Here is a 54,991-nt window from a genome sequence, read left to right as displayed (position 1 = left end):
CGCCGCCCTTGCCGCCGAGCACCTCGGAGCCCTTGCGCACCAGCTCGACCGCGTTGAAGCGCGAGGTCAGATCGGCGGTGACGCCGACCACGATGCCGGCCTTGCCGTCCTCGGTGACCCCGACGATCGCGACCACGCCCGATCCGATCTGCTTCTTGCCGTCATCGACCAGGCTCTTCAGATCCTTGGTCTCGACGCCTTCGACCGCGCGCGCCAGCAGCTTGACGTTGCCGACCTCGCGAACGGCTGAGGCGGCACCGTTCGATGCTCCGCCGCCGCCCATCGCGAGCTTCTTCCTGGCATCCGACAGATCGCGCTCCAGCTTCTTGCGCTCCTCCATCAGCGCAGTGATCCGCGCCGGCACATCCTCGATCGTGGTGCGCAGTTCGGCCGCCGCGGTCTTCGCCAGCGCCATGGTGTCGTTGGCATGCTTGCGCGCGTGACGCCCGGTCAGCGCCTCGATGCGGCGGACGCCGGACGCCACCGCGCTCTCGCTGGTCACCGAGATCAGGCCGATGTCGCCGGTGCGGCGGACATGAGTGCCGCCGCAGAGCTCGACCGACCAGCCGAGCGCGTTCTGGCCATGCTCGCGGGCGCTCTTGCCCATCGAGACGACGCGGACCTCGTCACCGTATTTCTCGCCGAACAGCGCGCGCGCGCCGGCCTCGCGGGCGTCGTCGACAGCCATCACGCGGGTCGTCACCTCGTCATTCTCGAGCACGACATCGTTGGCGATGTCCTCGACCCGGGCGAGCTCTTCCGGCGTGATCGGCTTCGGATGCACGAAATCGAAACGCAGGCGATCGGGCGCGACCAGCGAGCCGCGCTGCGCGATGTGATCGCCGAGCACCTGGCGCAGCGCTTCATGCAACAGATGCGTCGCCGAATGGTTGGCGCGAATCGCCGACCGGCGCGCGTGGTCGACTTCGAGCTGCAGCGCGGTGCCGAGGTTCAGCGTGCCCTGCTCCACCGTGCCGACATGCACGAAGAGATCGCCGGCCTTCTTCTGCATGTCGGTGACGCGGAACTTGACGCCCTCGCCAGTGAGGATACCGATATCGCCGACCTGGCCGCCCGACTCCGCATAGAACGGCGTCTGGTTCAGCACGATCGCACCGCTCTCGCCTGCCTTGAGGCTGTCGACCTCGGCGCCGTCCTTGACCAGTGCCGTCACCGCACCTTCCGCGCTCTCGGTCTCATAGCCGAGGAATTCGGTTGCACCGAGCTTCTCGCGCAGCGGGAACCAGATCGTCTCGGTCGCCGCCTCGCCGGAGCCTGCCCAGGAGGCGCGCGCCTTCTCGCGCTGCCGCTCCATCGCGTCGGTGAACGCCGCCTGGTCGACGCTGATGCCGCGCGACTTCAGCGCGTCCTGCGTCAGGTCGAGCGGGAAGCCATAGGTGTCGTACAGCGTGAACGCGGTGTCGCCGTCGAACATGTCGCCCTTCTTGAGGCCGGCGCTCTTCTCGTCGAGGATCGATAGTCCCCGCACCAGCGTCTTGCGGAAGCGGGTCTCTTCCAGCTGCAGCGTCTCCTCGATCAGCTTCTCCGCGCGCACCAGGTCCGGATAGGCCTGGCCCATCTCGCGGACCAGCGCCCAGACCAGGCGATGCATCAGCGGCTCGCTCGCGCCCAAGAGCTGCGCGTGGCGCATCGCGCGGCGCATGATCCGGCGCAGCACGTAGCCGCGGCCCTCGTTCGACGGCAGCACGCCGTCGGCGATCAGGAACGCCGACGAGCGCAGATGGTCGGCAATCACGCGGTACGACGCGACGTTCTGCGCGTTCGGCCCATGGCCGAGCGCCGACGAAGCCGCCTCGATCAAATGGCGGAACAGATCGGTCTCGAACACGCTCTCGACGCCCTGCAGGATGCAGGCCATGCGCTCCAGCCCCATGCCGGTGTCGATCGAGGGACGCGGCAGCGCCACGCGCTCCTCCTTCGTCACCTGCTCGTACTGCATGAACACCAGGTTCCAGAATTCGAGGAAGCGATCGCCGTCCTCCTCCGGGCTGCCCGGAGGTCCGCCCCAGATGTGCTCGCCGCGGTCGATGAAGATCTCGGAGCACGGACCGCACGGGCCGGTGTCGCCCATCGCCCAGAAATTGTCCGAGGTCGGGATGCGGATGATGCGGTCGTCCGAGAAGCCCGCGATCTTCTTCCAGTAGCCGGCCGCCTCGTCGTCGGTGTGGTAGACGGTGACGAGCAGCTTGTCCTTCTTCAGCCCGAAATCCCTGGTGATCAGATTCCAGGCGAGCTCGATCGCGCGCTCCTTGAAGTAATCGCCGAACGAGAAGTTGCCGAGCATCTCGAAGAAGGTGAGATGGCGCGCGGTGTAGCCGACATTGTCGAGGTCGTTATGCTTGCCGCCCGCGCGCACGCATTTCTGCGACGTCGTGGCGCGCTGATAGGCGCGCTTCTCGACGCCGGTGAAGACGTTCTTGAACTGCACCATGCCGGCATTGGTGAACATCAGGGTCGGGTCGTTGCGCGGCACCAGCGGCGACGACGCCACGATCTCGTGGCCGTTCTCCTTGAAGAAGTTCAGAAATGTCGACCTGATGTCGTTGACGCTGCTCATGTTCATCCAATCGGAAAAAGGGGCCGGCCAGCCGCAAAAAGGCGTCATTTTCCGGCCGAACGCTTTTAGACATTGCCAGCTGCGGTGTCCAGAAACTGTGCAGGCGGATCATGGGCTTGCCGCGGCAGCACAAAGCCCCGTTGGATAGTTGCTGCAGCTGCGTTGACAGTCTTGGTGGCGCCGTGTTTTCTACCTACCTGTTACCCGTCACGTCGGGAGAGACCGGCTTTGCCGCCGGCGCCGAAGGAGCAACCGCCCCGGAAACTCTCAGGCAAAAGGACCGCGTGACGTCTGACATCTGGAAAGAGGCGCTGGGGTTCTCCCCCGATTGCGTCCGCCGACGGGATAATACTCTCAGGCACAGCGACAGATGGGGCTTTCTGCAGGTTTCTCAAGGGGAAATGGGTCCCCGACGGGAACCGCGAGGGCCCTGTGATGCTTGCGCACGAAAACTCCCCGCTGAAACAGACCCCGCTGCACGCGCTGCATCTGGCGCGCGGGGCCAAGATGGTGCCGTTCGCTGGCTACGACATGCCGGTGCAATACACGGCCGGCGTGCTGAAGGAGCATCTGCACACCCGCAAGGACGCGGGCCTGTTCGACGTGTCCCACATGGGTCAGCTCGTGCTGAAGGCCAAATCCGGCAAGGTCGGCGACGCGGCGCTCGCGCTGGAAAAACTGGTGCCGCAGGACATTGCCGGCATCGCGCCGGGACGGCAGCGCTACGCGCAATTCACCAATGACGACGGCGGCCTGCTCGACGATTTGATGGTGGCGAATTTCGGCGATCACCTGTTCCTGGTCGTCAACGCTGCCTGCAAGGCCGAGGACGAGGCGCATCTGCGCGCGCATCTCTCCGATACCTGCGAGATCGTGTCGCTGGCCGACCGCGCGCTGATCGCGCTGCAGGGGCCGAAAGCCGAATCGGCGCTGGCGAAACTTTGTGCAGATGTCAGTTCGATGAAATTCATGGACGCCGGCCCGCGCCGTGTCGCCGACATCGATTGCTTCGTCTCGCGCTCCGGCTATACCGGCGAGGATGGTTTTGAGATTTCCGTGCCGGCTGACAAGGCCGAAGCCCTGGTCACTGCGCTGCTCGACAATCCCGACGTACTCCCGATCGGCCTCGGCGCGCGCGACAGCCTGCGGCTCGAAGCCGGGCTCTGCCTCTACGGTCACGATATCGACGCCACGACGACGCCGGTCGAAGGCGCGCTGGAATGGTCGGTGCAGAAGGTCCGCCGCAGCGGCGGCGCCCGCGCCGGCGGCTTCCCGGGTGCTGACAAGATCCTTACTCAATTCGCTGATGGCGCCGCCCGCCGCCGCGTCGGCTTGAGGCCCGATGGTCGCGCGCCGGTGCGCGAAGGCGCCGGCCTGTTTGCCGATGCGAGCTCGACCGAACAGATCGGCAAGGTGACCTCGGGCGGCTTCGGCCCGAGCCTCAATGCGCCGGTCGCGATGGGCTATCTGCCGACCTCGCTTTCCGCGGTCGGCACCACCGTTTTCGCCGAGGTGCGCGGCCAGCGGCTGCCGCTGAAAGTCGCCGCCACGCCGTTCGTCCCCAATACCTACAAACGCTAAACGCCAGAGGATCTCTCCATGACGACGCTGTACACGTCCGACCACGAATGGCTCCGCATCGAGGGCGATGTCGCCACGATCGGGATCACCGACTACGCACAGTCGCAGCTCGGCGACGTCGTGTTCGTCGAACTGCCCAAGGTCGGCCGCAGCCTCAAGAAGGCCGAGGCCGCTGCCGTGGTCGAATCCGTCAAGGCCGCCTCCGACGTCTACGCGCCGATCACCGGCGAGGTGATCGAGGTCAACGAGGCGCTCGCCGCCGAGCCCGCGCTGGTCAATTCGGATGCCGGCGGCAAGGCCTGGTTCTTCAAGCTGAAGATATCAGACAAGGGCGAACTCGGCGGCCTGATGGACGAGGCCGCCTACGCCGCGCACACCGCCTGAGGATGATGCCATGAACGCGCCCTTCAAGCCGATCAACGAAGCCGCCACCGATTTCGTCCGCCGACACATCGGACCATCGCCGCGCGACATCAACGCGATGCTGGATACGGTCGGCGCCGCGAGCCTGCAGGCGCTGATGGGTGAGACGCTGCCGGCGTCGATCCGCCAGAAGGCGCCGCTCGATCTCGGCCACGCGCTGAGCGAGACCGAGGCGCTCGCGCATATGAGCGAGCTCGCCGCGCAGAACCAGGTGTTCACGTCGCTGATCGGCCAAGGCTATTCCGGCACCATCCTGCCCGCGGTGATCCAGCGCAACATCCTGGAGAACCCGGCCTGGTACACCGCGTACACGCCGTACCAGCCCGAGATCAGCCAGGGCCGGCTGGAAGCTTTGTTCAACTTCCAGACCATGATCTGCGACCTCACCGGGCTCGACGTCGCCAATGCCTCGCTGCTTGACGAAGCGACCGCGGCGGCCGAAGCAATGGCGCTCGCCGAGCGCCACTCGCAGGTCAAGGCGAAGGTGTTCTTTGTCGACAAGGAAGTGCATCCGCAGACGCTGGCCGTGATGCGCACGCGCGCTGCCCCGCTGGGCTGGGCGCTGCTGGTCGGCGACCCCCTCACCGAGCTCGACAAGGCCGACGTGCTCGGCGCGCTCTTGCAATATCCCGGCACCACGGGCGCGGTGCGCGACCTCCGGCCGGCGATCGCATCGCTGCGCGCCAAGGGTGCGCTGGCGATCGTCGCCGCGGACCTGCTGTCGCTGGCGCTGCTGACCTCGCCCGGCGAGCTCGGCGCCGATATCGCGATCGGCTCGGCGCAGCGGTTCGGCGTGCCGATGGGCTATGGCGGACCGCACGCCGCCTACATGGCCGTGCGCGACACGCTGAAGCGCTCGCTGCCCGGCCGCATCGTCGGCCTGTCGGTGGATTCGCGCGGGGCACCGGCCTATCGCCTCGCGCTGCAAACCCGCGAGCAGCATATCCGCCGCGAGAAGGCGACGTCCAACATCTGCACCGCGCAGGTGCTGCTCGCCGTGATCGCCTCGATGTATGCGGTCTATCATGGACCTGAGGGCCTGACCCACATCGCGCGCGGCGTGCATCGCCGTGCCACCGTGCTCGCCGCCGGCCTGCGCAAACTCGGCTTCGCGCCGACCAGCGAGGCGTTCTTCGACACCGTGACGGTCGAGGTCGGCGCGAAGCAGATCGAGATCGTCTCCCGCGCGCAGGCGGAGCGGATCAATCTGCGTATCGGCGCGACCACGCTCGGCATCGCGCTCGACGAGACCACGACGCCTGAGACCGTCGAGGCGGTTTGGCGCGTGTTCGGCGGCAAGCTCAGCTTTGCCGAGATCGAGGGTAGCGCAAGCGAGACGCTGCCGAAGGAGCTGCGGCGCTCTAGCGCCTTCCTCACCCATCCGGTGTTCAACACGCACCGCTCGGAGACCGAGCTGCTGCGCTACATGCGCAAGCTCTCAGATCGCGACCTTGCGCTCGACCGCGCGATGATCCCGCTCGGCTCCTGCACCATGAAGCTCAACGCCACCACCGAGATGATCCCGCTGACCTGGCCGGCGTTCGGCAATCTGCACCCGTTCGCGCCCGCCGATCAGGCCAAGGGCTATCATGCGCTGTTCAAGCGGCTGGAGCAGTGGCTGTGCGACATCACCGGCTATGACGCGGTGTCGCTGCAGCCGAACTCCGGCGCGCAGGGCGAATATGCCGGCCTCCTTGCGATCCGGGGCTATCATCTCGCGCGCGGCGAGCCGCACCGCAAGGTGTGCTTGATCCCCTCCTCCGCGCACGGCACCAATCCGGCCTCGGCCGCGATGGTCGGCATGGAGGTCGTGGTGGTCGCGTGCGATGCGCGCGGCGACGTCGACGTCAATGATCTCCGCGCCAAGGCCGAGAAGCATTCGGCCAACCTCGCCGCCGTCATGATCACCTATCCGTCGACCCACGGCGTGTTCGAGGAGCATATCAGCGAGATCTGCGACATCGTGCATGCGCATGGCGGACAGGTCTATCTCGACGGCGCCAACATGAATGCGCAGGTCGGGCTCTCCCGGCCCGGCGATTACGGTGCCGACGTCAGCCATCTCAACCTGCACAAGACCTTCTGCATCCCGCATGGCGGCGGCGGCCCCGGCATGGGCCCGATCGGCGTCAAGGCGCATCTTGCGCCCTATCTGCCGGGCCATCCCGCAACTGATGGTGCGACGGCGCACGCCATCGGCCCGGTGTCGGCCGCGCCGTTCGGCTCGGCGTCGATCCTGACCATCTCCTACATCTACATCCTGATGATGGGCGGCGAAGGCCTGACGCGCGCCACGGAGATTGCGATCCTCAATGCGAACTACATTGCCGCACGGCTGCAGCCGCACTTCCCGGTGCTGTACCGCAACGAGCGCGGCCGCGTCGCGCATGAATGCATCGTCGACCCGCGGGCGCTGAAGACGAGCAGCGGCGTCAGCGTCGACGACATCGCCAAGCGGCTGATCGACTACGGCTTCCACGCGCCGACCATGAGCTTCCCGGTGGCGGGCACGCTGATGATCGAGCCGACGGAATCGGAATCGAAGTTCGAGATCGACCGCTTCTGCGACGCGATGATCGCGATCCGGGGCGAGATCGCGGACGTCGAGAAAGGCCGCTGGAAGATCGAAGCCTCGCCGCTGCGCCACGCCCCGCACACCGTGCACGACATCGCCGACGATGCGTGGGACCGGGCCTACACCCGCGCCGAGGGCTGCTTCCCCGCGGGCGTGTCACGGTCCGACAAATACTGGAGCCCGGTCGGCCGCGTCGACAATGTCTACGGCGATCGCAACCTGGTGTGCTCGTGCCCGCCGATCGAGGACTACGCGCAGGCCGCGGAGTAACGCGGCCTTTGTTGCGGGATGTTGTAGCAACCATTAAGCGGGGATGGTTGCTACGAGGTCCAGTTCAAAACGTCAAAAACAACCCCATGCACAGTAGGGATTGGGGCGACTGGTCATCCGCGGGCACTAGATCCAGTCGGTAGGATAGGTGCAGCCAACGGGTCCGCGCTTCGCGCCATCGCAGGGAATGCGCGGGAGCGACCGACGCCGCGGCAGGAGGAGACATGCGCGAGGAATTCTGGTTTCACTTCCCGTTTCGCGTCCGCTATTCCGAGGTCGACGCGCAGGCCGTGGTGTTCAACGCCCACTATTTGACCTATTTCGACACCGCAATCACGGAGTATTTCCGCGCGCTCGGCTACGACTATCTCGGCGAGGTGGCTCGCACCGGCATTGACTTCCACACCGTGAAGTCGGTGGTCGAGTACAAGGCGCCGATCCGGTTCGACGAGGACATCGAGGTCTGCGTCCGGGTCGCGCGGATCGGCCGCTCCTCGATCAACTTGGCGCTCGCGATCTTCGCCAAGGGCTCCGACGACCTGCGCGCCACCGGCGAGATCATCTGGGTCGCGACCGACCAGACAACCCATCAATCGGTCGCGGTGACGGAGGATCTGCGGGCGCTGATCGCAAGCCGGGAGAAGGCGCTGGCGCCGGGTTGAGTTGACTACGGCTTGGTCAGCGTCGGAGCAATGCGCCAGAGATTGTCGTTGGTGAGGTGCGTGCCGCCCCACCAGCGATCGATCGGGTTATGGCTGCTGAAGTCTTCCTGGTGCGCGATGATCGCTTCGCCGAACTTGGTCAGCCGCGGATAGCTTGCGGCGTAGCGCGCGTGCCAGCTCCTTTTGCTCTGCGGTCGTTCGAGATCGGTCACTGCAGGCGACGGACCATCCGTGAGGCCGTCGAGCAATGAGAAAAGTTCGAGTTCCCCGAACACATTTCCGGGGCACCAGAAACGATGAAGTAGTCCAAGCGCTGAAAAGCCGTCGTAACGTGCGATCAGCTCAAGAAGTCGCATTTCAGTTGCGCCAAGCCCCGTCGCGCGGGAGGGCAATTCTGCAACCAAGGCAAGCTGCGCCGACCTCAGAAATGGCAGTGAGCTAAGGTCACTCTGCAAGCAATCCAGAAAAGGCATTGGGGTGGCTGCGCGATAAGCCGACCAGATCGCACTTCCGGTATTGAGTTCGACCGGGCCGACGTCGACCGTCAACACATCCTCTGGTTCGGGCATCTGTTCAGCCGGCATCGTCAGATCGAAATCAACAAGACGCAACTTCAACCTGGCCGCTGTCTCGGGATGATATCTGAAAAAAGCCAGAAGGAAGACCAGCTGCAGCTGATCGTTCGGATATTGTTCGAACCAGAGCTCGATAACGTCATACGGTTCGCAATACTCGACGAGCGAAAGGTGCCTGCGAGCCCGGACTTCATCGGAGAACAATCTCCATGAACACCAATCCGACCAATGACGACCCGGGCCCTGGCCGGAACGCGCGCCAAAATAATCTTCGAACTCTTCTACCGGGGGCAACGGCCCCCAAACGAAGCGAAAGCGAAATTCAATGACCGCTTCTGCCAGACCTGAGCGCGCGAGACGGATACCGCAACTAGTCAGAATCAAACGCTTCATCGTCCAACCTCGCCGAACGCAACACAAAACGAAACGGGCGCCAAAGACGTCGGCAACTCAACGTCCTCAGCGCCCGCTTCCAGCGAAATCATGTCTGCCTTGAGGTCTACTCCTCCGTCGGCTCTTCACCTTCGGCGTCGCGCTCGGGCGTGCCGGCTAGGATCTGCTCGGAGATCAGGCCGGAGTTCTGCCGGATCGCGGCCTCGATCTTGGCCGTGATGTCGGGATTCGCCTTCAGGAACGCCTTCGAATTCTCGCGACCCTGGCCGAGCCGCTGGCTGTCATAGGAGAACCAGGCGCCTGACTTCTCGACAATGCCGGCCTTGACGCCGAGGTCGAGGATCTCGCCCATCTTGGAGACGCCCTCGCCATACATGATGTCGAACTCGACCTGCTTGAAGGGCGGTGCCAGCTTGTTCTTCACCACCTTGACGCGGGTGGTGTTGCCGACCACCTCGTCGCGCTCCTTGATCGCGCCGATGCGGCGGATGTCGAGGCGGACCGAGGCATAGAACTTCAGCGCGTTGCCGCCGGTCGTGGTCTCCGGCGAGCCGTACATCACGCCGATCTTCATGCGGATCTGGTTGATGAAGATCACCATGGTGTGGGACTTGTTGATCGAGGCGGTGAGCTTGCGCAGCGCCTGGCTCATCAGGCGCGCCTGCAGGCCCGGCAGCGCATCGCCCATCTCACCCTCGAGCTCGGCCTTCGGCACCAGCGCCGCGACCGAATCGACCACCAGCACGTCGACCGCACCGGAGCGCACCAGCGTGTCGCAAATCTCCAATGCCTGCTCGCCGGTGTCGGGCTGCGAGATCAGGAGCTCGTCGATGTTGACGCCGAGCTTGCGCGCATAAACCGGATCGAGCGCGTGTTCGGCGTCGATGAAGGCGCAGATGCCGCCCTTCTTCTGGCCTTCCGCCACGGTGTGCAGCGCAAGCGTGGTCTTGCCCGACGATTCCGGCCCGTAGATCTCGACGACACGTCCCTTCGGCAGGCCGCCGACGCCGAGCGCGATGTCGAGCCCGAGCGATCCCGACGACACCGTCTCGACATCCATCGAACGGTCGTTCTTGCCGAGCTTCATCACCGAGCCCTTGCCGAACTGGCGCTCGATCTGGGAGAGCGCGGCTGAGAGGGCCTTGGACTTGTCCATGGAGGATCCTTCGACGATACGCAGTGCAGTGGCGGACATTTGGGATGTGCTCCTTATGGCGAGGATTCGCTAGCGGGACAAACGGCGGGTGAGATCAGGCAGAATGCGTTGTTGATAGGAATCTCGTACCACGTTTGTTCCGCGTTCGCAATATGTTCTTTTGAAGATATGGGTGCTGTCCGTATTAAGCCCCCGTGTCCTAAGCTGAATTTGAAAGTGTCCCAGTTTGGATTAAGCGAATGGAAACCATGGCTTAGCCGCTGTTCTCGGTAGGACTACCGAACGGCGATCACGGGATGTTCTGCCGTCCCTATCAGCTCTAATGAGGCCATAAGGTTCACTATGCAGTTTGTGCCAGTTCCGTCCGTGTTCTCCGTGGGTGAACGGAGTTCCTGTGCTATGGTGATGGAACTACACTTTGGCTGGGGCGTAAAATGCCAATCAACCGTTTGCTGAAAGAGGGCGAATACACGCCCGAGCAAATCGATCTTCTAAACAAGGCCTTCAACTACGCCCTGCACTCAATGGGCTTGGTTGACCGAAACGACCCGCTTTGTGAGATGGTGGCTCGCAAGGTCATTGAGGCGTCGGCCGGGACCGGCGATGCAAAGGAAATTGCGGAACTGGCCGTAATCCGGATCGGTCTACGCTGATGCTGGAAAGGTACAGGACCCGTGGAAAGACGCACACGCCAAGGGTGAAAGCACCGTCATCACCAAGGAAGCGCTCTCGGAGTATTGCAGCAGTATTGAGCCGCCTCGTGAGCAAGAAGGGTGATGCAAGGATCGCCGGGCGCTCGAAAGCCAACTAAAAGATCAGGAGAAGTCCGCTCGTTTGGTAGAGCGAGTGAAGGCTGATTTGCCCGGTAGGCGATCTATTCGTGTTGGCGTCGATCCAAGCCAAATCTATCAGATGCATATGGATTGGTCGGATGCGGAGGCCGACCGTGTTGGAAGCTGGACGTGGGGAGCGCGTGACTGGGGTCAGGCCTCTTGGGATGGGGTCATTGGTCCTAAGCTGGCGAATTTCAAAACAATGCTTTGGCGCGAGATTGAGTCCGCCGTTAGCGACGGCGGCCATCACATGCACCATTCGATGTCTATCGATGTCATTTGTGATGAATGCCAGACGCGATTGCTGGAATTTGGGAAGGTAGATGGAGACATCTATCGATTCCGGCTTGGTCTCACTTTGATCGTCCAAGCCGCTGCCCGGCAAGGACAACGCCCGAACATGTGACAACCTGGAGCGCGGCGCGCCCGTTCCTAAAGGAAACGGCCCCAGCACCCTTGGAGGTGATGCTGAGGCCGCCTTACCGCGCCGGCTGAATCGAGAGGGGGCCGCTCGCGAATCACGGCCCCCAGCCAAGGAAATTCTCGAAAATATCACGCCCTGAAATGCTCTCACCTCGGCAAGAGTTACTTTACTCTTATCCACAGGTTTGAGGATTCCGGGAGAGCACGGTGTTCCGAAGAACGGAACTGATCATTAGTGGGGGTGCCCGAGACGGCCCCGGCGCGCTCGCAGGGGCTAGATGGCGGCCGGAGTCGTCCCACTAGCGCTCACTGTGAGCGCAATCACATTGTATCGGGAGCGCTGGCAACCGTAATGGTCCATCCCGGATTACCTCACTTTGACAAGTGTCCCGATTCCAATCTGCGAGTGTCCTAACTAGGACAGCACCCGAATCCCCAATTGGATTTGAGAATCTTGCCGTTCGGATTAAACAAAGGGAAACCATGACTTAGCCGATGTTCTCGGTGGCACGGCCCGTGTGGCGATCACGGGATGATCTAGCGGTCACCGGCTTTTTATACGGCCATCAATCAGTATGCAGTTTGTGCCACGCGCCCGGGGGGATTATGCACGGTTCTGGGCATATAGATTTCGATGGTGCCCAATTCGTTCGCAGTTTTCTGCCCGCGAGTTTGAACCGTGAAGTGCTTGGCCAGGCTGGTCAAACGCCATGCCCGCAGCCGCCTCGGGTTCGCGCGGCTCCTCTCTTCCGGATCGCTGGTGTATCGCTGGTGTAAAGGAGCGGCCCCAGCGAGTGGGCACTAACCGGGGCCGAGTTGCACTTTGGTCGTCCCGATGCTGCCCGGCAGGAACAGCACCCGGACAGGAGATAATCCGGAGTGCGCTGCGCTCGTTCCTATGCCCGCGTGTCCTGGTCCCTTGCGCGAGCGTTCTGACGGGGACGGCATCGGCTGAATGCCTTCGCGTCGGATGGAGCGAACGGAAACCGCGGCCTGGCTGATGTTCTCAGTAGGACTACCGAGGCGGCATAGTAAATGTTCTAGCCCCATCATTTTCCATGGGACGTCATCTGTTCTTGCTGTGCGCCGAGGCCGAGGTCGCTCGGGTTGGCAACGGTGATAGCCAATTTGGGACATGTCCTTTGGCACAAATTGTATAGGCTTCCAGTCATCAGGATTTTGCTCACCTTCCTGGGGCTAGGGCCAACGCCGTCCGCAGCTATTTCAAGCGGGCGGCGTTGTGCTGTCGGGCGTCCGATCGACTGAATGGGTCAACGCTCCGGAGCGCCGCGCCGGCCTGTTCTCGGACCATTTGGATAGCGGTCCGGCGCGATCCGTAGTTCTCCGGGCTAGAACAAAGTTCCGCGAGCAGGCGGATCCGCCCTCGTCCCAAGTGTCCTGGATAATCAACGAGTTACCGGCAGATTTGGTGACAGCGGCGTGCGATTGGCACAATCTGCATACTACCTTGGTATCCCTCCTGCCCCCCAAAAAAACTACGTAGCCTTCACTGGAAGACTCGGGTTCCGCCAGTGTTCGTAACATTGGCGCGCCGGGGCCGACGCCAGATTTCGCGTCGCGAGACGCGGCGTGCCGCCGGCGGATGGATCCACTTCGGGATCCACACCGACGTCCGGACGGGCGCTGCAGTTCACAACATCGTTTTACGGGCGTTAATTATACAACCTTTAGTTTAATTATCGACGACCGCCATTCCTTCGCGGAACCGTTCCAGATGATTCACAAGGGCGTCGAATTCAGCGTCACGCAGGTCACGGCCGGCGTCTGGAAATGGCGTTTCCAGATCGGTGACCGGGTCTTCACCGGCAAGACCGAAGCGAAACTCGACCTCCTGGCGATCCGCCGCGTGCAGCTGCGGATCGACCGCGAGCTGAACAATCTCGGGCTGGGACGCCCCCGCGGGCAGAGCGATCGGGATTGAGGCGCGGCGGGTTGGATTGGCTCCGCCGCGCAAGCCAAACAGGCCGCGCGCTTCAGTCTGCGCTGGCCAGCCGCCGCATCGTGAACTCGATCTCGCCGCCGGGCAGCTCACGCCAGCTCTCGACCGCGCTCATATAGGCAGCCTTCGGATAGCGCTTGAGAAAGGCGCGCGCCCGCAGGCGGGCCTGATCGCGCGGCAGGCTGAAGGTCTCGCGCAGATAGCCGTCATCCGGCTTGCGCCGCGCGGCCATCCGGCTGGCGAGATCGCGCGGACGAAATACCATTGCCGCAACTCCGGACCAACTGACGACGCACCCAATATAGGGGTGACGCCGCGAGAATCCGAGTCTGCAGGAAGTGGAAGCCGCCCCGAAGGAGCGTTACTGCGCGGAGCTTCCGGTCTTGGTTTTCGGCTTGGCGGGATGGGCCGCCGCCTTCGGCGCATCGCTGCGCACCGCGCCCCAGGGATCGGACGATCCCTTGGCATCCGGAATCTTGCTCAACGAGTCCTTGTAGGCCTTGTCGTTGACCGCATCCCGATCCTTCTCCTCCTGGGACTTGGACTTGACCTCAGGCATCAGATTGACGTTCGGCATTTGCGCATAGGCCGGCGCCGACAGCAGCACCGCAACCGCAACTGCGCTCAAAACTCTCATCAGAACGCTCCTTGCATTTTCGTCAGCGGTATATCACCGCAAGAAAGCGGTCGCCAAGCGTGTCCATCGCTGCCTAGAGGTGGTCTGATTTGCAGGATTTCGGCGACTGCATCCAGTCGTCCCAGATCGGACCGCATCGCGTGCAGCCACCAAGCGCAAGCCCGATCGCGATCACGCCGCCCAGCAACACCAACCTGCGGAACATGTACGCCCCCAACGCTGACGAGCGGCAATTGGGCGCCAAAACTGGGGCATTTTCAAGCCGGGCACGGCGCTTGCAGCGCAGCGCGAGCGCCTCGGAGCGCAGCGCAAGCGCGACGGTTTGACCGGGCGGCTCTGCAAATTACAGTGCGCAACAAAGCAGAAAAGGAATCGACGACATGACTTTGGCGATGAGCTGGGACGAATGGACGCGGCATGACGGGACAGCGCTCGCCGCGCGCGTCCGCAACGGCGAGCTGACGCCGCGGGAGCTGGCGGCGCAGGCAGCCGCTGCCGTCGCCAAGGTCGATCCCGCGCTCTCGGGCGTGGTCGAGCTGTTCGACGACGTGATCGCAGATCCCGCGCGCGACGGCGCCGACCTCAACGGCCCGTTCGCCGGCCTGCCCTTCCTGATGAAGGATCTCGGCCCGACCTTGAAGGGACGGTTGCAGGAGATGGGCTCGCTGATGATGCGCGGTAACCGCGCCGCAGCCGACACCTTCCTGACCACCAAGCTGCGCAAGGCCGGTCTCAATTTGATCGGCCGCACCACCACGCCGGAGTTCGGGGTTTGCAGCTCGGCCGAGAACCCCGCGGTCTATGTCACGCGCAATCCCTGGAACACCGACTACACCACCTGCGGCTCGTCGGCCGGCAGCGCGGCGATGGTCGCCGCCGGCGCGGTGCCGATCGCGCATGCGACCGACGGCGGCGGCTCGATCCGGATTCCCGCCGGCGTCAACGGCAATATCGGACTGAAAGTATCGCGCGGCGTGTTCTCGCTCGCGCCGCATCTGTCCGATCTCACTGGCCTCGTTTCGATCCAGGGCTGCCAGTCGCGCTCGGTGCGCGACACCGCCGCCTTCGTCGACGCGTGTCGCGGACCTGCGCCCGGCGAGTTCATGCCGTTCTGGACCCCACAGGAGCCCTACGCAGCGATGATCGCGCGCGACCCCGGCCGCCTCAAGATCGCGCTGTCGCACACCTGGGGCGACTACCGCGCGACGCCGCATATCACCGCCGAGCTCGAGCGGGTCGGACGCTTCCTCGAAGGTCTCGGCCATCAGGTCGATTACGCACTGCCGTCGCTCGACTACACGGAAGCCTTCGCGGCGCAGACCACCTGCTACATCAGCAATTTCGCCGTCGTGATCGGCAACATGCTTGCGGCGCGCGGCCTGGAGCGGCCACCGGCGGACCTGATCGAGCCGATCAATATCCGCATCTGGGAGCATGGCCGCGACTTTAGCTTCGCCGATCGCGCCCGCATGCAGGCCACCTTCAACACGACGGCGCGCGGCTTCGGCGCGTTCTTCGAGGATTGGGACATCATCCTGACCCCGATCACGGCGCTGCCGACGCCGAAGGTCGGCACCACGGAGTATCTCACCATCAGCGACAACCCGTCGGTGCTGGACTGGTTCGGCAATCTCTGGCGCAACTTCGCCTTCACACCGCTCGCAAACCTCTGCGGCATCCCGGCGATCTCGCTGCCGCTCGCGACCAACGAGCACGGCCTGCCGCTCGGCATCCAGGCGATCGCAAAACAGGCCGATGACGGCCTGCTGCTGCAGCTCGCCGCCCAGATCGAGCGGGCGATCGACGGCAAGTGGAATGCCGGCAAGACGCCATTCGTGCATGTCACGCGCAACTAGGCGATAGATAGAGAACAATAAATCAACAGGGGAAACGGGACGTCATGCAGCAGGCCGGTGAATTCGGGATCGACGAGGCGCGACGGGTGATCGGCGACGTCTTTGCGCCGTGGGTGCAGGATCTCAATCTGTCGATCGAGCAGTTCGAGTTCACACCGCCGCCCGGCAACGCTGCCGATTGGCAGCCCGGCGCCATCCTGCGCATGCCGTTCTCGGAGCGGCTGTGCCGCAATGGCGGCATCGTCTGCGGCCAGGCCCTGATGGCGTTCGCCGACACCGCGATGGTGCTCGCCAACCTCGCAGCCAACAAGGGCTATCGCCCGATGACGACGGTCGACCAGACCACGCATTTCATGCGCGCGGTGACCGCCTCCGACGTGCTGGCTGACGCCCGCGTGGTCCGGCTCGGCCGCACCATGAGCTTCGGTCGTGTCACGCTATCCTCCGCCACCGACAACAAGCCGGTGGCGATGGTGTCGAGCGCGTTCGCGATGTTGCCGGGATAGAGCATCATCCGGAAAAGTGCGAAGCGGTTTTCCTGCGACAAACGCAACGCGTTTGCGCTGAGATTATGCTCAAAACAAAAAGCTTACTTGCCGAGAACGGCCTCGGCGGCGTTGACGATGCTGATGGTCGGATTCTTTCCGCAATAGGTGCCGAACTTCTTGGCGTTCTCGGTAAACACCTCGGTGTCGATGATCGCCTCGTCGGAATCGCCCTTGTACCAGCCATCCATCCAGATCAGCACCATCTTGATGTTGTCGTCGCCGCCTTCGACGAACTGCTTGCAGGTCATGGTCGAGAGATCGAGGACGGTGGCGTTGGCCGGCGCGGACGGCAAGGCAAGCGCGGCGGCCAAGAGGATCGGTGCAGTGATCTTCTTCATCGCAATCTCCATGGGCAATGATCTGGAATGAACCGGTCGCTGGGAAAGCCAGCGTGTCCGCCCGCGACCCGTAAGCGATGCGTTACATCGAACGCAAGCACGGCATCGCGCGGATCAGCACGAACGTCGTTTCGGTGCACGCATTGAGAATTCGTGTTTCTGATGTGTGACGGCGCCGCGCTAAAACATGATTAGAACAGGGCGTGTACTCGAAAATCCAGTGTATGCGAGCGGGGATAGCGAGGTCCGTGTCGCTCTCAAAGCATCGGCGATGCTTTGGGGAATGTCCGCCCAGGGGGGGGTCTTGGCTGTGTGAAAACGCCAAACTGATTGAGCTCGATAGAACACTTTATGCGTCCAAGACCGATCCGGCGGTCATGAGCGCAAGCGATTTCAACAAAGACGACGAACTGAGGAATGTAGTTCTAGCCGCGTTTCGGTCTTTCGCGTTTTTACACAGCTAGGGTCAAATGCGGCGGTCGAGGATCGTTGATGAGACGTCCGGAGAGCACCCAACACCGGACCAGTCGGAAGCAGCGCGTTGCCGGACGCCGCCGGCGATTGTGACTATCGTCGGTACCGGGAACGGTTGGCCAGGAATTACGTTCCATACAAACACAAGGAACACTCCTGGCGGTCAACCGGAAGAAGGCTACGCTTGGCATATGAAAAAGACGTTCTCCGACAAAGTGCGCGATATCGTCCGGAAAATACCGAAAAGCAAGACGATGACGTACAAAGAGGTCGCTTCAAGAGCTGGAAATCCGAAGGCGGCACGGGCTGTCGGAGCCGTTATGCGATCAAATTACGATCCGTCGATACCGTGCCATCGCGTCGTTGCGAGCGACGGAAAGATGCGCGGGTACAACCGCGGTGCGCGCATCCGCTGATCGCTCTGCGGACGAACGCGCGTGTGTTCTTTTTGGGTCCGAGGATAAGGTCCGCTTTGGCCCAAAGAAGCGACGTCGTTTAGATCGGCTTCAGTTTTTTCAGACTGGCGTGACCTTGCTTGCCGACGATGATGTGGTCCTGGGTTGTCATACGAACTGCTTCGCGATCTCAACGATCACTCGCGTCATCTCGATGTCAGCACGCGATGGTGTTGGGTCTCCTCCCGGATGATTTTGCATCAGCACGACCGGACGGCATGATGTCCGCTTGGGGTCAAAAGCGCCGTTCGGAGTGGCGTTCAGTGACTTCCGGTCTACCGCGACAAGCAGACAAAGCCCGCCCGGACTTCGCATTAGGGCCAATACGCGACATTGGCTCGCGTATCTCCTCCGGCGACCAAGGCGCTGATCAAGTTGCACGAGCCTTCGCGCTTATTCGCCTTCGTCGGGTTCTCTGACGACCGGCGGCTGGCGCTCGTCATCCGGTTCGGTGTCGTTGTCTTCGTCCTCGTCATCATCATCATCGTCATCGTCATCGTTGGGATGTCGTGGTGGCATCGTGTTGTCCATGATGGTGACGAGTCTCCACCCAGACGCGGAAAACCTCTCAAGGACGCGCTTGGTCACGTGGTGGCTCCTTTGCTGGATTTGCGACATTCATGCGCCGATGTTATCGCGCAGGGCCAAGGTCGAAAGGGCGCCGACCGCCCCCCCGCCAGCTTGTCCGCCTGGTCTATGCGACGGAAAAGTCAGCAGACTTGACCCGGATGCGGTCGGCATGCAGCGACCAATCGCAAAGTCTTTCGGCTTTGCAGAATCTTTCCTTGGCGATCTCCTTCGCCTCGCTCTCAGTCGGAGCGTCGATCTCCAGGATCCTCTGGCAAATCTCGGCCTGCCGACCGTTATCGCCGAGCACATCTTTCGTGAAGCAGACTACGAAGTGCGACATCGGGACCTCCTGAGACTTCTGTGAGCGCCCCTCTTCTAACCCAAATGACGCCAGCATTTTTGATAGGGATCAAGCGCTAGGATTGCGCAGGCAATTTGGGACCAGACGCGTGCATCGCGATCGCGCCTGTCCGCGCCTGCACTAGGTTCAATTGCATCCACGAAGAAACTGCGCTCGCTCTCCGGTTGCGGGGGAGATGCAGCGAATGCCGCCAGGCCGATTCAACCTGAATCCGTCGCGCTTCAGCGGAGGCGACACTTGCACAATTTCGGAATATTAGAAATATACCCCTGACTTGCCCGACGTGTCAAGTTGCGTTTCGAACGCCGGCGGCCGCCGGCTCCTTTGCATGGGGTTGTTTTCGATGTTTTGGCGGTGCGCACCCGCGGCAGGGAGCACCTAAGCGGATCGCGAGCGGCGGCTCCGCCGCCAGCGGCACAACGACGCAACGAGGGCGACGAGCGCGAGACCGCCAGCGACCGCCTTGACGGTCAGCCGCCCACCGGGACGATCGATCAGGCGCGCGAGAGGCGAAACAGCTTCGCCCTGACGCGGCAGGCGAAACGCCACGACGCTGTCGCCGATCGATGTGCCGCCTTCGGAATGGCCGCCGGCACCGATCACGACATACTGCTCGCCCTTCCACAGATAGGTCATCGGATTGGCGACGCCCGGCACCGGAAGCCGGCCGAGCCACAATTGCTTTCCCGACTTGACATCGAACGCGCGCAGATAGGCATCCATCGCGCCGGTGAACACCAGTCCGCCCGCGGTGATCGCAACGCCATTGAGCAGCGGCGTGCCGGTATTGAGCGCGATGCCGAGCGGCGCGAGATCCTCGCTGGTGCCGACCGTCGAATGCCAGAGCACCTTGCCTGCCTTGAGATCGACCGCCACCGTCTCACCCCACGGCGGCTTGTTGCACGGCGAGCCGACCTCCGTGCTCGCCAGTGCCCGCGACATCGCAAACGGTGCGCCCTGCTGCTGGCCGAAATCATGGCCGGGCGGCGGATTGAAGCCCTTGGCCTGGTCGCGCGGAATCAGGGTGATGAGATGCGCCGCATGGCTGACATTGGCGAGGAGGATCTGGTTGACCGGATCGAACGCCGCGCTACCCCAGTTCACGCCGCCGCCGGTCATCGGATAGACGATCGTGCCTTGCGTCGACGGCGGCGTGTAGAGCCCCTCATTGCGGGATTGCGCGAGCAGCTTCTCGCACGCCGCGCTGCCGATGCCCGGCAGCATGCCGCCGACATCATCGGCCGTCATGCGCTGCGTCAGCAATGGCGGCACATGGGTCGGAAACGGCTGCGTCGGCGACAGCTTCTCGCCCTCGGCGCCGCTCTGCGGCACCGCGCGCTCCTCGACCGGCCACACCGGCTTGCCGGTATCGCGATCAAGCACGAACACGAAGCCCTGCTTGGTCGGCTGGATCACGACGTCACGCATGCCGTTGCCGGTGTCGATCCGCGCCAACGTCGGCTGCGCCGGCAGATCGTAATCCCAGACGTCGTGATGCACGGTCTGGAATGCCCATACCAGCTCGCCGGTCTCGATCCGCAGCGCGACCACCGAATTGGCGTGCTCGTCATTGCCGGGGCGCTTGCCGCCCCAGAAATCGGGACTGGGCGATGTCGTCGGCAGGAACACCAGGCCCCGCTCCTCGTCCACCGACATCGGCGCCCAGACATTGCTGTGGCCGGCCTCGACGCTGTCGTGCACCAGTGGATCGAAGATCCAGCGCGGTTGGCCGGTCCGCGCATCGAAGGCGCGCACCGCGCCGACCGGCGCATCGACCCGCCGGTTGTCGCCGATCGCGGACCCGACCACGACCACGCCGCGCCCCGTCACCGGCGCCGACGTGATCTGAAATTCGCCCGGCCATTCCAGCTTCATGCCGGCATCGATCTTGATCTCGCCGCCATTGCCGAAATCGGCGCAGGGCTTGCCGGTCCTGGCATCGAGCGCGATCAGGCGCGTGTCATTGGTGCCGGTGAAGATCCGTGACTTGCAGGCCGCACCTTCGGCCGCACGATCATCGGTCCAGTGCGCAACGCCTCGGCAGACGAAGCGGTTGGCCGGCCGCTGCGCCATGCTGATCTTCGGATCGAAACGCCATTTCTGCGCGCCGCTGCCGGGATCGAGCGCGATCACTTCGTTGAACGGCGTGCAGAAGATCAGGCTGTCCGCGACGAACAGCGGCGTCACCTCGAACTTGGTGCGCTTCATGACCTCGGGCGGGCGGGCATCGAGATCGCCGGTGCGGAATTCCCAGCCGCGCACCAGCGTGCCGACATTGTCCGCCGTGATCTGCGTCAGCGGCGAGAAGCGCTGTCCCCCGCGATCTCCTCCCCAATACTCCCAGGCGAGCGCCGGTTGCACGCAAAGCACCAGAGCGGCGAGCAGGCGAAACAGGGACCGCATTGCGTCCTCCCGCAAGATGCGATCATCGGACGCCGCATCTCATGCGGGAAAGCCTTTACGCGATTGGCGCCTCAGTATCCACCCCTGTGATAGCCGCCGCCATAATTGCCGCGATAGCCGCCGCGGATGCCAATCCCGATTCCGATCGGCGGTCCGACCGGCTCGTAGACCACGGCCGGGGGCGGCCGGCGCACCACGACGACGTCGCCCTCGACCACGACGCGCGGCGGGCGCTTGCCTGCGCGCCGCGGCGGATCGGGTTCGGCGCGCTTCTTCGCCGGCGCGGCAGCCTTCTGCTGCTCCGGCGGCGCGGCGTTGCAGGGACACGTCGGCGCCGCCAGCGCGACATTGGTCGCGGGCACGCTGAGCGCTGTGGCCGGCGTCAGGTCGGGACGGTAACGCAACCGTTCGATCAACTTGCGCGCGGTGGCCGTGAGATCGCTGTCGGGATACAGCACGAGGAAACTGCGATAGGCCGCCGCGGTGTTGGCGAGAACAGCGTCGTTCCACGCCACCATGCGGCGATGCCGGTCGAGCCAGTCGCGCGCCTGCAGGCCGCGCGGCGTGCCGGCGAAGATCGCGGCGAAGGCTTCATAGGCTTCGTCGGTGCCGTCCACCACGATCAGTTCGTTTGCAGCCTCGATCGGCTTGCCCTGCAATTCGCGCTTCCATTCGTCGACGGTACGCTTGGTCGCGGCCGGCGCCGGCGTGGCCGCGGGCGAGGATGAAGGACCTGCCATGAAGCGGAAGTCGTCGGTGAGCGACGAGGAGTCCCACGGTGTCTGGCGGCCATCGGTCGCCTTGTTCACGGCAAGACGAACGCGCTTGAACGTATCCTCGATCGGGATCCCCGGCTCCTTCGCCGAAGTCAGCAGCGCGGTCGTGTAGGGGCTGTTGGCGCCGCTGCCGTCCTCAGCCTCGGCCCCCGGTGACGTCGAGAACGACACGAAGGTGCCGGGCGCGCCGATCTTGGCATCGACGATGGCAAGCCCGTGCCCCGCGGTCTTGCTGAGTTCCGGGAAGGGATTGTTGCGACATGCATCGAGCAGCACGATGCGCATCCGGCTCGGCACCGAGGTCAGCGTGTTCAGGATGTCGTTGAGCCGGACCGCCTGGATCGGGATGTCGGCCTCACGCTTCGGATCGACATCGACCGGCACCAGATAGTTCTCGCCATCGATCTGCAGGCCATGCCCGGCATAGAACACCAGCGCCACGGTGTCGGCGCCCTTCGCCACCACCTGGCCGGCGAAGTCGCTGATCCGGGCGCGCATCTCATCCTGGGACAGATCCGACGCCGCCGTCACCGCAAATCCGGCATCCGTCAGCATCTGCGACATAGCCTTGGCGTCGTTGGCCGGATTGGGCAGCGCGGGCACCGACTTGTAGGCGGACTGCCCGATCACCAGCGCCAGACGGCTTTCCGCCGATGCCGGCACGGCGCCGAACAGGATCGCGGCCGGAACGATCAGGCTGAGGAGCGAACGGCGAAGCATGGCGGCCTCCGACAAAGGACATCGGAGATGGGTCGAAAGCCGTGAGATGAAGGTTCATGCCGTGCGGCAATGTGCTGCCGCCGACGCCGGTCGTCATGTCCACGCGCCGCAGGAACCCGGTGAGCGCCGGGTATTGCGGCGACTACTTCGGTTTCTTGGCCGGATCGGCGGCTGGCTTGGTGACACCCCAGGGATCGTACTTCTCCTTGGGCTCGGGGATCCGATCGAGCGCGGCCTTGTAGGCCTTCTCGTCGATCTTGGGCTTCTGCTCCGTCTTCCTGTCATCACCCCCACCGCCTCGCCGGCCCTGGGCCAGGGTCGCTGTCGCGATCAGCGCCAGAATGACGGCAGCAACCGTGAAGCTTCTCATGTCAGTCCCTCTCCCCCGCGGCCGTAGAAACATCCGGCAACACCTCTACCCCAAGATAACTTGTCGCTCGACATTTGTTGATCGACAAAGCGTCGCGCGATGCGAATTCAGCCCCACCAGGGGGCGCAATCTTGGCGGCGGCACATTAAATACGCCCGATGGGACAGGGACAGGTACACGTGGCGGCGCTGCTGGCCGGCGCCGCCTTCATGTTGAGCGGCTGCGGGCTGGCGGATAGCCACGCGGTGTGGCCGGAGATGTTGAAGGTCAAGGCCAGCGAGCCGGCACCGCTCGAGACGCCTCCGGATGTCAAGCGGCTGGTCGCGGGCAAGCTGGATTCGGTGTTCACCGCCGGCTCGCAGCCGTCGCATGTGCGGGTCTCCGCTCCGCTGCACGACCCCCGCGGCACCGGCTGGACCGCCTGCGTGCGCGCCGAACTGACATCAGTGATCGGCAAGCCGCTGGGGACGCAGACCTATCGCGTCTTCATCAGTGAAGGCGCGATCTTCGATCGCCGGCAGGTCGAAGCCGACGACAACTGCATGACCGAGACCTACGAGCCGGTCGAGAGCGCCGTTGCGGTGGAAACGCAGCGGAGCGTGAAACCTTAGCGCATTCACCGTCCCGGCCCGCCAGTCCTACATCGGATATTATGAGATTCTGAAACACGAGCGCCGCCCGCGCCTGGATCAGGCGCCGCTACAGGAAAGGTCCGGTTCGCAGATCAGACGTTGCTGACGCCGCCGTCGACGACCATGTCTGAGCCGGTCATGAACGAGCTCTCGTCCGAGGCGAGGAAAACGGCTGCTGCGGCCAGTTCCTCCGGACGCCCAATTCTCAGCATCGGCGTGTAGTTGGAATACATCTTGCGGATCGCGGCGGCTTCCTCGGCCGTCGACGCCTGAGAGTCCATGATCGGCGTATCGACGGGGCCGGGGCTGAGCAGGTTAGCGCGGATGCCGCTGTCCTTGAACTCGGCCGCCCAGGTCCGGACATATGAGCGCACCGCGGCCTTGGTTGCCGCATAGGTCGAGTGGTTTGCCAGGCCCATATAGTGCATCGCTGACGACACCAGGATGATCGATCCGCCGCCGCCCATCATCGGGAGCATCTTCTGCACCAGGAACAGCGGTCCCTTGGCCATCAGGTTGAACGTGCGGTCGTAGTGCTCCTCCGTGATGTCGCGGAGCGGCACCTGTTCGGTGAAGCCCGCGTTGGAGACCACCGTGTCCACCCTGCCCTTGGCCTTTCGAACGGTCCCGGCGACGCGGTCGAGGTCTTCGAGACTGGACGCGTCCGCCTGGATCGCGGTGACACTGCCGCCGATCAGCTTCGCCGCCTTGTCGAGCGCGTCCTGGCGCCGGCCGAAGATGAACACATGCGCGCCTTCCGTCACGAAGCGCTGCGCGATGGCGAGCCCGATGCCGCTGTTGCCGCCGCTGATCACCGCGACCTTGCCTTCCAATCTCGACATATCAATTCCCTGGGTTTGCACACCCGGATCGTCCGGGGACCTTGCAGATAGGCGCGCCTGCATCGGCCGCTTAGTGCGGACGTGCGCACAGCGGTGGTGCAAAAATGATCCGGATCGCGCGCGTGTTCCGAGGGTGCGTTTTTCCACCGCCACCGATTGGGCAGCTCCTCGCGGGACTATCCCATTCGCAATTCCCGGCACCGTGATCTGCTGCGCCGATGGACGCGCGAAGCCCTCGTTCTGAAGCGCGATGCATGCAGTGACGATATTGCTCCGGGTGATCTGCGTGCGCTGCCGCCGGCCATCGGCCAAGGCCGCCCTGCGGCAGATGGAAGCGGAACGGTCATAGGCCAGGCTCGATTGCCGCGCGGGCGCCGCGACACGCATAGGCGGCGCGGTATGCTGAACGCCCCGTTAACATGATCGCTCGAATTGCCGGATGGCCCCAACGGCATTTTCCATTTCTTTCCGCTAGCGTTGTCCCCGATGAACGCAAGGCCGATCAGCCTCGCGGACCGGGGAAACAGGGACGTGGCCGATATTGCTGACCAGGCGATGATGCGCCGTGCATCGCGCAAGGATGTCACGGACGATCGCGCGTTGCCGCCGCTGTCGGCGGCGCCGGTCGGCGCATGGCGCGCGCTTGCCGAGCGCGCGATCGAGCCCAATGGCTACTACCAGGCGGACTGGGAATTGGCGGTCGATGCGTCCGCGCGCGGCCGCGCCGGCGCATCGCTGCTCAGCGCCGCGGGCGATGCCGGGCAATTGATCGGGCTGCTGCCTGTCGTGCCCTTGCGGCGGATCACCCGGATTCCGCTGCCCGCACTGGTCGGCGCCGAACCCTACGGCACGCTGTGCACGCCGCTGCTGGATCGCGACGCCGCTGAGCAGGCCGCCGGCCAGATGTTGCAGCAGGCGCGCGATGCGGGCGCGCATGCGCTGATCCTGCGCACCATGGCGCTGGAAGGCCCGGCCATGGCGGCGATCCGCACGGTGCTCGCGCGCGACGATTTGCAGCCGCGCCTGCTGAGCACCTATCAGCGCGCGCAGCTCGATGCGACGCGTGATGCCGACGAATTGCTGCGCGACGCGCTCGGGCCCAAGAAGCTGAAGGAGCTGCGCCGCCAGCGTCATCGCCTGTCCGACCACGGCGCGGTGCGCTTCGACGTCGCGCGCACACCGCGTGCCGTTGCGGCTGCGCTCGAGACGTTCCTTGCGCTCGAAGCCGGTGGCTGGAAGGGCCAGCGCGGCACCGCGCTCAGCCAGCATGCCGGCGACGCGGCCTTCATCCGCCGCGCGACGGCGGCGATGGCCGAAGCCGGCCGCTGCGAGATCGTCACGCTGTATGCGGGCGGCACCCCGGTCGCCGGCGGCATCGTGGTGCGCCACCAGGACCGCGCCTTCTTCTTCAAGATCGGCATCGACGAGCGCTTTGCGAAGCATTCGCCCGGCGCGCAGTTGACGCTGGAGCTGACGCGCCATCTGTGCGCCGATCCCGCGATCAATTCGGCCGATTCCACCGCGGCGCCCGGCCACCCCATGATCGATCCGATCTGGCGCGGCCGCTTCGCGATCGGCGACGTGCTGCTGCCGCTGCGGCGCCGCGATCCGCTGGTCGCGGCCATCCACGGCGCGCTGACCCTGAACAATGTCGCCTACGAGGCCGCGCGCAGCACCGTCCGCTTCATCCGCAGCCGGCGCGGCAAGCCCGGATAGCACGGCCCCCCTTACGCGAGCCGGCACGGATCGATAGGCTGCGCAAGACGGCCGCGAGCCGATGGCGTCGTGATCTGGCGGGAACGTGACGATCCAGCAATGCTACGTCCGGCAGGACGCGTTGACCGACCCCGGCGCGTTGGCCGGCGCATTTGATGATTTGCCCGAGACGATCTCGGAACTGCGCGAGGTCGTCTCGGGGCTGATCGTTCATGTCGCCCTGGCGGAGCTGTACGGCATCCCGCCTGACACGCCGATGATCAGGCAAACCCAACCGGTCGCAGATCGCTTGAAATCGATCCAGGCGTCGTTCGCCGGATCGCTCACCGCGGCCCGCCCGCCGTGCCGTCGCACGTTCGGCACCTGCCGCGACTATGCGCTGCTGCTGTGCAGCATGCTCCGAACCCGGTCGATCCCGGCGCGGGTCCGCTGCGGCTTTGCCACCTACATCGGCGACGACATCTATCACGACCATTGGATCTGCGAATATTGGTCACCCGCCGACGAACGCTGGCTGCAGGCCGACGCACAGCTCGATGCGCTTCAGATCGACCGACAGCAGATCATGTTCGACTGCGCGAACCTGCCGCCCGATGCATTCCTGACGGCGTCGCAGGCCTGGCGGCTGGCGAGGAGCAACGCGGTTGCGGCCGGTGCCTTCGGGCATGCCGCGACCACCGGCCTGTGGTTTCTTCACGTCAACGTCTACCGCGACCTGCTGTCGCTCACGAACCGGCAAATGTCCAATTGGGATAGCTGGCGCGACGCAGCGCCAGCCGGCAAGGTCTTGAAGGTCAACGCCCTTGCCGAACTCGACCGGCTGGCCGAATTGGTCACGGCGTTCGAGGACGGCGCGGAGCAATTTGCCGTGCTGGACGAGGCGGCATCACGGAGCTTGATGCCGCCCTGGCTGTCGTAGCGCGCAGGCGGCGGACGGTTTACCCTTTCGTAGCCATGCAGACACATCAAGACACAATCGACCTCGCCGTCAGGTTGGTGTCAGCTGGCGCTTCTAGCGTTACGGAGCGCTGTTTCTCAGGCAGCGTATGCCCTTGCCTGGAAAGCCCCATCGGACGGAAACGTCGGGTGGGGCTTTCTGCCGGCACGAGCCCGCAGCCGTCCCCTCATTGCAACGGCGAGTGCGGGGCCGGCAGCATGATGGTCGAGTGCATCTCCTCGAGCAGCGCCGTGCCCTTGCCCAGGAATTCCTGCCAGGCCGGATCCTTCAGCGCGGCGCCGCGCGCCGCAGCGCGGGCGTTGAGATCGGGATAGGCCCAGATATGGCAGACCTCGTTGGGCTGTCCCGCATCGGTTTGCCAGAGGCCGACGATCTTGGAATATTTCTCGCGCTCCGGCATCACGCCGGTGATCAGGTCGAGCCATTGCTTGGCACTGCCGAGCGGCTTGGCGCGATAGTTGCGGAATTCATAGATGTTGCCCTTGGTGGCAGGCGCCACCGGCGGAATGATCGCATTGAGCAGCCGGACCTCCTGGCGCACCAGCAGCGGACGAATCGCCGGAATGTACTCGCCGGTCCAGCGCGGATTTTTCCCGAGCTCGGCGCGCAGCTTTGTCCGTTCGTTGAGATCGGCATAGCTCCACATGTGCATGACCTGATTGAGCGGACCGATCTCGGTGATCCAGTAGCCTTCCAGCTTGCCGAAATTATCGGCGCGGATGTCGCGCGAGATCGTGCTCGCGGCCTTCACCATCTCGCCGACGGTGCCTGGACGTACCGTGTAGGTGCGCAGCTCATAGATCATGGTTGTCTCCCTGATTGTTTCCGATGGGTGGTGTGGGCAAACGAAAAAGCCCGGCGTGAGCCGGGCTTTGGAAAGGGACCCGCGGACTACTCCGCCGCCTGTGCGTTGATCTCGGCCGAGACCTGACGGATGGCGCGGGCGAGCTGCTCGGCCGGCTGGGCGCCGGATACTGCGTATTTCTGCGCGAACACGAAGGTCGGCACGCCGGAGATACCCTTCTCGGCGGCTTCCTGCGCCTGCGCGGAGACCAGCGCGACATCCTCATCGGTGGCAAGACGCTTGCGCACATCGTCGGCATCGAGCCCGACATCGGCCGCTGCCTGCACCAGCACATTGGTGTCGGTGAGATCACCGCCGTCGCGGAAGTACAGCTCCATCAGCCGCTGCTTCATCTCGGCCGCCTTGCCCTTGGCCGCAGCCCAGTGGATCAGGCGATGGCAGTCGATCGTGTTGGGCTGCCGCTTCACGAGCTCGGGATGGTAGGTCAGCCCCTCCTCGCTGGCCGCGGCGACCACACGGCCGGCGATGCCCTTGTAGGCCTCGACCGAGCCGAACTTGGCCGTGAGATATTCGTCGCGGCTGATGCCCTCGCGCGGCACCCAATTGTTGAGGAAGAACGGCCGCCAGTGCACCTCGACCGGCACGTCAGGCACCAGCTTAAGCGCATCCTCGATGCGATGTTTGCCGATGTAGCACCAGGGGCAAACGACGTCGGAGACGATATCGAGGCGAAGCGGCTTCAGATCGCTCATTGGGGTTTCCTCGGGGGTTCCTCGCGGAAATGGAACCCCGAAGGTAGACCGAAAGCGCCCCGAGACAAGCCGCTATTTCATACTGGCTGCCATCTGCCGCATCCGCTCGGCGGTCAGCTCATCGGCCGGAAAGAAGGTCTCCAGCGCCAGTTCCTGCAGCGTGATGTCGACCGGGGTACCGAACACCATCGTTGTCGAGATGAAGCTCAGGATCTCGCCATTGAGGCGGAGCTTGAAGGGCAGCGCGACATTGTTGTCGGTGGTGATCGGCGCCGAGCGCGCCGGGATCGGATAGGACTTCAGGTCCTGGTAGAGTTTGAGCAGCTCCGGATCCGCGGTCGCCTCGCATTGCCGGTGCAGACGCTCGAGAAGATGTGCGGCCCATTCGGCCAGGTTGACGGTGCGCGGCGCCAGGCCCTCCGGGTGGAACGCCAGCCGCAGGATGTTGAAAGGCTGGCCGAGCAGCCGCTGCGGCACGCCCTCGAGCAGCGGCGCCACCATGCGATTGGCCGACACCAGATTCCAGTGCCGGTCATAGGCCAGCGCCGGATTGGGCTCATGCGCCTTCAGCACCAGGTTGATCGCCTCGCGCGCCGATCTCAGCGCGGGATCGTCCAGCGAGCGTTGCGGGAATGCGGGTGCGAAACCCGCGGCGACCAGCAGCACGTTGCGTTCGCGTAGGGGCACGTCGAGGCGCTCCGCCAGTTTGAGGACCATGTCACGCGACGGCGCCGAGCGGCCGGTCTCGACGAAGCTCAGATGCCGCGCCGAGATCTCGGCATCGACCGCAAGGTCGAGCTGGCTGAGATGGCGGCGCTGCCGCCACTCGCGCAGGTGCTCGCCGATCAGGACAGGTTTTGCGGGCTCGGCCCGCGCCAGGGATGCATGTGCGTTCATGGTACAAAACCTACCATGCCGAATTCGCCCGTTCCATTACGCCTGAGGTAATGGATATTGGTACCTACCCAATTGAATTTACTGTGTTTATTTTTCGATCCGCTGGCCAATACCAACACAAATACCAACAATTCGAAGTCAACGACCAGCTACAAAAAAATCGTGGCAAGCTGACTGGTTGGCAGGAACAGGGTGGTGGTGCGAAGACGTATACGATTGTCATCACTGTGGGGGCCGACCGGCACGTCATCGATATTGCGCAAGGGCCAGCGGGCGCCTAACGGAGCGCTTGCAGCCCATTAAGGCAGTTTCGTCTATGCATAAGTTTACTAATCGGACGCGGCCATGCGCGGAGGTGCAGTTTTCTTCTTGATCGGCGTGACGGCAGTATCTGCCTATTCGCTTGGTCATCAGGATGCCAGTCCGAGCAAGTCAGTTTCGACCTCAGCCGCTCAAGGACCGATCGCCCTCGTGGAGCCACCGATCATTGCGAAGCGCGTACCGTTGGCGCCGGTCTTCCGAAGCCCTGAGTCAAAAAAGGAAGTCTCAAGCATCGAGTCGCGGGCACCTGAGAAGCCGGCGCCGCGTCCAACTCCTCAACGCGAGACAAAGCGCAAGGGGGAGGTTGTTTTAACAGCGGCAGCCATAGGTGCAATCATCATCAAGGCTAGTCGAGATCGATATCACGCGACGGGCAAACATTGCGCGTGTCCGGATGACACAATGCGGAATGGAAGGGCCTGTGGTGCCCGAAGCGCCTATTCTCGGCCAGGCGGCGCGGCACCGATCTGTTACCCCAGCGACGTTACCGCGGAGATGATCGAGTCTCATAGGAAGCAACTCGCGAACCGCTAATGCGCTTCTTGGGGGCGAAGAGAGCCAACGCACAAAAGCCGAACCCCACTCCGCCACTCTCAAATCTATGCCGCAATTCTACGGGCGACATAGTCGCAGGCCGTGCGCAAGCCTCAAGGCGAAGCACTGATCACACGCAGCTTGTTCGTCTCGCATTGGAGATCAAGGCGTGAGTGGGAGCGATGCCCTCCGCTTCCTGAAACTATGCCTGCTGGATAAGCGAATGCAATGCCTTAACCGCTGCCTCCCGGCTCTCCACAGGAACAAACAGACTGATCGAATGCGGCGACAATACATACTTGTCGGGTACAATCCCGTGAAGTTCGAGAGCCTGCAATGCCCTGAACGGCAGTTCCGACGAAACGCCGCCGAAGCAGGTGAGGCTCACCGAGCTTGACGCCTCGCGATGCTTGCGCAACTCCTTGCTGCCCTCCATCGTTCGCAACAGCGCGTCGAGCCACTCTGAATCACAGGCCACGTTCATGCTGGTCTTGCCCGCGGCGAAGCCCGAGGCAAGGACCTGGGGCCAAGACAGGCTGTTTTGCTCGAGATGCTGCGCGAATTTCTGGAAACCGTGATTGAGATCTTTGCAATCTATTTCGACATGCTCAATGCGAACCATCGAGTTTACGGCCAGAACCCTTCCCTTTTCCATCCCTGCAACCTCCTTCATCACCTGCGTGCCGTGTTCAACGCCACCCCACCGCTTGAGAACCAGCGGCACATCCTGACTTTGTGCCAGCTCTACGCTGCGAAAATGCAGAACCTTCGCACCCCAGAAGCACATCTCAGACAGGGATGCGAAATCCACCCGTCGCAAGGGCTTTGCATCCGGCACGGTGCGTGGATCGGCCGAGCAAACGCCGTCGACCTCTTTGATGATTTCACAGCGCTCGGCTTTCAGCGCCGCTGCCATCGCAACGGCCGTCGTGTCGCTGCCGCCGCGGCCGAGCGTGGTGATTTCTCTTGTCGCAGCGTTCACGCCCTGAAATCCCGCCAGCACCACAACGCGCCCACGATCAAGTTCCTCACGCACCCGAATGGGACGTACATCCAGGATGCGTGCCGAGGAATGGGAACCGTCCGTCATCACACCGGCCTGACTACCGGTGAAGCTGATCGCGAGCACACCGAGGTCAGAAAGCGCCATGCTCATCAGGGACATACTGATGCGCTCACCAGTCGTCAGCAGCATGTCAAGTTCACGGCGATTGGGGGTGGAGCTTACCTGATAAGCCATCTGGATCAATTGATCAGTGGTCATACCCATTGCAGAGACGATCGCCACGACACGATGACCACGGCGATGCAGGTCGGCAAGACTGCGCGCAACCGCGCGAATTTTCGCCGGTGTTTCAAGGCAGGCACCGCCATATTTTTGCACGATAATGGAATGGTTGCGCATCTACCCTCGGTGAGAAGCCGTGGTCGCTTCGTTCGTCGAACCGACACCGCCTACCCAAGTGCCGACAACTTCAAGGGCCGAATTGATCGCGACAAGGTCCGCGCGGTAGCCGGGCGCAATCCGTCCAAGCTCATCCTCAAGGCCCAGAAAAGTCGCGGGCGTCCGGGAAGCCATGATGAGGGCGTCGATAAGGGAGGCTCCGATAAGCGCAATAGCGTTGCGCACCGCCTCAATCATGGTGAGGTGAGCGCCCGCGAGCGTGCAATCTGGGCCAGTCAAGCGACTTTCGTTCAATGTAATCCGCTTTCCTTGCAGCAGGAATTGCCGATCGTCCGTACCCACCGACGGCATCGCATCGGTGACCAGCATCAAGCGATCGCGTCCCTTGCAGCGGAAGGCAACACGCAAACCAGCGCGGTCAACGTGGATGCCGTCGCAGATGATCCCTGCGAACAGCCGATCGTCCTCAAGCGCGACGCCCACTAGGCCCGGCTCCCGGGCGTTCAACTGCGACATGGCGTTGAACAGATGGGTCACCCCCGAGATCCCACGGTCGACTGCCAGCCGGACCTCCGCTGCGGTGGCGTCACTGTGGCCGGCTGCGATACGCAATCCGGCGCCGATTAGCTCATCGATCATGGATGCGGGCACGCATTCCGGGGCCAAGGTTACGATAGAGCGGCCGTGGCCCCCGAAACTTTTGACCGCGGCGAGATCGCGCCGATCGGGCACGCGTATTTCGGCTTCCGGATGGATGCCCATGCGTGACCGGCTGAGTGCCGGCCCTTCCAGATGAAAGCCGAGCACACCCGGAATCTTGAGGCACGCCGGAGCTACTGCAGCCAAGCGCTCGATGACCTCGCTGCGATCGGTGATGAGGGTCGGCAAGCAGCCCGTAGTCCCTGCTCCGCGGTGCGCTGCGACGATGCGACGAACACCAGCCTCAGTTGGCTCGTCGTTGAGAAGAACTCCCCCTCCTCCGTTCACCTGGACATCGAGGAATCCAGGCGCAAGGATCGCATCTCGGGGCAGCTGGATTGACGCGCACGGCTCCGACTCTCCAAAGGTAACGCTTTCAATCCTGCCTTTCGAAATCCTGACCCGCCCCGGCCCGTGCACCGCGATACCGTCAAAGATTTGCGACGCAGCAATCGTAATAACGTCGGAAGAGGTGCAGTCGCCCATCAGCGTTCATCCGAGAGTGGCAGTCACAGACCCGTGAGACGAGTGCCGTAACCTAAAATGTTCCCCCATCTATGCGTTGGGGGACCCGGACCGAAGCCCTTGCGTTAACTTTCCATGGGAACGAAAGGTACCACGTATCTCGGAATTGACGGGGGCGGAACTCGCTGCCGCGCCCGGATTGAGGACGAAAGCGGCAGGCTGCTCGGCGAAGCGAGCTCGGGGCCTGCGACGACGCGGATTGGTGTCGAAAAGGCCTGGCGTTCCATCATGGAGGCAACCGAAGCGGCCGCCGCGCAGGCCGGCTTGGCGCGCGAGGATTTTGCGCGGATCCACGCCGGAATTGGCCTCGCCGGCCTTGGCCGCCGGGGCGCGGAAGCGGCGCTCAAGAGGATCGTCCATCCGTTTACGTCCACTATCTTCATAAGCGACGGCATGGCCGCCTGTCTCGGCGCCCACAGCGGCGCGGACGGGGCGATCGTGGTAGCCGGCACTGGCTCGGTTGGTGTCGGCGTGATCGGCGGCCGCGAAATTCGTCTCGCCGGTTACGGCTTTCCTGTCTCCGACGAAGGCAGCGGCGCCGACATCGGTCTGCAGGTCGTGCGCTTGGCGCTGCGGGCTGCTGATCGCCGCAGCGAGCTGACCCCACTGCTTTCAGAGGTACTTGGCGCATTCGATCATGATCCCTATCAGGCAGTGGCATGGTCTGAAGAAGCCAAAGCAACAGATTACGCGGGGTTTGCGCCGATCGTGATACGGCACGCCAATCAGGGCGATCCGGTCGGCCGCCGCATTGTCGAGCGCGCGGCCGATGCCATTGGCGATCTCCTCGATCTGTTCCTGGCGAGAGGAATTGACCGGCTCGCGCTCGTGGGCGGACTCGCGGCTGCCATTACGCCCTGGCTGACACCTGATCTGCGCGCCCGCCTGAAGCGTCCTGACGCCGACGCAGCGGCCGGTGCGTTACTGGTGGCGCGAGGACGGCTCGATCTGCCCGAGAGAGACACTGACCATGAACAGGCATCAAAGTTCCGCGGTTAAGGGCGCATGGATCAATATGGCCACCGAAGAAGTCGATCCCCGCTTTGTCGATCTTGATGCATGGCCGCTCATGTCCGCGGTGGAAGCGATGTGGGAGGGCCAGCTTGCAGCCGTTGCAGCGATCGGCCATGCCCTTCCCGCAATCACTGCGGCGACCGAAGCAGCCAAGGCGGCGCTGGGCGATCGCGGACGCATTGTGTATGTCGGCGCCGGTACCTCGGGCCGCGTGGCGGTCCAGGACGGCGCCGAGCTTATGCCGACCTTCGCCTGGCCCAAGGAGCGCGTTCGCTTCATCGTCGCCGGCGGAGATAGCGCGTTCGTCACCAGCATCGAGGGCGCGGAGGACGATGTCGATGATGCGGTCATGCAGATCGATGTCGCGCGACTCACGCCGCACGACGTGGTGATCGCAGTAGCCGCCAGCGGCACAACGCCATTCACGGTCGCGGCGCTGCAGCAAGCAGGCTCTTTCGATGCAGTGACGATTGGCGTCGCCAACAATCCCGGCACCGCACTGCTGACATCGGCAAAGTTTCCGATCTTGATCGAGACCGGCCGCGAGCTGGTCGCCGGCTCTACGCGGATGAAGGCGGGCACCGCGCAGAAGGTCGTGCTCAATCTGATCTCCTCAGGGATTATGCTGCGGCTTGGCCGGGTGTATCGCGGCATGATGGTGAATATGCAGCCGACCAATGCCAAGCTGAAGCGGCGCGCAGAGGTCATGGTGGCGCAAATCGCGCACTGTGATCCGTCGCACGCGGCACGCTCGCTCGAGCAGGCCAAGGGAGACATCAAAACGGCAGTCCTTCTGGTGTTGGGTGTCGACAGGGATGATGCCGAGACCGTTCTGAAGAACTGTGACGGCAACCTTCGACGGGTGTTTGCCGAACTCGCCAGGGATGGTGACCGGCATCCAAAGGGAGCGACGGCGCGCAGGCGAGACGGAGCGACTGAGCCATGACGACCTCCGCGATGGCGAGCGAAATCGGGGAAAGCGCCAATGTTGTCGCCAACATTGTTCGCAGCCGCCCCGCCGCGCGCGACATCGCACAACGAATTAGAATTGGCGCCGTTCCCCTGTGTGTCGTGTGTGGCCGGGGAAGCTCAGGGTATGCCGGGGTTTTCTTGAGATACCTTGTCGAGACGCGGCTTCGCCTTCCCGTTTCAGCCAGCGCTCCTTCGGTGATCACAGCATTTCGCACGCCCTTAATGCTCCGCGATGCCCTGTTCATTGTGATCTCGCAATCGGGACGCAGCCCGGATCTTGTCGCGGCGACGAAGTCGGCGCGCGTCTCGGGCGCACGGACCATCGCCATCGTCAATGCGGCGTCGTCGCCGGTGGCTGACGAAGCGGAGTTCGTCATTCCGATCGAAGCTGGCGAGGAGCACTCGGTGGCGGCGACAAAGACCGTGATCGGCTCGATGGCGGCCTGTGTCGGACTTGTTGCCGAGCTCGCCGGAGATCGAGCGCTGCGGTCAGCCCTCGATAGGCTGCCCGAGCGGCTGGACCGAGCGCTGGCGCTCGATTGGTCCGAGATTGCCGATGGTCTCACCAAGGCGTCAGCCGTTTTTGTGGCGGCCCGGGGTCTGGCCCTGGGCTCGGCGAGGGAGATCGCGCTCAAACTTTCGGAAATCCTGCGCCTGCCCTCCATAGGTCTGAGCGCCGCCGAGCTGCAGCATGGGCCACGCGCCGCGCTATCGTCGCGTACGCCGGTTGTCATGATGCGCCTCATGGATGAAACGGCGGCCACGGTGGACGCACTGGTAAACGAGTTGCGTGAGCAAAAGTTTGCGCTGCATCTCTGCGGCGGACCGCATGGCTCGCTGGCCTGGCTGACCGAGGATGATCCCGCCACCGACCCGATCACCATGCTCGTTCCGGCCTATCGGATGATAGAGCAGACGGCGCGTGCCTGCGGATTTGATCCGGATCGTCCCCCTCGCTTGCGCAAGATTACCGAGACGTTTTAATAGCGGACTAATCGTTGGCCGGAGACTCAAAATCTGGAGCACTGCCGCATCGGTCTCACAAGCGCCTCTCTCCGGTCGACATAACTCTTTATGCTGCGGCGAAAGGGCGTTGCCGGGCGGAAGCCGCCAATTCTCGACAACGGCTGTGCGTCAACACCAGAGACCGGATATGGCCAAGCGCACGTTAATGCAGCCGGTCAGTCGCGTCCATCTCGGATATCTAGGACGAAGCGACATCTAAAGTTGCTGTCCTTTTGGCCTTGCGAAATTCCGCGTCTCCATCGAGAAATGCCTCAAGCATAAACGGAATCAACTCCATGACCTCCTCCCGGCTACCGTAAGTCTCCGCATAAAAGTCGGCGTATTCGCGCAGCCGCTTGGCAAGGCTTGGCGCCAACACAACACTCATCTTCACCGGCGTCCGATCAGGCAGCTTCGCAAGCTTCATGCGTCATTTGCTCTTCGCGGCGGATTGAACATCCTGGTAAGGCTTCAACACCAGATCCTTCGAGACAATCACGCGCAGCGGCCATCCAGGCCGCACCGTGATCGTCGGCTGCACATCGAGCTCGCGCTCCACGAGGCGCTGCCCGGCACGATGGGTCGTTTGCTGCGTACTCTCCCTTAGCGCCTTCACGAGATCGCTCTCGTCATTGCCGATCGATAGCTGGGTCCCCACCCCGATCAACGTCGCCAAGGCCACGCCCTTGAGCAATTGCCAGGTATGGAAGTCCACCTCGTCCTCGAGCCCGGCATAGCCTGCGACATCCGTGGCTGGAAGGTTCTCGATCACTATGGAGTTGCCGTTCGGCAAAATGAGCCGTGTCCACACGACCAGCGCCCGCTTCTGGCCAAAGGCGACAACGCTGTCGTACTTGCCCACAAGCCGCGTCCCTTGCGGGATAAGGAGATGTTCACCAGTCACAGTATCAAAGACGTTCTCTGTAACCTGGCCGATGGTTGCGCCAGGCAGATCCGAATTGAGCCCGGTAACGAGGCTAGCCGGAATGATCGACCCGGCCATGACTGCATGGGTCGATGGTGCCGGTTTCAGCGTATGCGGATTGGTGGTCTCCGTGTCGGCCTTCGTTCCCACAAAGGCGAGCTTCCGTGCTTGCGACGAGGGAACGATCTCACTGGATCGATCGACCATCGCCTGTGCTGTCTTGGCGAGTTCGGCGGCTGATGGTCCCGTATCGGTGGTTGATGGCCGGAACGCAGATGGGGCGGCAGCTGCCACTTCGGTCATGCTTGCCTGCCTTCGCCTGTCCTGCTTCTCCGACAGGCGGAAGAACAATCCTGACTCCTTTGCCTGCTGGGCGATCCGGGTCTGCCGGATCCGCTCGGCCCGTTCGGCGTCTTCTTCCGGGTTGGTCCGGAAGCCCGTATCCGATGCCACACCGGCCTTCTTCTCGTTTTCGACGAAAGCCCGCCCGACGTCCCCCGGCGACGGCGGTCCAAGCCGCGGGATCGATGGCGACAGTTCCTCGTAGGACTTTGGCAGCCTGCTCAACCCCTCGGCGGTCTGCTTGCGGTCAGTATTAAAGAGCTCCGTCCGCACCGACTGCTTGAAGGACTGCGGTCGGAGCGCCACGAGTGTCGCTCCGGCAATCAACAACGCGGCGATCGCGCAGCCGGTCATGAGGGCGCGCCTATTGAGGCGCCGAACTGGCCGCGGACGTGCTCGTAGTTCAAGCGGCTCAGGATCCCGGTCGAACCCCGTCGTCATGATGCATTCCCCGTGCTGCTGAAGCTCTGCGATACGGGACGCGCGTCAATACGAATGATCCGGACAATGCGCTGAGGATCTTCACCAAGGCGGAGCTCAGCGACACCAAACATCCGGTCGACGATGTAGTAGGAACCTCGAACCCGGTAGTTGACGAGGTTCGGCCGGCCATCGGCGCCGGCAACGAATAAGGGTGGCGCCTCCCCTTGTGAGAGACCAGACGGCATCTGGATATAGACCTTGCGACCGTCGTCGAATGCACGCACCGGCCGCCAGGGTGGATCGTCTCCTTCGATGCGATACCGGAAATTCAGGTTGTCGAGACGTACCCCGCGATCGGCGATCCGCTGCTCGCTTTCCTGGGCGGCGACGTTCTGCTTGTGGAGCGCTACAAGCGTGTCTGTCGGATAAGTCCAGGAGATCGACGCCATATAGGTCTGCTTGGTCGAGACGAGCTCGAGGTGATAGGCCCGCCGGTCCGTCAGCACGACGAGGTTCGTCTGGATATCCGCCAGCGTCGGCTTGACCAGGATGTGCACCCGACGGGAGTTGCCCTGTCCGCTCGAAGTATCGCCCACCACCCAGCGCACCGTATCGCCGGTGGAGACATCCACCAGTTCTTCGCCTGGTTGAAGCCCGATGGTCGAGACTTTTTCCGGGCTTGCATAGAGCCGGTAGAGTGCGCCTTCCGTCCAGGGGTAGACCTGAATGGCGTTGATATATCCGGCACGTGTTGGCTCCATCCTCGCCGCCTTGTTGGCCTTGGCGATCGCCTGTTCCGGCGGGAGCTTTTCCTCCTTACCGCCCTTTGCCGGAACGGGCTTCAATTGACCCGGCAAAGGCAAGACCTTCGGTGTCTCGACCACTTGTACCGGCGCCGGCGGGTCGGTCTCCGGGAGCGCCTTCTCAAAGGTCATCTCATCATAGGGCGCTTCAAGGTTGAGCTTGGTGGCGCAGCCACTGAGCACAAGCGACAAGGCCAGGACGCCAGTCGACGCGAGCTTACTAAAAGCAACGGTGTTCATTTGGCGTCTCCAATAAGGTCGCGCGACCAGTTGAGCGAATGGACGTAGAGTCCGAGAGGGTTTTTGCGCAGCGTTTCGGCATCTGCGGGCGGCTTGAGAACCGTGGTGACAAGACCCGTGAAACGTTCGGTCTTTGCGATCGCGCCGTTCTCGTAGGCGTTTTCCTTCCAGCGGACCTCGAAGCTGTCGCCGGACGCGCGCACCACTGAGGTGACTTCTGCGGTCACGGTCTTGGACCCGATCTTGGTGAACGGATCGGTTTCCCGAGCGTAGTCGTTCAACGCCTGTGCGCCGCGATCGGTGACGAAGTCGTAGGCACGCAGCCAGTTTGCCCGGACAATGACCGGATCGATCGAAAGCGAGCGCACGTTCTCGATGAAGCGCGCAAGAAAGTGCGCTATCTGCGCGTCTGACGGCTGGTAGGCTTCGATCGCCGGCCCGACGGCTCGGACTTCACCGAGCCGATCGACCTCGACCACGTAGGGAACGACACCCGAGCGAGCGATCTGGGTAAAGATCGTCAATCCAAGCACACCGGACAGGCCGATGGCTGCCAGCGCAGCGAGGCGCCAGTTGCTCGCCTGAACACGCGCGGAGCCCAACCGCTCGTCCCAGACCTGGGCTGCCTTCTGGTAGGGAGTGACCGGCTCTGGCGTCTCGCCATACCGAACCGACACGCGCTGAAACGGGTGAGATGCCATCCCCTATTCTCCTTCCAGCTTCGGGCCCGACGAATGTCCGCCTTTGTCACCTTCCTTCAGGGTATGAGCGGCGACTTGTGCCGCTTCCCGCGCGTGTCCCCGTGCCGACGAGGCCGTTGCGCGACCCGCCCCAGCAGGGGCAGTACCTCCAGCACTACCGCTGGAGACCTGATCGATGGCGAAAGCCCGCGCTGGCGCGCCCGCGGCCGAAGATGCGCCCGTGAGCGATGCCGCGGATCGAACGGCAGCCATTGAACCGCCTGCCGCTGCGCGCAGACCGCCGACGGCCGCCGCTCCGCCGCCGATCGCGACCGCTGCTGCACCCGCCACCGTCCCGGCTGCCGCTCCGGCTCCCAGTTGAGGGGCGCCTGAGACCAGGCCCGCTGCGATCCCGGGACCAAAGATGCCGAGGCCGAACAGCGAGAGCGCCGCTAGCAACAGGCTCATGGCTGAGGCAATGTCGATCGGCCGGGTCAACGTTCCCGCGAGCTGACCGAAGATGGTCGAGCCGATGCCGATGATGATCGCGAGAACCATCACCTTCACCCCCGACGCAACGACGTTGCCGAGGGTCTTTTCCGCCAGGAATGCAGTCTTCCCCCACAACGCGAACGGCACCAGGATGAAGCTTGCGAGTGTCGTCAGCTTGAACTCGATCAGCGTGACAAACAGCTGCACCGAGAGGATGAAGAACGCGAGCACGATCAGGATCCAGCAGAACAGCAGGATCAGGATGGTTGGCAGGTTAGTCAGGACGTCGAAGCCCGAGAACTGGCTGGTCTCCTCCAGCAGCGGATGTGCCGCCGCGAATCCGGCAGCCGCGACAAAGCCCGGCCGCGCCAGGTCGGAAGCGCTTAAGCTCCCGCCGGAGGCCTTCAGTCCGATGCCGGAGAACGACGCAAAGACGATATCGGCAAGGCTCTTGAAGTTGCCGATGATAAACGCAAAAGCACCGACATAGAGCACCTTCTTGGCCAGCGTGACCAGGATATGGTCGTCGCCGCGCATGCTCCAGGCGAGCCCCGCAAGCGTCAAGTCGATGCCGATCAGGGTCGAACTGAGGAAAGAGACTTCGCCCGACAGGAGGCCAAAGCCGGAGTCTATGTAGCGGGAGAAGGTCTCAGTAAAGCGGTCAATGACGGAAAGATCAGCCATGGGCCCCTCGCCTACCTGCCGCCAGCGTAGGCATGGCCGTCGCCAATGAAGCGGATGAACCGCTCCTTTGCGGCAGCGGCCGACGCTTGCTGCTCGGCGGCCCGCAACGTCTCTGCGCGAGCCTGCGTTGCCATCAAAGCCTGAGCCTGCAGCGACTGTTTGATCTGCAAAGCGAGAAGCTCATTGCCCGACTGCTGAGCCTGCAGGGAGCCTACGGCAGTGGACGACCTGGCCATCAGCGTCCGCAGGGTCTGGCCGTCCTGATCCAAGCTGCCGACAATGGCCGATTGAACGGTGAGCGACTGCTTCAGTCCATCGTAGCTGTTGTCCCAACGTGCTGTTGCGTCCTGAACCATCTTGTCGGACGAGATCGCTGCCGCGTATTGCCGCGGATAGAGCCGCTGAAAGTCCTGCTGCGTTGTCCGAACATCAAACGAGATGTTCTTTGCCTGACTGATCAGGCCGTTCATTTGATTGATGGTTGATGTCAGCTGACCGACGACGCTGGTGGGGAGACTTGCGAGGTGCCTTGCTTGATTGAGAAGCGACTGCGCCTGGTTTTCCAGGCTCCGCACCTGATTATTGATCTGCTCAAGCGCTCGCGCGGCGGTCAGGAGATTCTGGCCGTAGTTCGTAGGATCGAAGACGATATCGAACGCCCCGAGCCGCCGCGACCCGTTCACGGCGATGACGAAAGATAGCATTGTTGTTATTATAATTCTTGAGGTTGTACCCGTGAACATGCGGCCGAGACGTTCGAGCATGGAAGACTCCAGGGATTTGTGTTGAGGTCAGATCTTGTGGGCTTGTTCGAAAGTGCTGATCAGGTTGGCGGCCCAATGCAGGCCGCGTTCGTTGAGGTAGCGTTCGCCGAAATGGCGAGGCCCGGTGCGGCTGAGAACCACGTCAATGGCGCGCTGATCCTCTGGCGAGGACGCTCCGACGAAGGCAAGCGCGACTGGTCCAAGGCCAAGCTCGAACATGCGGTTGCCGGCGCGGGACTGCAGATAGTAGTCACGCTTGGGAGAGGCTTCCGCGATCAAGCGTACCTGCGTGTCGTTCAGACCGAAGCGTCGATAGGTCTCGGTCTGGGTCGGCTCAAGGGCACGCGGGTTGGGCAGGAAGATCCTGCTCGGGCAGGACTCGATGATCGCGGGCGCGATTTCGCTGTCCGCGATATCGGCAAGCGACTGCGTGGCAAAGATCACCGCCACGTTCTTCTTGCGCAGTGTCTTCAGCCATTCGCGAATCCGGTTCGAGAACAACGGATCATCAAGGAAAACCCAGGCTTCGTCGAGCACCAGCAGGGTCGGCCGCCCGTCGAAACGAGCCTCCAGGGCGCGCAAGAGATAAGTGAGCACGGGCGCGACCAGGCCTGGCAGCGCCATCAGCTCTTCCATCTCGAAGGTCAAGACATCGGCGCTCGACAGACGATCGGCATCCGCATCGAGGAAGCGGCCGTAAGGTCCCTCAAGCGTATAAGGCTGGAGCGCCTGACGCAGGGCATCCCGCGCGAGCAAGGCGACGAGCCCGGTCATCGTGCGTTGGGATACGGGTGCAGTACCGAGGCTCTTGAGCGCCGACCAGATGGTTTCCTTGACCTCCGGCGTCACAGTCACCCGCTCATGGGCGAGCACACCGCAGAGCCAATCAAGCGCCCAAAGCCGCGCCCCCTCCTCGGCAACTTCCTTCAGGGGCTGAAACGCGATCCCCCCTTTGGCCCCGAGCTCGTACCATGCGCCCGAGAGGGCAAGCGTCGTGGCACGCGCGGAGCGACCCTTGTCAAAGGTAATCAACTGGGCATTCGGGTAGCGCCGAAACTGCAAGGCCAGCATCGAGAGCAACACAGACTTGCCGGCGCCAGTTGGCCCGACGACGATCGAATGCCCAACATCGCCGGCGTAGAGCGAAAGCCGGAACGGAGTTGCCCCTTTTGTCTTGGCGATCAGAAGCGGCGGTCCATCCAGGTGCTCGCACCGTTCGGGTCCGGCCCATACCGCCGACAGTGGGCACATATGGGCGAGGTTCAGGGTATGCACGATGGGTTGGCGGATGTTGGCATAGGCTTGTCCCGGCAGACCGCCGAGCCAGCCCTCGACCGCATTGACGCTCTCCCGGATGGTCGTGAATCCGCGGCTGTTGATCGCTCGTTCGACCGCACGGATCTTTTCGTCCGCCTGGTGCGAGTCCTCGTCACACACGGTGACCGTCGTCGTGATGTAGCCGAAGGAAACCAGGTCGTCGCCGAGCTCGGATAACGCGGCGTCCGCGTCGAGCGCCTTGTTGCCGGCATCGGTGTCGAGCAGCGCCGCTTGCTCGTTGAACATGACCTCTTTCAGGATCGCTGCGAGCGACTTCCGCTTTGCAAACCATTGCCGCCGATAACGCGACAGAGTGGCATTGGCCTGGATGCGGTCGAGCGGCAGAAATCGCGTTGCCCAGCGATAGGCAACACCAAGCCGGTTCAGTTCGTCGAGCAACCCGGGAAAGGTGATGTGCGGGAACCCAAGGACGGTCAGCACGCGAAGATGGCTCCGCCCAATTGCCGGCGACAATCCGCCGGTCAGCGGCTCATCGCTCAGAAAGCAATCGAGATAGGCTGGAATCTCGGGGACGCTGACCTGATGACGCTTGGTCGAGATACAGCTATGAAGATAGGTGAGCGTCTCCGTGTCGTTGAGGGGCCAGATCTCCGGTAGGACCGACGATAGTAGATCGATCGCCCGGTCGGTTTCCTGGACGAACCGCTGGAGGTGATCGCGATAGCCATGCTCGCTCCGCTCTGCATTCTGGCCCTCGATCTGGGTGTCACGGATGTTGGCTTCTGCCGGTTCTTTCCCTCGCTCAGCGTCGCTGAGCGGAGGACCGCGACGAGCAGACCGGTTCCTTCCGGCTCGCAGATCCTTCTGCCTTGGACGTTCGAGGAACAAGCTCTCGAGGCGCGAGACCCTCTCGGCCGGCGGTAAGTACATCAAGGTCAGGTGCAGCACGCTCTCAAAGTGCTGCCCGCCGGGGCGTGACGGATCCTCCCATGTCGCCCCGGCCGCATCCGCAAACGCGGCGCGGCGCTCCTCGTCAACCAGCCAGGATACCGCATCCGGAAACTCGGAGCGCGGATATTCCGAGGCTGGGATGCGCGTGGCGTCAAAGAACAGTGCCCAGCCGGAGCCGAAACGCTTCAGAACGTTGTTGACGCGTGACGCGACGCTCATGAGTTCGGTCTCGGTCGCGCTGTCGAGGTCTGGTCCGCGGTAGCGGATCGTCCGCTGGAAGCTGCCATCCTTGTTCAGGATGACACCTGGAGCGATCAGGCAGACCCAAGGCAGCCAGTCCGCCAGCCGGTACGCATTGCCGCGGAATTCTTTCAAGTTCAGCATGCGAGCGAGCCCTTATGCTTGGTGTGACGGATTGCGACCTCGACAAAGGCGGGATCGTGCCTCGCAAGCCAAACCGCGATGGTGTGCCCGACGATCCAGAGCACGAGGCCCGCGAGCCAGAGCCGCAGGCCAAGCGCCAGCACGGCCGACAGGGTGCCGATCAGGATGGCCGCAGAGCGTGGTGCACCGCCGATCAGAATGGGCTCGGTCAACGAGCGGTGGAGCACGAGTTCGAAGCCATCGGGACGCATCAGATCAGCGCTCCGCCGCCGAACGAGAAGAACGACAGGAAGAAGGAGCTCGCCGCGAACGCGACGGAGAGGCCAAAGACGACCTGGACCATCTTACGGAAGCCACCCGAGGTATCGCCGAAGGCAAGCGAAATGCCGGTCACCGTGATGATGATGACGGCGACGATCTTCGCGACCGGTCCCTGCACCGACTCCAGGATGCGCTCGAGCGGCGCCTCCCACGGCATGCCTGAGCCTGCCGCGTGGACGGCCGGAGCGGTGAGAACCATGTAGGCGACGCCTGCTCCAAGCTCGATGAGGAAGTGCTTGCAAGCGCGACGACAGCAGAAGCGCGCCGTTGAACGAAACAAACAAGGCATGTCGTACTCTCTGTGCGGATCAGGGACGATGGGAAGCATTTGGCAGGCCAGGCGGCGTCTCCAGGAGATAATCGCCGGAAGGATCGAGCCCCTTGAGTTCGGCGATCGCCTCGATCCGGCGCGCGGGACCCCGCCCCCTGATGAAGACGACGAGGTCGATCGCCTCGGCGATGAGCCGGCGCGGCACAGTGGCGACCGCTTCCTGGATCAACTGCTCGATGCGATAGAGCGCAGCACGCGCCGAGTTGGCGTGAACGGTGGCGATCCCACCCGGATGGCCCGTATTCCAGGCCTTCAGCATGTCGAGGGCCTCGGCGCCCCTGACCTCGCCCACGATGATGCGATCAGGACGAAGGCGAAGTGTGGAGCGCACGAGATCTGCAAGGCTCGCGACGCCAGGCTTGGTGCGGAGCGTCACGACATCCTTGGCCGCGCAGCGCAGCTCGCGCGTGTCCTCGATGATGACGATGCGCTCATCGAGGCGCGCAATCTCCGCCAGGAGCGCATTGGCAAGTGTGGTCTTGCCGGATCCGGTGCCGCCCGCAACCAGGATGCTGCGGCCTTCGGCAACCGCGGCCGCCAGCACCTTGGCCATCAAAGGCGTGGCGATCTGCGCCCTTACGTAGTCGGACAGGAGAAACGTCGTCGTTGCAGGCTTGCGGATGGCAAAGCACGGCGCGAGCGAGACCGGCGGCAGGACGCCTTCGAACCGCTCGCCGGTTTCGGGAAGCTCAGCCGAGATGATCGGGTAGGATGCACTTGCCTCAGCTCGGACATGGCTCGCGACCAGACGGATGATCCGCTCCGACTCCTGCGGCGTCAGAATGACGCCGGTATCGGCACGTCCTGACCGGTGCCGCTCAAGCCAAAGCCTGCCGTCTGGGTTGACGATCACCTCGACAACCTCGGCCTCCTCCAGGGCCAGCGCGATCGCCGGCCCCAACGCGGTCCGCAACATGCCACGGCGGCGCTCGCGGGTTTCGGGCGAGAGAAGATCAGACATGACCGACCTCCTCTCGCCCCGCCGGAGACGGCCCCGGCTGCTGACCCGCCCCATGGTGCGGGCGGGATTCTGTCGCTGTCTGTGCGTTGCCGCCGCCGAGCGGCGCGCCTTCCTCAATATGCCGCATGAACAGATCCGGATTTGACGTCGAGACCTGTTCCATGACGTCCGCAACCAGCCGGCCGCCGGAGGCGATGCGCTTGCCGACCTGCGCCACGAACATCTCGAAGCGCTCACGCCCCAGCGCACGTGCCGCGTCCTGGTCTCCGGTGGGCAACGGCGGCGTGATCGTCAGGTAGTAGCGAACGAAGAGCGCGATAGTTTCCGCCATGATCGAGAGATCACGCTCCGCGCGATCAAGCTGCCGGTTCATGCGGTCTAGCCTGCGCAGGAGCGCTGCGTCACCGCTTGCGTCCCGTTCCGGATTGAGGAAGCGATCGAGGGCGGCGTCGACGATGGCCGACTTGTTGGTGCCGGGTCGCCTGGCAGCCAGTTCGAGCCGCTGCGCCACGCTATCGGAGACATAGGCAGATAGTTTTGGTTTCATAGGAAGGGCCCTCAGAATGCAGGAAGAAGATCGTCGTCATCGCGCGTGACTGCGTGAGCGCTACGGACGGTGCTGGAGGCGTTCGCCAGGCGTTGCATCTGGTTGCGATCTGCGCCGACGTCTGCCTCGTCATCGAGCAACCGCTCCTCGGCAAATCGCACCGCCTCGGCTCGGGGATCGGCTTCCTCAAACAGCGGCAACTGCTGCTTCAGCCCGCCCTCCTCCGCAGCCGCCTGCATGAGGTCGCGGTACGGAAGCGTTGCCAATCGAAGATCGACGGCCCGGATCTGGCGATCCCAGTCGCTGGCGCGTGCTGCCAGGCGGTCGCGATAACCGCCGGCATCGCAGCGCGGCGACGGATGCAAGCGCATTACAAAATTTGCATCCTCATAGTGCCTGAGCTTGCGGGCCCGAACCGGCGCCAGCCCCGAGACGAGCACGATGGCCTGGTCTTGTGGCAACTGCATCACCTCGCCCGAAGTGAGCAGCGGCCGCGCGGTTTCCTGGCGGCTCACCATGACATGGCCAAGCCAGGGCGCGAGCCGGTGACCGGCATAGTTCCTTTGAGCCCGCAGTTCGGTCGCGGTGCCGAGTGCATCCGAAATGCGCTTGGCGGTACGCTCGTCATTGGCCGCAAAGGCGATGCGGACGTGGCAATTGTCCAGGATCGCATTGTTCTCGCCATAGGCCTTTGCAATCTGGTTCAGCGATTGAGCGATGAGATAGGCGCGGATGCCGTAGCCAGCCATGAAGGCGAGTGCGCTTTCGAAGAAGTCGAGCCTCCCGAGAGCCGGAAACTCATCCAACATCAGGAGAAGTTGGCGATGCTTCGCCTCGCCTGCCTTGATGTTCAAGGACTCGGTCAACCGGCGGCCGATCTGATTGAGGATCAGCCGGATCAGCGGCTTGGTGCGGCTGATATCTGACGGCGGCACGACTAGATACAGCGTGACCGGCTTATCCGCCGTGACGAGGTCGGCGATGCGCCAATCGCAGCTCTCGGTATTGCGGCTCACAACCGGATCGCGATAGAGGCCAAGGAAACTCACGGCGGTCGACAGCACACCGGAACGCTCGTTTTCAGATTTGTTGAGGAGCTCCCGCGCGGTTGCCGCGACGACGGGATGTACCTTGGGGGCAGCCTCGGTTCCGAGATGGTTGGTGGCCAGCATGATCCGCAGGGTTTTCTCGAAGGACTGCGCTGGATCAGCGAGGATCTCGGTGACGCGCGTCAGCGTCTTCTGTTGCTCCGCATAGAGAACATGGAGGATAACGCCCACCAGCAGGGAGTGGCTGGTCTTCTCCCAGTGGCTTCGGCGCTCCAGTGCCCCTTCCGGGTCGACCAGGATGTCGGCAATGTTCTGGACATCGCGGACTTCGGCCGCTCCCTTGCGGACCTCGAGCAACGGATTGTAGCGTGCGCTTGCTGGATCGGTCGGATTGAACAGCAGGCAATGCGAGAAGGTCGAGCGCCAGCCGGACGTCAGCTCCCAGTTTTCGCCCTTGATGTCGTGCACGACCGCCGATGAAGTCCAGGACAACAACGTCGGAAGCACGAGCCCCACGCCCTTGCCCGACCGTGTCGGTGCGAAGCACATGACGTGCTCGGGTCCGTCGTGACGCAGATAGCGATCTTCAAATCGTCCAAGGAACACACCCTTGCCTGCGAACAGACCGGCAGCGCGGATCTCCTTCGCAATTGCCCAGCGGGCGGAGCCGTAGGTCGTGACCAGCTGGTTTTGCCGTGCCCGCCACACCGAATTGACGATTGCAAACATCGCGCCCGCAATGCCGCCCGCCGCCGCGATGGCCCCGCCCTCCTCAAATATCTTGGGTGCGTAGGCCTCATAGGCGAACCACCATTCGAACAATCGCCAGGGCAGATAGACCGGATAGCCGCCAATGGCGAACCACGGTGCACCAAGCCGCGGCTGACATCCGAGCGCTGCCGCCGTCCATTGCGTCGCTCCCCATGTCGATGCGACGACGATGCCGAAGACAACAACGATCTGGCCGACGTAGATTTTTGCCGGAAACATTTTCCGCCCCGCTCAACGCTCGCAACGAGCGCGTCGAGATGAAAAGCGGGATGGCGGCTCGCATTCAACCTGAATAAAAATCGCCGCCGGCAACGAGATCCGGCTCGATCATATCTATCGAAGTGAAATCGTTGCTGCGGCAGTCTCAGCGTGGTTGAGGAAGCGCCTCAATTGAAGGTGAACGGCACGATCAAACTTGATCACCGGTCCGGCCTCGCCCCGGATAGCTCGTCGTACGGCCCCTGCCCCGAGGTGACGAAACGAATCGAACGAGGCCGCTCACGCCTTCACATCGATGGTCGCATCGACTGGCGGCCTAAAAAGTGCGCGCCGACCAAAGCGCTGCGCGACGGATTGCCCAACTCGCCATCGATCTTGCAACGCGGGCGCGTGCGGAGATTGGCGGCCCTATGCTCCGCATGATTTGCGGGAAATGCCGCCGGAAATACATCACGAGCCAATTAACACTACTATAATACCTAAATTGAACTTTGTCAAAGTTGACAAAGTTGCACACGCGCCCGATATTCAGGGCGGAGTTCAGCTCATGTCCAAGGCACAGTCAAAGCCCTCCGGTACCGAGGATCAGCCCGTCCACGAGAACGGCGTGATGATGGTACTTAAGCAGAAGCCCGCCGCTTTGAAGAGCTTGGCGCTTCCCGCGGATGCGCAGGTCGCGATTGTCTCCAAAAGCGCGACCGCGCTGCAGAAGGTGCGTGAGCGAAACAAGCAATTGACGGGTCAGGCGTTCCGCTTCTTCTCCGAAGCCGCAAAGAAAGCTTCTGTCGTCAACAAGGACGCGTTCACGCCCGATGCTCGCGCGCTCGCCGTTCTTGAAGGCGTCCGTATTGCGCAGGAGGATCTTCGGCGATCTGGCGGCGCGTATGATCTGGAGCAGGTCAGAACGCTCCTGCGGGGAATCTCCCGGCAGGCTGTCGACAAGCGCGTGCAGGAAGGCAGCCTCCTTGCCGTTCCCGGTCCCAGTAACCACCGGAGCTTTCCGACCTTCCAGTTCAACGTCGACGGCACCGTCGTCGAGGGCCTCAAGTCGGTTCAGGACGCCCTGCCAACCAGCAACCCCTGGACCGTTCTGAATTTCCTGACTCAGCCAGACGATCGGCTGGGCGGCCGCAAGCCGATCGACCTGCTCCGGAAAGGCAAGGTTGAACTTGTGGTCGAGGCCGCCCGGCGAATGGCTCAGCAAGGCGCGTGACCGCTCCACTGCCGCCCGGCGATCTCGATCGCCGCCGTCCCCGCCAGGTCCGGCTACGGCGAGGTACAGTCGTTCATCGGTTCTACACCGCCGAGTACGACCCGATCTTTTTCGACACCTCGCGTCTTGGCCGGCTGAACGCTCCCGACGGGAGCTACGGCGTTCTTTACGCAGCTCGGGAGCCTTTTGGCGCATTCGCAGAGACGTTCCTCCGCGTGCCGGGACGGACCCTGCTCGATACCGGCCTGCTCCGTCGCAAAGCCTACGCGCGTCTCGAGATTACGGAAGATCTGGCGCTGATCAGACTGGCCGGTCCCTCACTCGCTATTCTCGGCGCGACCGCCGAGGTGGTCCATGGCGGATTGCCCTACGACGCGCCGCAGGCCTGGTCGAAGGCGCTTTTCGATCATCCGCTCAGTCCCGACGGCATCGCCTACTACGCCCGCCACGACGACGAAGGCCTTTGCTATGCGTTGTTTGATCGCGTACGCAGCTCGGTCAGAGAAATCGATCGACAGACCAACCTCGATCAGGACTGGTTCTGGCGGCTTGCGCAGCGATACAGGGTCGGACTTGCACCGGGCTGACGGGAGGCTCGAGCTAGCGGCCGATGCCCCGCTTTATTCCGATCGACCAGGAAATGCCAGCTCCGCCAACACTGCCGCTGACGAATTGTCCGCGTACGCGTTCCAGAACTGGCCGCCAGGGCACCAGGACAAATTCGCGCGACTGCTCGATCAGGGCGTATCGCCCGCTATTGAGCGTCAGCATCCGCTTGTAGACGCCGCTGAGGTTGTCGCCTGCCCTGACGTTGCGATACTCGAGCCCGGTGCGAGCCGAAATGCCCGCCGCAGTTCCCGCCAGCTCGCGCTCTTCAAGGGCGCGCAGCATATTCCGCGCAAAACGCATCTGTCCTCCTTCCTCTCGTGCGAGCCCCTGTTCGATCAGCCATCGCCGTCTCGCCCGCAATGCCGTCTCGACCTCCGCTCCGAAGCCGGTTGACGCGAGCCCACCCGTTTCCTTTCCGAGGAGCTTTCGATCGAGCCAGGTCGCACCGACCGCGTGCGGCAGCTCTTCGAGCCTTTGCCATGACAGCACCGCGACGCGGAATGGATTGCGCGCGCGCTGGAGCTCTTCATACCGAAACGCCCGATCGAGATAGTCCTCGCCGACCTTCCAGCCGTCATCGGCAAGGCGGCTCACCATCCCTAGCCGACGCATTGCCTCCAGTCGCCGGACGTGGGTTCCGATATATTCACCCGATGCCTGGCGATCGAACTCCCGGTGCAGGCGCTCACTGTAAAGACCGTCATTGGAAGCGGCCACCTCAGCGATGGTCCGGTCGATCTGGCGAGCCTCCGCGGAGCGCGGCCTAAGCTCCAAAATCGTGCTCCGCGCGGGCAGCTCTTCGTTAGCCCCGAGAACGCCGACCTCGGCATAGTGTGTCCGCCCGTCGACCCCATCGACCACCACATAGCGGCGCTCCGTCAGCTCATCCGCAAACCCTTCGCCGACGACCCGTCCGATCAGGCGCTCACTGTCACGCTGTGGATCGAAGATCGCATAGCTGCCTGACGCCCGCGAGATTCCCGCCGCAGTCAGCTCGCGATGCATGGTCTTGATGATGTCGCCACGCTCGCCCATGCGCCTGAGCTTCGGTTCGAGCTCGGCGTCAAGGCGCCAGCGTCCGGGCTTGTCTTCTTCCGCCAATCCCATCCGCTCGAGAGTCCGTAGCCGGCCCATCCGCATCGTGTGCCAGACCGGATCGCGCGCGGCCTGTGCAACGAGCTCGATAACGCCATTCTGGGCGTCACGCAGGATACCCCGGTCAAGCCGCGTGAACCGCTCGGCCGTTACCTCCCGTTGAAGCTTGCGTGCGGCCTCGATCTCGGTTTCGGGACCGAGCTCACGGGTGACAAGGTCCGCGGCGCGCGCCCTAAGGCCGTGGGCAATGTAGTCCCGTGCGATGACGAGGTCGTGCCCCGCATCATCCCTGCCGCGCAGCACGACATGGCTATGCGGATGCCCCGTATTGAAGTGATCCGCCGCGACCCAGTCGAGCCTTGAGCCGAGGTCACTCTCCATCTGCCGCATCAGATCACGGATGAAGGGCTTCAGATCGGAAAGCTCGACGCTATCCTCCGGTGCCACGATGAAGCGAAACTGATGGCGGTCGCCAGCGCTGCGTTCAGTAAACGCCTTGCCGTCGGCCTGGTCGTTCCCCGCGTCGTAAAGTTCTCCGGGCTCACCTTCTCGCGTCACGCCGTCGCGTTGCACGTAACGCAGATGCGCCCGGACGGCGCCGGTATCGCCGGCCTTGATGCGCACGATCCGTGCCTTGATCACGACCCGGCGCCACCCCTTGCTCCGGCCTCGCCCGGCAAGCACCGCACCTTGCGCGTAACCGCGGCCGATACGGCCGCCTGAGAAATTCGACCCGCGATCGACTCTTGGACCGGCGCGTTCTGCGGCCTGGCGAACACGTCGGAGATATCCGGTCGGCTTTCTGGCCTTGCGGTTCCCGATCCGGCCTAGTTTCGGTTTGACCTCGTCGTCATCGACACCATGCATGTCGCGTGCTCCCGGCTGAGAAGACCGCGGATATGTGAAGCCGGTGGGCGATCGCCAAGTCGCAGACGCGAACGGTGAGCACTTGCACCGCCTTGAAGCGCCATTGGCGACATCGCGTCGCGCCGTATCGCCAACTCCTGGATGTGCAGACAACGACTTAACCGCCGTACGACGCCAGTGCTTTTATCTTGCGTTCCTAATCGGGCGTTCAAAGTCAACTCATTCCTACGCTTTTCTTCGACTCCTCGCAGAATAAGCATCGCTGCTTCCCTCCATCTACGACGCACAAACGTCACCACACCGCGTTGCAGTGGCATTCACCAGGCGGGGTCCATGCGTTCCTTCGCGTTCAGCACTTGGGCCATCGCATGCTCTTCACCAGGTTCGTAAACAGGGCTGTCCAAGCAGTTTTGCGCTCTCGTCCCCGAAGGGCGGCAGCAGGCAAGAGATAGCGGACATTCCCCGTTTCGCGGCCCCGCCAGGGGACGCTCACCGCGCGCGCGGATCTCTAGTTTCGTTCCTCCTCAACAATGCTGGGGCGTGTCCCCAGCGCCTTCCTGGCTCGCCGGCGCGGAGGCTATTGCGCAGGCTTTAAGCGCAGCCGTTGCGTGATCTTGGCACCGAATCCGACGTGGAAATCGGTCTCGCTGACCCACATCCGATGCAGAATGCATGCGAGTTTCCGCGCCACCGCGGCAATCGCGCACAGCATGCTCGATCGCCTGGCGATCCGCAGGCCCCATGCCCGCAGTGCCGACCATTTTCTGACCCGGAGCAGCAGGCTGGCAGCCGCCTCGCAGAGCGCCTCTCGCACGGAGATATCGCCTTGTTTGCTGATATGGCCCTCAAAATCAATCGATGTTCCAGATTGGTGGCGCTTCGGCGTCAGGCCAAAATGGGCGCCCACCGTGCGTGATCGGGCAAAGCGATGAGGGTCATCAACGCCAACTTTGAAGGACAAGGCGACGACCGGACCGACGCCCGGAACCGTCATCAGACGGCGGCAAACGGGATCATGCTGGACCACCTGCAGCAGCACGCGATGCAGCCGTTCGTAGCCCTCGAGAAGCGCGCGGCGCACGTCCAGCATGACCTCGATGGACATCGCAAAGACCGGGTCGCAGTGCTCGATTAGCTCGCGGATCCGAGCTTCGTAAGCCCCCGGGCGACCGCTCCGACGAGCAATCCATAGGCCCGCAGTGCCCCGCGAACATGGTTCTCGAGGTCGACCAATTTGCGCTTGAGCAGCTTCCGGTTGGTCAACAACGTGCGCATTTTTTGCATGTCGATATTCTTGACATGGACGGCGCGGTACCAGCCCAGCCGCATCATCTGCGCGATGCCGCGCGCATCATTTCGGTCAGTTTTGTTGCGCATCGTCGATAGCGAAACGCGCATATGGCGCGCTTCCACGACAATGATTGGAAGGCCGGCTGCCTGTAGTTCGCGATACAGCCAGATACCTAGCGATGACGCCTCAACCCCCACCCTATCGAGGCGATCCGCGTAGCCCTCCAACGCGGAGCGGATCGCCTCTGGCTCGGTGCTGACCTTGACTTCGCGGACCGTGAGACCCTCGCTATCAACGATGCAAACGCTGGTTTCTTCAAGGCCGACGTCCAATCCAACATAGAGTTTCATCGGAGCTCTCCCTTGTGGCAACGACGCTCCAAGTCGTCGCACCAGGCTCCGGATTCGGCCACGATCGCGTTATCCCCGTGCACCGGTATCTCGAAGCCCGATTTGAAGAGCCATGCGTCCCACCCTGCTTCGTCATCGCCGCTGGTGGCTTTTGCTTTGCCCAAATTGCCATGCGCCTGAAATACAAACCACCCGCGACGTTGGATTCACCAAATTGATGGGCAATGACCCCGGCCCTGCAACCAGTGCCGATCACGTTGCGGCCGATCGCGGCAACGGGCTCAACACTGGGTTCGGCGATCGACAATCCGAACGCAACGCGACGCGAAATCTCAAGAGATCCGCGGGCACGCCGTGCAAAATCCCCCTAGCTTGTCGTCCTTTCGCCGGCCGCGGAGCTCGCCTCTCGGCGGAAATATCCCCCGCATCAAACGCAAAAGCCCCGCCTCCGAGGAGGCGGGGCTGATGATCCGGTGCGATCAGTCGCCGCTGCGGCGCGACCAGATCAGGGTGAAATCCTCGTCGCCTTCGACCTTGACCAGCGAGGCGTAGATCGGAGCCGGGAAGCTCGGATCGTCGAGCTTGACCGAGAGATATTCGCGGTCGCTGTCGCGAACGGTCTTCTTCCAGGCGGCGCCGAACTCGGTTGCGCCGGCGAAAATGCGGTAGTCGGGAGCCTTGTCGTTGTCCTTCTCGGACGCCATGAACTTGGCCTTGATGTTGAGCGTCAGCGTCTTGATCGAGCCGGTGTAGCCGTTGTCCGAAGCGGTGAAGGTGCCGATGGTAGCCATGGTAATCTTCCTCTGTTGCTCGGGCTGCGTCCATCGCAGCCTCGATGGCTGTCCTTGGCCCGGGGAGCGATCGGCCCGCAGCCTTAAGGCCCGCAGCGCCAGCGGAGGACGGCGAAAGCCTGCTTTTTTGTCTTGCGCGAGGAAGGACGCCGCCAGGCGGCAGGGGGAAAAAGCAGGCGTGAGCTGTTGCGGGAAGGCGATCGAGGCCCTTGCCGTCCCTCGGGCCTGATCAGCCCATTCGAGGGTGCGTTGGACGCGAGCCCATGCCCGAACTGACGGGGATTACCATGGCTGCCGGCGCCCACCGCAGCATCGGAAAACGGCAGGATCGATCGGAAAAGCCGACGCCTGCACATCAATGGTGTCATTCGGCCTGCAATATTGACCCCCTAAGCCGGGGGATCGGCGTCCAAAATTGACCCCCTACAGATTGGTCTGTTGCGCCGCCTGCTTTGGAACGAAGCAGGTGGTGGGGGATGCTGATCGTGGAGACGATTGCCCGGATCCGGCGCGAGCACTTCATCAAGGGCAAGACGATCAAGGAGATCGCACGTGATCTGAAGGTGTCGCGGAACACGGTCCGGAAGGTGCTGAGG

At 63.2% G+C, this 54,991-nt stretch carries 52 protein-coding genes, 2 pseudogenes and 1 riboswitch; of the genes and pseudogenes, 20 read left to right on the top strand and 34 right to left on the bottom strand.

The window, feature by feature from the left end:
• Positions 1-2,578 (bottom strand): alanine--tRNA ligase (alaS, locus tag AC628_RS00790; protein WP_074124828.1); only part of this gene is annotated, 2,578 nt, incomplete at its 3' end.
• A gap of 202 nt (positions 2,579-2,780) precedes the next feature.
• Positions 2,781-2,871, top strand: a riboswitch (glycine riboswitch).
• Positions 2,872-3,013: 142 nt separating this feature from the next.
• Here alaS and gcvT point away from each other — a divergent pair.
• The 4 genes from gcvT to AC628_RS00770 all read left to right on the top strand — a co-directional run bounded on the left by gcvT (position 3,014) and on the right by AC628_RS00770 (position 8,089).
• Positions 3,014-4,159 carry a glycine cleavage system aminomethyltransferase GcvT gene (gene gcvT / locus AC628_RS00785; RefSeq protein WP_074124814.1) on the top strand — a complete coding sequence of 382 codons (1,146 nt, stop codon included), beginning with the start codon at positions 3,014-3,016 and terminating at the stop codon, positions 4,157-4,159.
• Between the two features lie 18 nt (positions 4,160-4,177).
• Positions 4,178-4,543: a glycine cleavage system protein GcvH gene (gene gcvH / locus AC628_RS00780; RefSeq protein WP_074124812.1), complete on the top strand. Its 366-nt coding sequence runs from the start codon at positions 4,178-4,180 to the stop codon at positions 4,541-4,543.
• Between the two features lie 10 nt (positions 4,544-4,553).
• Positions 4,554-7,427, top strand: a complete 2,874-nt coding sequence (gcvP, locus tag AC628_RS00775; protein ID WP_074124811.1) for an aminomethyl-transferring glycine dehydrogenase — start codon at positions 4,554-4,556, stop codon at positions 7,425-7,427.
• Positions 7,428-7,651: 224 nt separating this feature from the next.
• Positions 7,652-8,089 (top strand): acyl-CoA thioesterase, encoded by a 438-nt coding sequence (locus tag AC628_RS00770; RefSeq protein WP_074124810.1) that lies wholly within the window; start codon positions 7,652-7,654, stop codon positions 8,087-8,089.
• A 5-nt stretch (positions 8,090-8,094) separates the two neighbouring features.
• Here AC628_RS00770 and AC628_RS00765 read toward each other — a convergent pair whose 3' ends face one another.
• Positions 8,095-9,057, bottom strand: a complete 963-nt coding sequence (locus AC628_RS00765; RefSeq protein WP_074124808.1) for a hypothetical protein — start codon at positions 9,055-9,057, stop codon at positions 8,095-8,097.
• 106 nt (positions 9,058-9,163) lie between these two features.
• Positions 9,164-10,252 carry a recombinase RecA gene (gene recA / locus AC628_RS00760; RefSeq protein ID WP_016848520.1) on the bottom strand — a complete coding sequence of 363 codons (1,089 nt, stop codon included), beginning with the start codon at positions 10,250-10,252 and terminating at the stop codon, positions 9,164-9,166.
• Positions 10,253-10,647: 395 nt separating this feature from the next.
• Between recA and AC628_RS00755 the strand changes: the two genes are divergently transcribed.
• From AC628_RS00755 to AC628_RS00745, 3 genes are all read left to right on the top strand, one after another.
• On the top strand, positions 10,648-10,866 hold the full coding sequence (locus tag AC628_RS00755) for a hypothetical protein (protein WP_074124806.1): 219 nt from the start codon (positions 10,648-10,650) through the stop codon (positions 10,864-10,866).
• Between the two features lie 193 nt (positions 10,867-11,059).
• On the top strand, positions 11,060-11,452 hold the full coding sequence (locus tag AC628_RS00750; protein ID WP_143201357.1) for a hypothetical protein: 393 nt from the start codon (positions 11,060-11,062) through the stop codon (positions 11,450-11,452).
• A 1,752-nt stretch (positions 11,453-13,204) separates the two neighbouring features.
• Positions 13,205-13,411, top strand: a complete 207-nt coding sequence (locus tag AC628_RS00745; RefSeq protein ID WP_050421259.1) for a hypothetical protein — start codon at positions 13,205-13,207, stop codon at positions 13,409-13,411.
• Between the two features lie 52 nt (positions 13,412-13,463).
• Here the strand turns inward: AC628_RS00745 and AC628_RS00740 are convergent, their stop codons facing one another.
• The 3 genes from AC628_RS00740 to AC628_RS00730 all read right to left on the bottom strand — a co-directional run bounded on the left by AC628_RS00740 (position 13,464) and on the right by AC628_RS00730 (position 14,271).
• Positions 13,464-13,694: a hypothetical protein gene (locus AC628_RS00740; RefSeq protein WP_050421258.1), complete on the bottom strand. Its 231-nt coding sequence runs from the start codon at positions 13,692-13,694 to the stop codon at positions 13,464-13,466.
• Positions 13,695-13,790: 96 nt separating this feature from the next.
• Positions 13,791-14,066, bottom strand: a complete 276-nt coding sequence (locus AC628_RS00735; protein WP_074124804.1) for a hypothetical protein — start codon at positions 14,064-14,066, stop codon at positions 13,791-13,793.
• Between the two features lie 73 nt (positions 14,067-14,139).
• Positions 14,140-14,271 (bottom strand): hypothetical protein, encoded by a 132-nt coding sequence (locus tag AC628_RS00730; protein ID WP_050421256.1) that lies wholly within the window; start codon positions 14,269-14,271, stop codon positions 14,140-14,142.
• A gap of 175 nt (positions 14,272-14,446) precedes the next feature.
• Here AC628_RS00730 and AC628_RS00725 point away from each other — a divergent pair, with 175 nt between their 5' ends.
• The gene (locus AC628_RS00725; RefSeq protein ID WP_074124802.1) at positions 14,447-15,922 is read left to right on the top strand and encodes an amidase; all 1,476 of its coding nucleotides are present in this window, start codon (positions 14,447-14,449) and stop codon (positions 15,920-15,922) included.
• Positions 15,923-15,966: 44 nt separating this feature from the next.
• Positions 15,967-16,428 (top strand): PaaI family thioesterase, encoded by a 462-nt coding sequence (locus AC628_RS00720; RefSeq protein WP_074124800.1) that lies wholly within the window; start codon positions 15,967-15,969, stop codon positions 16,426-16,428.
• An 83-nt stretch (positions 16,429-16,511) separates the two neighbouring features.
• Here the strand turns inward: AC628_RS00720 and AC628_RS00715 are convergent, their stop codons facing one another.
• On the bottom strand, positions 16,512-16,820 hold the full coding sequence (locus AC628_RS00715; protein WP_083632506.1) for an HdeA/HdeB family chaperone: 309 nt from the start codon (positions 16,818-16,820) through the stop codon (positions 16,512-16,514).
• Positions 16,821-17,278: 458 nt separating this feature from the next.
• On the opposite strand from AC628_RS00715, the gene AC628_RS46055 reads away from it, so the two are divergent.
• On the top strand, positions 17,279-17,698 hold the full coding sequence (locus AC628_RS46055) for an MGMT family protein (RefSeq protein ID WP_502689522.1): 420 nt from the start codon (positions 17,279-17,281) through the stop codon (positions 17,696-17,698).
• A gap of 79 nt (positions 17,699-17,777) precedes the next feature.
• Here the strand turns inward: AC628_RS46055 and AC628_RS45050 are convergent.
• From AC628_RS45050 to AC628_RS00680, 6 genes and pseudogenes are all read right to left on the bottom strand, one after another.
• Positions 17,778-17,959 (bottom strand): annotated as a pseudogene (locus tag AC628_RS45050) (JAB domain-containing protein); the annotation flags it as partial.
• A 171-nt stretch (positions 17,960-18,130) separates the two neighbouring features.
• Complete coding sequence (locus tag AC628_RS00700) at positions 18,131-18,325, bottom strand: hypothetical protein (RefSeq protein ID WP_143201356.1); 195 nt, start codon at positions 18,323-18,325, stop codon at positions 18,131-18,133.
• A gap of 106 nt (positions 18,326-18,431) precedes the next feature.
• Positions 18,432-18,647 (bottom strand): hypothetical protein, encoded by a 216-nt coding sequence (locus tag AC628_RS00695; protein ID WP_074124824.1) that lies wholly within the window; start codon positions 18,645-18,647, stop codon positions 18,432-18,434.
• Between the two features lie 399 nt (positions 18,648-19,046).
• A complete protein-coding gene (locus AC628_RS00690) occupies positions 19,047-21,071 on the bottom strand; it encodes a pyrroloquinoline quinone-dependent dehydrogenase (RefSeq protein ID WP_074124795.1) in 2,025 nt (674 codons plus the stop codon).
• A gap of 71 nt (positions 21,072-21,142) precedes the next feature.
• The gene (locus AC628_RS00685) at positions 21,143-22,567 is read right to left on the bottom strand and encodes a caspase family protein (protein WP_074124823.1); all 1,425 of its coding nucleotides are present in this window, start codon (positions 22,565-22,567) and stop codon (positions 21,143-21,145) included.
• A gap of 142 nt (positions 22,568-22,709) precedes the next feature.
• Positions 22,710-22,937: a hypothetical protein gene (locus tag AC628_RS00680; RefSeq protein ID WP_074124793.1), complete on the bottom strand. Its 228-nt coding sequence runs from the start codon at positions 22,935-22,937 to the stop codon at positions 22,710-22,712.
• A 179-nt stretch (positions 22,938-23,116) separates the two neighbouring features.
• Here AC628_RS00680 and AC628_RS00675 point away from each other — a divergent pair, with 179 nt between their 5' ends.
• Complete coding sequence (locus AC628_RS00675) at positions 23,117-23,548, top strand: hypothetical protein (protein WP_245320962.1); 432 nt, start codon at positions 23,117-23,119, stop codon at positions 23,546-23,548.
• Between the two features lie 113 nt (positions 23,549-23,661).
• Here AC628_RS00675 and AC628_RS00670 read toward each other — a convergent pair whose 3' ends face one another.
• Positions 23,662-24,411 (bottom strand): SDR family NAD(P)-dependent oxidoreductase, encoded by a 750-nt coding sequence (locus AC628_RS00670; protein ID WP_074124790.1) that lies wholly within the window; start codon positions 24,409-24,411, stop codon positions 23,662-23,664.
• Between the two features lie 531 nt (positions 24,412-24,942).
• On the opposite strand from AC628_RS00670, the gene AC628_RS00665 reads away from it, so the two are divergent.
• Entirely contained in the window at positions 24,943-26,127 is a 1,185-nt protein-coding gene (locus AC628_RS00665) for a GNAT family N-acetyltransferase (RefSeq protein ID WP_074124821.1), read from the top strand.
• A gap of 85 nt (positions 26,128-26,212) precedes the next feature.
• Positions 26,213-27,046, top strand: a complete 834-nt coding sequence (locus AC628_RS00660; RefSeq protein WP_074124789.1) for a transglutaminase domain-containing protein — start codon at positions 26,213-26,215, stop codon at positions 27,044-27,046.
• A gap of 205 nt (positions 27,047-27,251) precedes the next feature.
• On the opposite strand, the gene AC628_RS00655 is transcribed toward AC628_RS00660, so the two are convergent.
• From AC628_RS00655 to AC628_RS00645, 3 genes are all read right to left on the bottom strand, one after another.
• Complete coding sequence (locus AC628_RS00655) at positions 27,252-27,890, bottom strand: NIPSNAP family protein (protein ID WP_074124788.1); 639 nt, start codon at positions 27,888-27,890, stop codon at positions 27,252-27,254.
• 86 nt (positions 27,891-27,976) lie between these two features.
• On the bottom strand, positions 27,977-28,642 hold the full coding sequence (locus AC628_RS00650; RefSeq protein WP_074124787.1) for a DsbA family oxidoreductase: 666 nt from the start codon (positions 28,640-28,642) through the stop codon (positions 27,977-27,979).
• A 72-nt stretch (positions 28,643-28,714) separates the two neighbouring features.
• Positions 28,715-29,539 (bottom strand): helix-turn-helix domain-containing protein, encoded by an 825-nt coding sequence (locus tag AC628_RS00645; RefSeq protein ID WP_028337125.1) that lies wholly within the window; start codon positions 29,537-29,539, stop codon positions 28,715-28,717.
• Between AC628_RS00645 and AC628_RS00640 the strand changes: the two genes are divergently transcribed.
• The gene (locus tag AC628_RS00640; protein ID WP_143201355.1) at positions 29,524-29,820 is read left to right on the top strand and encodes a hypothetical protein; all 297 of its coding nucleotides are present in this window, start codon (positions 29,524-29,526) and stop codon (positions 29,818-29,820) included. The two genes, AC628_RS00645 and AC628_RS00640, sit on opposite strands and share 16 nt — an antisense overlap.
• A gap of 776 nt (positions 29,821-30,596) precedes the next feature.
• Here the strand turns inward: AC628_RS00640 and AC628_RS00630 are convergent.
• Positions 30,597-31,799 carry an aspartate kinase gene (locus tag AC628_RS00630; protein ID WP_074124785.1) on the bottom strand — a complete coding sequence of 401 codons (1,203 nt, stop codon included), beginning with the start codon at positions 31,797-31,799 and terminating at the stop codon, positions 30,597-30,599.
• The gene (gene nagA / locus AC628_RS00625) at positions 31,800-32,984 is read right to left on the bottom strand and encodes an N-acetylglucosamine-6-phosphate deacetylase (RefSeq protein WP_074124784.1); all 1,185 of its coding nucleotides are present in this window, start codon (positions 32,982-32,984) and stop codon (positions 31,800-31,802) included.
• Between the two features lie 114 nt (positions 32,985-33,098).
• Here nagA and AC628_RS00620 point away from each other — a divergent pair, with 114 nt between their 5' ends.
• The 3 genes from AC628_RS00620 to AC628_RS00610 are packed head-to-tail and all read left to right on the top strand — an operon-like array spanning position 33,099 to position 35,993.
• A complete protein-coding gene (locus tag AC628_RS00620) occupies positions 33,099-34,022 on the top strand; it encodes a glucosamine kinase nucleotide-binding domain-containing protein (protein ID WP_074124783.1) in 924 nt (307 codons plus the stop codon).
• A 16-nt stretch (positions 34,023-34,038) separates the two neighbouring features.
• Complete coding sequence (locus AC628_RS00615) at positions 34,039-34,983, top strand: N-acetylmuramic acid 6-phosphate etherase (RefSeq protein WP_074124782.1); 945 nt, start codon at positions 34,039-34,041, stop codon at positions 34,981-34,983.
• The gene (locus AC628_RS00610; RefSeq protein ID WP_074124781.1) at positions 34,980-35,993 is read left to right on the top strand and encodes an SIS domain-containing protein; all 1,014 of its coding nucleotides are present in this window, start codon (positions 34,980-34,982) and stop codon (positions 35,991-35,993) included. Before AC628_RS00615 ends, AC628_RS00610 begins: the two co-directional genes overlap by 4 nt.
• 220 nt (positions 35,994-36,213) lie before the next feature.
• Here the strand turns inward: AC628_RS00610 and AC628_RS00605 are convergent, their stop codons facing one another.
• The 12 genes from AC628_RS00605 to AC628_RS00550 all read right to left on the bottom strand — a co-directional run bounded on the left by AC628_RS00605 (position 36,214) and on the right by AC628_RS00550 (position 48,179).
• The gene (locus AC628_RS00605; RefSeq protein WP_050421238.1) at positions 36,214-36,441 is read right to left on the bottom strand and encodes a DUF2274 domain-containing protein; all 228 of its coding nucleotides are present in this window, start codon (positions 36,439-36,441) and stop codon (positions 36,214-36,216) included.
• A 3-nt stretch (positions 36,442-36,444) separates the two neighbouring features.
• On the bottom strand, positions 36,445-37,635 hold the full coding sequence (locus tag AC628_RS00600) for a TraB/TrbI/VirB10 family type IV secretion system protein (RefSeq protein WP_245320961.1): 1,191 nt from the start codon (positions 37,633-37,635) through the stop codon (positions 36,445-36,447).
• Positions 37,636-37,718: 83 nt separating this feature from the next.
• Positions 37,719-38,747, bottom strand: coding sequence for a P-type conjugative transfer protein TrbG (trbG, locus tag AC628_RS00595; protein ID WP_074124779.1), 1,029 nt, complete (start codon positions 38,745-38,747; stop codon positions 37,719-37,721).
• Complete coding sequence (gene trbF / locus AC628_RS00590; protein ID WP_050421235.1) at positions 38,744-39,448, bottom strand: conjugal transfer protein TrbF; 705 nt, start codon at positions 39,446-39,448, stop codon at positions 38,744-38,746. Before trbF ends, trbG begins: the two co-directional genes overlap by 4 nt.
• Positions 39,449-39,451: 3 nt before the next feature.
• A complete protein-coding gene (gene trbL / locus AC628_RS00585; RefSeq protein WP_074124778.1) occupies positions 39,452-40,603 on the bottom strand; it encodes a P-type conjugative transfer protein TrbL in 1,152 nt (383 codons plus the stop codon).
• 11 nt (positions 40,604-40,614) lie between these two features.
• Positions 40,615-41,367, bottom strand: a complete 753-nt coding sequence (trbJ, locus tag AC628_RS00580) for a P-type conjugative transfer protein TrbJ (protein ID WP_083632505.1) — start codon at positions 41,365-41,367, stop codon at positions 40,615-40,617.
• A gap of 27 nt (positions 41,368-41,394) precedes the next feature.
• Positions 41,395-43,980, bottom strand: coding sequence for a conjugal transfer protein TrbE (gene trbE, locus AC628_RS00575; RefSeq protein WP_074124777.1), 2,586 nt, complete (start codon positions 43,978-43,980; stop codon positions 41,395-41,397).
• Positions 43,974-44,231 (bottom strand): VirB3 family type IV secretion system protein, encoded by a 258-nt coding sequence (locus AC628_RS00570; protein WP_074124776.1) that lies wholly within the window; start codon positions 44,229-44,231, stop codon positions 43,974-43,976. The genes trbE and AC628_RS00570 overlap by 7 nt, the downstream gene beginning before the upstream one ends.
• A complete protein-coding gene (locus tag AC628_RS00565; RefSeq protein ID WP_050421231.1) occupies positions 44,231-44,500 on the bottom strand; it encodes a TrbC/VirB2 family type IV secretion system protein in 270 nt (89 codons plus the stop codon). The genes AC628_RS00570 and AC628_RS00565 overlap by 1 nt, the downstream gene beginning before the upstream one ends.
• A gap of 109 nt (positions 44,501-44,609) precedes the next feature.
• Positions 44,610-45,593, bottom strand: a complete 984-nt coding sequence (trbB, locus tag AC628_RS00560) for a P-type conjugative transfer ATPase TrbB (protein WP_074124775.1) — start codon at positions 45,591-45,593, stop codon at positions 44,610-44,612.
• A complete protein-coding gene (locus AC628_RS00555) occupies positions 45,586-46,104 on the bottom strand; it encodes a hypothetical protein (protein WP_074124774.1) in 519 nt (172 codons plus the stop codon). Before AC628_RS00555 ends, trbB begins: the two co-directional genes overlap by 8 nt.
• A gap of 47 nt (positions 46,105-46,151) precedes the next feature.
• Positions 46,152-48,179, bottom strand: a complete 2,028-nt coding sequence (locus AC628_RS00550) for a conjugal transfer protein TraG (protein WP_074124773.1) — start codon at positions 48,177-48,179, stop codon at positions 46,152-46,154.
• Positions 48,180-48,726: 547 nt separating this feature from the next.
• Between AC628_RS00550 and AC628_RS00545 the strand changes: the two genes are divergently transcribed.
• Entirely contained in the window at positions 48,727-49,392 is a 666-nt protein-coding gene (locus tag AC628_RS00545) for a hypothetical protein (RefSeq protein ID WP_074124816.1), read from the top strand.
• A complete protein-coding gene (locus AC628_RS00540) occupies positions 49,389-49,979 on the top strand; it encodes an RES family NAD+ phosphorylase (protein ID WP_074124772.1) in 591 nt (196 codons plus the stop codon). The genes AC628_RS00545 and AC628_RS00540 overlap by 4 nt, the downstream gene beginning before the upstream one ends.
• A 13-nt stretch (positions 49,980-49,992) precedes the next feature.
• Here AC628_RS00540 and rlxS read toward each other — a convergent pair whose 3' ends face one another.
• The 3 genes and pseudogenes from rlxS to AC628_RS00525 all read right to left on the bottom strand — a co-directional run bounded on the left by rlxS (position 49,993) and on the right by AC628_RS00525 (position 54,395).
• The gene (gene rlxS, locus AC628_RS00535) at positions 49,993-51,963 is read right to left on the bottom strand and encodes a relaxase/mobilization nuclease RlxS (protein ID WP_074124771.1); all 1,971 of its coding nucleotides are present in this window, start codon (positions 51,961-51,963) and stop codon (positions 49,993-49,995) included.
• A 577-nt stretch (positions 51,964-52,540) separates the two neighbouring features.
• Positions 52,541-53,604 (bottom strand): annotated as a pseudogene (locus AC628_RS00530) (IS110 family RNA-guided transposase).
• 479 nt (positions 53,605-54,083) lie between these two features.
• Positions 54,084-54,395, bottom strand: a complete 312-nt coding sequence (locus AC628_RS00525; protein ID WP_074124770.1) for a DUF736 domain-containing protein — start codon at positions 54,393-54,395, stop codon at positions 54,084-54,086.
• A 476-nt stretch (positions 54,396-54,871) separates the two neighbouring features.
• On the opposite strand from AC628_RS00525, the gene AC628_RS42400 reads away from it, so the two are divergent.
• Positions 54,872-54,991, top strand: a 120-nt coding sequence (locus AC628_RS42400; RefSeq protein WP_143201354.1) for a helix-turn-helix domain-containing protein, incomplete at its 3' end; no start/stop codon positions are given.

It is taken from the genome of Bradyrhizobium sp. NAS96.2 (genome assembly GCF_001908235.1).
GTDB lineage: Bacteria > Pseudomonadota > Alphaproteobacteria > Rhizobiales > Xanthobacteraceae > Bradyrhizobium.
This window is presented reverse-complemented; position numbering and strand designations above follow the sequence as displayed.

Excerpts from the sequence above, each read along its gene's own strand:
- AC628_RS00770 (WP_074124810.1), top strand. The coding sequence starts at position 7,652 with ATGCGCGAGGAATTCTGGTTTCACTTCCCGTTTCGCGTCCGCTATTCC.
- AC628_RS00730 (WP_050421256.1), bottom strand. The coding sequence starts at position 14,271 with ATGTTCCGCAGGTTGGTGTTGCTGGGCGGCGTGATCGCGATCGGGCTT.
- AC628_RS00695 (WP_074124824.1), bottom strand. The coding sequence starts at position 18,647 with ATGTCGCACTTCGTAGTCTGCTTCACGAAAGATGTGCTCGGCGATAAC.
- AC628_RS00755 (WP_074124806.1), top strand. The coding sequence starts at position 10,648 with ATGCCAATCAACCGTTTGCTGAAAGAGGGCGAATACACGCCCGAGCAA.
- AC628_RS00690 (WP_074124795.1), bottom strand. The coding sequence starts at position 21,071 with ATGCGGTCCCTGTTTCGCCTGCTCGCCGCTCTGGTGCTTTGCGTGCAA.
- AC628_RS00570 (WP_074124776.1), bottom strand. The coding sequence starts at position 44,231 with ATGCGTCCCGATGGCTTCGAACTCGTGCTCCACCGCTCGTTGACCGAG.
- trbL (WP_074124778.1), bottom strand. The coding sequence starts at position 40,603 with ATGGCTGATCTTTCCGTCATTGACCGCTTTACTGAGACCTTCTCCCGC.
- AC628_RS00605 (WP_050421238.1), bottom strand. The coding sequence starts at position 36,441 with ATGAAGCTTGCGAAGCTGCCTGATCGGACGCCGGTGAAGATGAGTGTT.
- AC628_RS00765 (WP_074124808.1), bottom strand. The coding sequence starts at position 9,057 with ATGAAGCGTTTGATTCTGACTAGTTGCGGTATCCGTCTCGCGCGCTCA.
- AC628_RS00670 (WP_074124790.1), bottom strand. The coding sequence starts at position 24,411 with ATGTCGAGATTGGAAGGCAAGGTCGCGGTGATCAGCGGCGGCAACAGC.
- AC628_RS00715 (WP_083632506.1), bottom strand. The coding sequence starts at position 16,820 with ATGGAGATTGCGATGAAGAAGATCACTGCACCGATCCTCTTGGCCGCC.
- rlxS (WP_074124771.1), bottom strand. The coding sequence starts at position 51,963 with ATGCATGGTGTCGATGACGACGAGGTCAAACCGAAACTAGGCCGGATC.
- AC628_RS00525 (WP_074124770.1), bottom strand. The coding sequence starts at position 54,395 with ATGGCTACCATCGGCACCTTCACCGCTTCGGACAACGGCTACACCGGC.
- AC628_RS00650 (WP_074124787.1), bottom strand. The coding sequence starts at position 28,642 with ATGAGCGATCTGAAGCCGCTTCGCCTCGATATCGTCTCCGACGTCGTT.
- recA (WP_016848520.1), bottom strand. The coding sequence starts at position 10,252 with ATGTCCGCCACTGCACTGCGTATCGTCGAAGGATCCTCCATGGACAAG.
- AC628_RS00550 (WP_074124773.1), bottom strand. The coding sequence starts at position 48,179 with ATGTTTCCGGCAAAAATCTACGTCGGCCAGATCGTTGTTGTCTTCGGC.
- gcvP (WP_074124811.1), top strand. The coding sequence starts at position 4,554 with ATGAACGCGCCCTTCAAGCCGATCAACGAAGCCGCCACCGATTTCGTC.
- nagA (WP_074124784.1), bottom strand. The coding sequence starts at position 32,984 with ATGGGCGACTGCACCTCTTCCGACGTTATTACGATTGCTGCGTCGCAA.
- AC628_RS00745 (WP_050421259.1), top strand. The coding sequence starts at position 13,205 with ATGATTCACAAGGGCGTCGAATTCAGCGTCACGCAGGTCACGGCCGGC.
- AC628_RS00685 (WP_074124823.1), bottom strand. The coding sequence starts at position 22,567 with ATGCTTCGCCGTTCGCTCCTCAGCCTGATCGTTCCGGCCGCGATCCTG.
- AC628_RS00565 (WP_050421231.1), bottom strand. The coding sequence starts at position 44,500 with ATGGTTCTCACCGCTCCGGCCGTCCACGCGGCAGGCTCAGGCATGCCG.
- trbG (WP_074124779.1), bottom strand. The coding sequence starts at position 38,747 with ATGAACACCGTTGCTTTTAGTAAGCTCGCGTCGACTGGCGTCCTGGCC.
- AC628_RS00655 (WP_074124788.1), bottom strand. The coding sequence starts at position 27,890 with ATGATCTATGAGCTGCGCACCTACACGGTACGTCCAGGCACCGTCGGC.
- gcvH (WP_074124812.1), top strand. The coding sequence starts at position 4,178 with ATGACGACGCTGTACACGTCCGACCACGAATGGCTCCGCATCGAGGGC.
- AC628_RS00680 (WP_074124793.1), bottom strand. The coding sequence starts at position 22,937 with ATGAGAAGCTTCACGGTTGCTGCCGTCATTCTGGCGCTGATCGCGACA.
- AC628_RS00645 (WP_028337125.1), bottom strand. The coding sequence starts at position 29,539 with ATGAACGCACATGCATCCCTGGCGCGGGCCGAGCCCGCAAAACCTGTC.
- AC628_RS00630 (WP_074124785.1), bottom strand. The coding sequence starts at position 31,799 with ATGCGCAACCATTCCATTATCGTGCAAAAATATGGCGGTGCCTGCCTT.
- trbF (WP_050421235.1), bottom strand. The coding sequence starts at position 39,448 with ATGGCATCTCACCCGTTTCAGCGCGTGTCGGTTCGGTATGGCGAGACG.
- trbB (WP_074124775.1), bottom strand. The coding sequence starts at position 45,593 with ATGTCTGATCTTCTCTCGCCCGAAACCCGCGAGCGCCGCCGTGGCATG.
- AC628_RS00600 (WP_245320961.1), bottom strand. The coding sequence starts at position 37,635 with ATGACCGGCTGCGCGATCGCCGCGTTGTTGATTGCCGGAGCGACACTC.
- gcvT (WP_074124814.1), top strand. The coding sequence starts at position 3,014 with ATGCTTGCGCACGAAAACTCCCCGCTGAAACAGACCCCGCTGCACGCG.
- AC628_RS00640 (WP_143201355.1), top strand. The coding sequence starts at position 29,524 with ATGCATGTGCGTTCATGGTACAAAACCTACCATGCCGAATTCGCCCGT.
- AC628_RS00735 (WP_074124804.1), bottom strand. The coding sequence starts at position 14,066 with ATGAGAGTTTTGAGCGCAGTTGCGGTTGCGGTGCTGCTGTCGGCGCCG.
- AC628_RS00720 (WP_074124800.1), top strand. The coding sequence starts at position 15,967 with ATGCAGCAGGCCGGTGAATTCGGGATCGACGAGGCGCGACGGGTGATC.
- trbJ (WP_083632505.1), bottom strand. The coding sequence starts at position 41,367 with ATGCTCGAACGTCTCGGCCGCATGTTCACGGGTACAACCTCAAGAATT.
- AC628_RS00725 (WP_074124802.1), top strand. The coding sequence starts at position 14,447 with ATGACTTTGGCGATGAGCTGGGACGAATGGACGCGGCATGACGGGACA.
- AC628_RS00610 (WP_074124781.1), top strand. The coding sequence starts at position 34,980 with ATGACGACCTCCGCGATGGCGAGCGAAATCGGGGAAAGCGCCAATGTT.
- AC628_RS00615 (WP_074124782.1), top strand. The coding sequence starts at position 34,039 with ATGGCCACCGAAGAAGTCGATCCCCGCTTTGTCGATCTTGATGCATGG.
- AC628_RS46055 (WP_502689522.1), top strand. The coding sequence starts at position 17,279 with ATGCGGCGGTCGAGGATCGTTGATGAGACGTCCGGAGAGCACCCAACA.
- AC628_RS00620 (WP_074124783.1), top strand. The coding sequence starts at position 33,099 with ATGGGAACGAAAGGTACCACGTATCTCGGAATTGACGGGGGCGGAACT.
- trbE (WP_074124777.1), bottom strand. The coding sequence starts at position 43,980 with ATGCTGAACTTGAAAGAATTCCGCGGCAATGCGTACCGGCTGGCGGAC.
- AC628_RS00545 (WP_074124816.1), top strand. The coding sequence starts at position 48,727 with ATGTCCAAGGCACAGTCAAAGCCCTCCGGTACCGAGGATCAGCCCGTC.
- AC628_RS00740 (WP_050421258.1), bottom strand. The coding sequence starts at position 13,694 with ATGGTATTTCGTCCGCGCGATCTCGCCAGCCGGATGGCCGCGCGGCGC.